The organism is Pandoraea anapnoica (genome assembly GCF_902459765.1).
Taxonomy (GTDB): Bacteria; Pseudomonadota; Gammaproteobacteria; order Burkholderiales; family Burkholderiaceae; genus Pandoraea; species Pandoraea anapnoica.
The window spans coordinates 57,085-114,755 of sequence record NZ_CABPSP010000007.1; the positions used below are offsets into that span (position 1 = coordinate 57,085).

45 protein-coding genes and 1 pseudogene (1 of these 46 running past the window's edge) are annotated in these 57,671 nt (G+C 61.1%); 36 read left to right on the forward strand and 10 right to left on the reverse strand.

All coding sequences use genetic code 11. The features are described from left to right. Position 1: 1 nt before the first annotated feature. The 3 genes from yaaA (at position 2) to PAN31117_RS12945 (ending at position 3,490) form a co-directional block, all read left to right on the forward strand. Positions 2-781 carry a peroxide stress protein YaaA gene (yaaA, locus tag PAN31117_RS12935; RefSeq protein ID WP_150738552.1) on the forward strand — a complete coding sequence of 260 codons (780 nt, stop codon included), beginning with the start codon at positions 2-4 and terminating at the stop codon, positions 779-781. A 66-nt stretch (positions 782-847) separates the two neighbouring features. Continuing rightward, positions 848-1,996 (forward strand): M14 family metallopeptidase, encoded by a 1,149-nt coding sequence (locus PAN31117_RS12940; RefSeq protein ID WP_150738553.1) that lies wholly within the window; start codon positions 848-850, stop codon positions 1,994-1,996. A 780-nt stretch (positions 1,997-2,776) separates the two neighbouring features. Continuing rightward, positions 2,777-3,490, forward strand: coding sequence for a hypothetical protein (locus tag PAN31117_RS12945; protein ID WP_150738554.1), 714 nt, complete (start codon positions 2,777-2,779; stop codon positions 3,488-3,490). 113 nt (positions 3,491-3,603) lie between these two features. Here the strand turns inward: PAN31117_RS12945 and PAN31117_RS12950 are convergent, their stop codons facing one another. After that, on the reverse strand, positions 3,604-4,236 hold the full coding sequence (locus PAN31117_RS12950; RefSeq protein WP_150738555.1) for a BspC domain-containing protein: 633 nt from the start codon (positions 4,234-4,236) through the stop codon (positions 3,604-3,606). 479 nt (positions 4,237-4,715) lie between these two features. Between PAN31117_RS12950 and trmB the strand changes: the two genes are divergently transcribed. Further along, entirely contained in the window at positions 4,716-5,402 is a 687-nt protein-coding gene (gene trmB, locus PAN31117_RS12955; RefSeq protein ID WP_150738692.1) for a tRNA (guanine(46)-N(7))-methyltransferase TrmB, read from the forward strand. Positions 5,403-5,428: 26 nt separating this feature from the next. Here trmB and PAN31117_RS12960 read toward each other — a convergent pair whose 3' ends face one another. The 3 genes from PAN31117_RS12960 to PAN31117_RS12970 all read right to left on the reverse strand — a co-directional run bounded on the left by PAN31117_RS12960 (position 5,429) and on the right by PAN31117_RS12970 (position 8,840). After that, the gene (locus PAN31117_RS12960) at positions 5,429-6,607 is read right to left on the reverse strand and encodes a DUF2863 family protein (protein WP_150738556.1); all 1,179 of its coding nucleotides are present in this window, start codon (positions 6,605-6,607) and stop codon (positions 5,429-5,431) included. Positions 6,608-6,771: 164 nt separating this feature from the next. Continuing rightward, complete coding sequence (locus PAN31117_RS12965) at positions 6,772-7,347, reverse strand: methylated-DNA--[protein]-cysteine S-methyltransferase (protein WP_150738557.1); 576 nt, start codon at positions 7,345-7,347, stop codon at positions 6,772-6,774. After that, complete coding sequence (locus tag PAN31117_RS12970; RefSeq protein WP_150738693.1) at positions 7,344-8,840, reverse strand: DNA-3-methyladenine glycosylase 2 family protein; 1,497 nt, start codon at positions 8,838-8,840, stop codon at positions 7,344-7,346. Before PAN31117_RS12970 ends, PAN31117_RS12965 begins: the two co-directional genes overlap by 4 nt. Positions 8,841-9,093: 253 nt before the next feature. Here PAN31117_RS12970 and PAN31117_RS12975 point away from each other — a divergent pair, with 253 nt between their 5' ends. The 6 genes from PAN31117_RS12975 to PAN31117_RS13000 all read left to right on the forward strand — a co-directional run bounded on the left by PAN31117_RS12975 (position 9,094) and on the right by PAN31117_RS13000 (position 22,254). After that, complete coding sequence (locus tag PAN31117_RS12975) at positions 9,094-11,271, forward strand: type I secretion system permease/ATPase (RefSeq protein WP_150738558.1); 2,178 nt, start codon at positions 9,094-9,096, stop codon at positions 11,269-11,271. A 2-nt stretch (positions 11,272-11,273) separates the two neighbouring features. Beyond that, positions 11,274-12,701, forward strand: a complete 1,428-nt coding sequence (locus PAN31117_RS12980; protein WP_150738559.1) for an HlyD family type I secretion periplasmic adaptor subunit — start codon at positions 11,274-11,276, stop codon at positions 12,699-12,701. Positions 12,702-12,900: 199 nt separating this feature from the next. Beyond that, entirely contained in the window at positions 12,901-13,344 is a 444-nt protein-coding gene (locus tag PAN31117_RS12985) for a hypothetical protein (RefSeq protein ID WP_150738560.1), read from the forward strand. 17 nt (positions 13,345-13,361) lie between these two features. Then, positions 13,362-13,940 (forward strand): hypothetical protein, encoded by a 579-nt coding sequence (locus PAN31117_RS12990; protein WP_150738561.1) that lies wholly within the window; start codon positions 13,362-13,364, stop codon positions 13,938-13,940. Between the two features lie 33 nt (positions 13,941-13,973). Next, on the forward strand, positions 13,974-20,756 hold the full coding sequence (locus PAN31117_RS12995; protein ID WP_150738562.1) for an SPM autocatalytic domain-containing protein: 6,783 nt from the start codon (positions 13,974-13,976) through the stop codon (positions 20,754-20,756). A 142-nt stretch (positions 20,757-20,898) separates the two neighbouring features. Then, complete coding sequence (locus PAN31117_RS13000; protein ID WP_246189074.1) at positions 20,899-22,254, forward strand: TolC family outer membrane protein; 1,356 nt, start codon at positions 20,899-20,901, stop codon at positions 22,252-22,254. 116 nt (positions 22,255-22,370) lie between these two features. Here the strand turns inward: PAN31117_RS13000 and acnA are convergent, their stop codons facing one another. Continuing rightward, on the reverse strand, positions 22,371-25,079 hold the full coding sequence (gene acnA / locus PAN31117_RS13005) for an aconitate hydratase AcnA (RefSeq protein ID WP_150738564.1): 2,709 nt from the start codon (positions 25,077-25,079) through the stop codon (positions 22,371-22,373). A 9-nt stretch (positions 25,080-25,088) separates the two neighbouring features. Here acnA and PAN31117_RS27140 point away from each other — a divergent pair, with 9 nt between their 5' ends. Then, positions 25,089-25,235, forward strand: coding sequence for a hypothetical protein (locus PAN31117_RS27140; protein ID WP_174990942.1), 147 nt, complete (start codon positions 25,089-25,091; stop codon positions 25,233-25,235). A gap of 85 nt (positions 25,236-25,320) precedes the next feature. Here PAN31117_RS27140 and PAN31117_RS13010 read toward each other — a convergent pair whose 3' ends face one another. The 3 genes from PAN31117_RS13010 to PAN31117_RS13020 form a co-directional block, all read right to left on the reverse strand. Further along, complete coding sequence (locus PAN31117_RS13010) at positions 25,321-25,803, reverse strand: hypothetical protein (RefSeq protein ID WP_150738565.1); 483 nt, start codon at positions 25,801-25,803, stop codon at positions 25,321-25,323. Between the two features lie 47 nt (positions 25,804-25,850). Further along, a complete protein-coding gene (locus tag PAN31117_RS13015; RefSeq protein ID WP_150738566.1) occupies positions 25,851-26,225 on the reverse strand; it encodes a hypothetical protein in 375 nt (124 codons plus the stop codon). Positions 26,226-26,451: 226 nt separating this feature from the next. Beyond that, a complete protein-coding gene (locus PAN31117_RS13020; RefSeq protein WP_150738567.1) occupies positions 26,452-27,435 on the reverse strand; it encodes a malate dehydrogenase in 984 nt (327 codons plus the stop codon). Between the two features lie 479 nt (positions 27,436-27,914). Between PAN31117_RS13020 and PAN31117_RS13025 the strand changes: the two are divergent. The 25 genes and pseudogenes from PAN31117_RS13025 to hisC all read left to right on the forward strand — a co-directional run. Next, positions 27,915-28,646, forward strand: a pseudogene (locus tag PAN31117_RS13025) (GntR family transcriptional regulator); the annotation flags it as partial. 218 nt (positions 28,647-28,864) lie between these two features. Further along, positions 28,865-29,278: a succinate dehydrogenase, cytochrome b556 subunit gene (gene sdhC, locus PAN31117_RS13030; protein ID WP_039399176.1), complete on the forward strand. Its 414-nt coding sequence runs from the start codon at positions 28,865-28,867 to the stop codon at positions 29,276-29,278. Between the two features lies 1 nt (position 29,279). After that, positions 29,280-29,645 (forward strand): succinate dehydrogenase, hydrophobic membrane anchor protein, encoded by a 366-nt coding sequence (gene sdhD, locus PAN31117_RS13035; protein WP_039399175.1) that lies wholly within the window; start codon positions 29,280-29,282, stop codon positions 29,643-29,645. Between the two features lie 3 nt (positions 29,646-29,648). Beyond that, positions 29,649-31,424 (forward strand): succinate dehydrogenase flavoprotein subunit, encoded by a 1,776-nt coding sequence (gene sdhA / locus PAN31117_RS13040; protein WP_046291552.1) that lies wholly within the window; start codon positions 29,649-29,651, stop codon positions 31,422-31,424. A 12-nt stretch (positions 31,425-31,436) separates the two neighbouring features. Continuing rightward, on the forward strand, positions 31,437-32,141 hold the full coding sequence (locus tag PAN31117_RS13045) for a succinate dehydrogenase iron-sulfur subunit (protein ID WP_039368514.1): 705 nt from the start codon (positions 31,437-31,439) through the stop codon (positions 32,139-32,141). Positions 32,142-32,151: 10 nt separating this feature from the next. Then, a complete protein-coding gene (locus PAN31117_RS13050; RefSeq protein WP_046291553.1) occupies positions 32,152-32,424 on the forward strand; it encodes an FAD assembly factor SdhE in 273 nt (90 codons plus the stop codon). A 29-nt stretch (positions 32,425-32,453) separates the two neighbouring features. Next, a complete protein-coding gene (gltA, locus tag PAN31117_RS13055) occupies positions 32,454-33,755 on the forward strand; it encodes a citrate synthase (RefSeq protein WP_039399168.1) in 1,302 nt (433 codons plus the stop codon). A gap of 284 nt (positions 33,756-34,039) precedes the next feature. Beyond that, a complete protein-coding gene (leuC, locus tag PAN31117_RS13060) occupies positions 34,040-35,449 on the forward strand; it encodes a 3-isopropylmalate dehydratase large subunit (RefSeq protein ID WP_150738568.1) in 1,410 nt (469 codons plus the stop codon). Positions 35,450-35,504: 55 nt separating this feature from the next. Further along, the gene (locus PAN31117_RS13065; RefSeq protein WP_023596599.1) at positions 35,505-35,633 is read left to right on the forward strand and encodes an entericidin A/B family lipoprotein; all 129 of its coding nucleotides are present in this window, start codon (positions 35,505-35,507) and stop codon (positions 35,631-35,633) included. A 119-nt stretch (positions 35,634-35,752) separates the two neighbouring features. Further along, positions 35,753-36,403 carry a 3-isopropylmalate dehydratase small subunit gene (leuD, locus tag PAN31117_RS13070; RefSeq protein WP_150738569.1) on the forward strand — a complete coding sequence of 217 codons (651 nt, stop codon included), beginning with the start codon at positions 35,753-35,755 and terminating at the stop codon, positions 36,401-36,403. 35 nt (positions 36,404-36,438) lie between these two features. Beyond that, the gene (gene leuB / locus PAN31117_RS13075; RefSeq protein WP_150738570.1) at positions 36,439-37,506 is read left to right on the forward strand and encodes a 3-isopropylmalate dehydrogenase; all 1,068 of its coding nucleotides are present in this window, start codon (positions 36,439-36,441) and stop codon (positions 37,504-37,506) included. 60 nt (positions 37,507-37,566) lie between these two features. Further along, positions 37,567-38,697, forward strand: a complete 1,131-nt coding sequence (gene asd / locus PAN31117_RS13080) for an aspartate-semialdehyde dehydrogenase (protein ID WP_072617453.1) — start codon at positions 37,567-37,569, stop codon at positions 38,695-38,697. A 200-nt stretch (positions 38,698-38,897) separates the two neighbouring features. Further along, positions 38,898-41,912: a motility hub landmark protein FimV gene (locus PAN31117_RS13085; protein WP_174990943.1), complete on the forward strand. Its 3,015-nt coding sequence runs from the start codon at positions 38,898-38,900 to the stop codon at positions 41,910-41,912. A gap of 119 nt (positions 41,913-42,031) precedes the next feature. Continuing rightward, entirely contained in the window at positions 42,032-42,832 is an 801-nt protein-coding gene (gene truA / locus PAN31117_RS13090) for a tRNA pseudouridine(38-40) synthase TruA (protein ID WP_150738572.1), read from the forward strand. Then, positions 42,829-43,503: a phosphoribosylanthranilate isomerase gene (locus PAN31117_RS13095; protein WP_150738573.1), complete on the forward strand. Its 675-nt coding sequence runs from the start codon at positions 42,829-42,831 to the stop codon at positions 43,501-43,503. The genes truA and PAN31117_RS13095 overlap by 4 nt, the downstream gene beginning before the upstream one ends. A 74-nt stretch (positions 43,504-43,577) precedes the next feature. Beyond that, the gene (trpB, locus tag PAN31117_RS13100) at positions 43,578-44,780 is read left to right on the forward strand and encodes a tryptophan synthase subunit beta (protein ID WP_150738574.1); all 1,203 of its coding nucleotides are present in this window, start codon (positions 43,578-43,580) and stop codon (positions 44,778-44,780) included. Positions 44,781-44,888: 108 nt separating this feature from the next. Continuing rightward, positions 44,889-45,761 (forward strand): DNA-methyltransferase, encoded by an 873-nt coding sequence (locus PAN31117_RS13105; protein ID WP_039403618.1) that lies wholly within the window; start codon positions 44,889-44,891, stop codon positions 45,759-45,761. After that, on the forward strand, positions 45,715-46,539 hold the full coding sequence (trpA, locus tag PAN31117_RS13110) for a tryptophan synthase subunit alpha (RefSeq protein WP_150738575.1): 825 nt from the start codon (positions 45,715-45,717) through the stop codon (positions 46,537-46,539). The genes PAN31117_RS13105 and trpA overlap by 47 nt, the downstream gene beginning before the upstream one ends. 150 nt (positions 46,540-46,689) lie before the next feature. Next, complete coding sequence (accD, locus tag PAN31117_RS13115) at positions 46,690-47,565, forward strand: acetyl-CoA carboxylase, carboxyltransferase subunit beta (RefSeq protein WP_150576803.1); 876 nt, start codon at positions 46,690-46,692, stop codon at positions 47,563-47,565. A gap of 223 nt (positions 47,566-47,788) precedes the next feature. Further along, positions 47,789-49,087, forward strand: coding sequence for a bifunctional tetrahydrofolate synthase/dihydrofolate synthase (gene folC / locus PAN31117_RS13120; RefSeq protein ID WP_150738576.1), 1,299 nt, complete (start codon positions 47,789-47,791; stop codon positions 49,085-49,087). Between the two features lie 113 nt (positions 49,088-49,200). Continuing rightward, complete coding sequence (locus tag PAN31117_RS13125) at positions 49,201-50,160, forward strand: SPOR domain-containing protein (protein WP_174990944.1); 960 nt, start codon at positions 49,201-49,203, stop codon at positions 50,158-50,160. A 1-nt stretch (position 50,161) separates the two neighbouring features. Further along, positions 50,162-51,097: a CvpA family protein gene (locus PAN31117_RS13130; RefSeq protein ID WP_246189060.1), complete on the forward strand. Its 936-nt coding sequence runs from the start codon at positions 50,162-50,164 to the stop codon at positions 51,095-51,097. Positions 51,098-51,152: 55 nt separating this feature from the next. After that, entirely contained in the window at positions 51,153-52,673 is a 1,521-nt protein-coding gene (purF, locus tag PAN31117_RS13135) for an amidophosphoribosyltransferase (RefSeq protein WP_150738578.1), read from the forward strand. Positions 52,674-52,949: 276 nt separating this feature from the next. Then, positions 52,950-54,137, forward strand: coding sequence for an O-succinylhomoserine sulfhydrylase (locus tag PAN31117_RS13140; RefSeq protein WP_052252956.1), 1,188 nt, complete (start codon positions 52,950-52,952; stop codon positions 54,135-54,137). Positions 54,138-54,153: 16 nt separating this feature from the next. Continuing rightward, on the forward strand, positions 54,154-55,236 hold the full coding sequence (gene hisC / locus PAN31117_RS13145) for a histidinol-phosphate transaminase (RefSeq protein WP_150738579.1): 1,083 nt from the start codon (positions 54,154-54,156) through the stop codon (positions 55,234-55,236). Positions 55,237-55,306: 70 nt separating this feature from the next. Here hisC and PAN31117_RS13150 read toward each other — a convergent pair whose 3' ends face one another. Both PAN31117_RS13150 and PAN31117_RS13155 read right to left on the reverse strand, forming a co-directional pair. Then, complete coding sequence (locus PAN31117_RS13150; RefSeq protein WP_150738580.1) at positions 55,307-56,653, reverse strand: MFS transporter; 1,347 nt, start codon at positions 56,651-56,653, stop codon at positions 55,307-55,309. A 96-nt stretch (positions 56,654-56,749) separates the two neighbouring features. Beyond that, positions 56,750-57,671: the 3' portion of a phosphoethanolamine transferase gene (locus tag PAN31117_RS13155; protein ID WP_246189061.1), read on the reverse strand. The gene runs 728 nt beyond the window's last position; only the last 922 of its 1,650 coding nucleotides appear in the window; its start codon lies off the right edge, out of view; its stop codon occupies positions 56,750-56,752.

Genomic DNA, 57,671 nt, shown 5'->3' on the forward strand with positions numbered 1-57,671 from the left:
TATGATAATTGTTCTCTCGCCGGCCAAATCGCTCGACTACGAAACGCCGCCGCACGTGAGCACGCACACCGTGCCTCAGTTCGTCGACGACGCGGCCGAATTGATCGAAGGCCTGCGCGAACTGAGCCCGGCACAGGTCGGCTCGCTAATGAGCATTTCCGACCCGCTTGCCGCGCTCAACGCGACGCGCTACGCCGAATGGTCGCCGCGCTTCGATACCTCCAACGCCAAGCAAGCCGTGCTCGCCTTTAACGGCGACGTCTACGAAGGCCTCTCTGCCCGCACGCTCGACGCCGCGCAGCTCGACTTCGCGCAGAAGCATCTGCGTATCCTGTCGGGCCTTTACGGCGTGTTGCGTCCGCTCGATCTGCTCCAACCGTACCGTCTCGAGATGGGCACGCGCTTCGTGAACAAGCGCGGCCGCGATCTGTACGCCTTCTGGGGCGAGCGTGTCACGCAGACGATCAACGCGTCGCTCGCCGAGCATAGCGAAACGCGCCGCGTGCTCGTGAATCTGGCGTCCGAGGAGTACTTCAAGGTCGTCAAACGCCGTCTGGTCAATGCGCCGGTCATCACGCCGGTGTTCGAAGACTGGAAGAGCGGCAAGTACAAGATCATCAGCTTTTACGCCAAGCGCGCGCGCGGACTGATGGCTCGTTACGCCATCGAGCGCGGTGTGACCGATGTGCAGCAACTCAAGGCGTTCGATATCGAGGGCTACGCGTTCGACGACAGCGTGTCGAACGATTCGCTCTGGGTGTTCCGTCGCCGCGTGGCCTGACGCCAGCCCGTCCCCCGCCCCGGGCAAGATCCCCGGGGCTTTTCATTTTCGCCAGCGAGATTCGTCATGACCGTCCAAATCAGCAGCCGATTCGACAGCGGCGCCATCCATGTAGTGAGCGCTGAGCGCGCCGACGATATCCATGTGCGCATCGCGCAAGACGGCGCGGCCGAGTTCGCGCAGTGGTTCCATTTCCGCGTGCAGGGGGTAGGGGGGGCGCCGTGCCGCATCGTTTTCGATAACGCGGGGCAGACGTCCTATCCGCGCGGCTGGGAGAACTATCGCGCGGTGGCGTCGTACGACCGCGTGACGTGGTTCCGCGTGCCGACGTCTTACGATGGGCAAGTGATGACGGTGGCCTTCACGCCCAAACACGACAGCGTCTATCTCGCGTATTTCGAACCGTATGCGGAGGAGCGTCATCTGGCGTTGCTCGGCACCGCGCAGAATTCGCCGCGGGTGAGTTCGCGCTCACTGGGGCAGACCGTCGACGGGCGCGATATGACATTGCTCACGGTGGGCGAGCCGCGCGCGGGCAAGCGCAATATCTGGGTGATTGCGCGTCAGCATCCCGGCGAGACGATGGCAGAGTGGTTCGTGGAGGGCATGCTGCGTCGTTTGCTCGGTGCGGGCGACTGGGCCGGCGATCCGCTCGCGACGGCGTTGCTCGACGAAGCGGTGTTCCACGTCGTGCCGAACATGAATCCCGACGGTTCGGCGCGCGGCAATCTGCGCACCAACGCGACGGGCGCGAACCTCAACCGCGAATGGCTTGAGCCGGACCTCGTGCGCAGTCCCGAAGTGCATTACGTGCGTGCGGCCATCGAGGCGACCGGTTGCGACATGTTCTTCGACATCCACGGCGACGAAGCGCTGCCCTACGTCTTCCTGGCGGGTAACGACGGTGTCGAGTGGGGCACGGAGGCGGTGCTGGCGCGCGAGAAGGCGTTCAGCGAGCGCTTCAGGGCGGCAAGCCTCGACTTCCAGGACAAGTTCGGTTACCCCCCGGGTAAGCATGGTATGGAGTCGCTCAAACTGGCGTCGAAGTGGGTGGCGCATCGCTTCGGCTGCCTGTCGCTCACGCTGGAGATGCCATTCAAGGACAACGCCAACCGGCCCGATTCGCAAGTCGGTTGGAGCGGTGCGCGAAGCGCGGCCCTCGGCGCGTCAATGCTCGCTGCGATCTGGGCACAGATGCAAGCCGATCAGGCCTAAAAGGCAGTCGAGACGCCCAAAACGCATGATGTCACTCCAAGGACGTGTCCTTGGTGTTACTAGAATCTGACGGGTGACGGGGACGCGGTGCGTTCCCATTTCATTTTGTCAGGGGACAGCATGCGTATCGGATTCGACGAGGGAAACGGGCATTCCCTCGCTCCGCCCGCTCAAGGCGGCAAGTGAAGCGACCGCGACTTTGTTCTCCACATTCTCCTCGGCCTGGCAAGGTTTGCGTCGGGCCGATTCGCACATAGAGAGTCTCGAAGCGTGCACGTGGGAGGCCCATCACGCGCTCTCTTACGCTACCAATCTGTCGCACGACCTTCCGTCGAGGCCGCTTCCGGTCACCACGCCTGCGGAGTTCACGCAAATCATGGCCAATGTCCGTACGGCTCACGAGGCCAGAGCGTTGTGTCCCGACCGCGCTTCGTGGCCAACGACATCACCTCACGTCCCGCGTACGGAACGGAATCTGACACACGCTGACATTCATGGGGTTGTGGCGCACTTGCGTGAACAGCAAATTGTCCATGCAGGCGGTCGCGCCGGAGGCCCTGCCACGACACCCTCCGGGCAACCGCCGATGTCCGGCACGGACACCGGGCCCGGTGCCTTCTCCGCGGCGTTGGTGTCGGTGCAGACGCAGTCCGATCAGGTGACGATGCATGCTTCCGACGTGGGGGCGCTGTCGGCGATAGGCCGATAATCGTCCAACCTCGCAGTGCAGCGCCAGATGCCATGCGTAGAACGTGCGGCATAAAAGTGACAGGTGAGTTTTTGCTCAGCATTGAGGCCCTGGGCGCGAGTGGCATCGCGGCCAGGGGCGGAATCGGCGGGATAGCGGATGAGCACGGCATCGCGAAAAGCACGTTGAGAACCTATGTCTCCGAATTGGGCAAGCTGTACTCGGAGGCGCGCGACCGGGTGGAGGAAACCGGCCAGTTCCGCACAGGAAAGGTGACCGTCGGCTTGTTACGGGAACTTGAAAAGATGGGGGCTCAGCGTATCGAGTCGAGGGGCGGCCTTCGCGCCATTTCCCGGAGCGAGGGTATTCCGTTCCGCACCCTGAAGGGTTACGTCGACCGGCACGGCAAGCCAACAGCTTTTTGGCGCGCAAGACTTCGTGACGACGGTGATCCCACTCGCCGGGCCACAAAGGTGCCTGTGACGCCTGAATTACTGCGTAGCATCCAGCGGCTTGGGGCTAGCGGTATTCGCGCTGCAGGCGGACTGACTGTTCTGCCTGACCGACATAACGTTTTCCTTAGCAGCCTGCGAAGTCACGTCAATGGCAAAGGCGTGTTGGGACACATCGGAAAGCAGTTGATGAAGGGCGAGCGGCGCGCTCGCATTTCCAAGACGAGGTGTTGCGCCGCACATTCTGAGGCATTACGTCACGTTTGGCGGGAAGTTGAAACGGCCGGGACGCATTATGATGACGCGATTCGAGTCGAGCCACGTCGGCGCATAGTGCGCCCGACGCGACAGTGACGGCCCACTCGAATGCACGCGAACAGGCGTGACGAAGCGTAGCGCGATCTCTCGCGCTACGCGTTCCGACATTCACTGAGTTCGCGTCGCGTCAACGAATCCGCGCGCAGCGATCAGTTCTTCTTTTTTGTCGTGCTCTTCTTCGTGCTGCTCGACTTCGAAGACGAGGCTTTTGCCGACGACTTTGCCGTCGTGCCTTTCTTGCCCGACTTCGCGCTCGCGTGAGCGGCTTTGCCGCGCGTGTTGCCACGTGCAGCGCGCTTCGTCGGTTGCTCGACCTGAGAGAGCGGCGACGTGTAGTCGAAGCCCATCATGCGGCCGTCGGCGTATCCGCAGCGAATGTGGATGTTGTCGGTCTGGCCGCTCGTGCGCTTGCCGACGCCATCGAGTTCGACCATTTGCGTGACGTCGACCCGTTGCTTGCGATCGTCGAACGGGCCATTCCAGGGTTCGATTTTCGCGTGTTCGGGATCGAGTGCTGTCTCGCCGTACTCGACACTCTCGTAGCCGGGGAGCGTGGCGACGACGAAGCTCGCGTGCGCAGCGCAGTCGGCCACCATCGGATCGGCGTGACGTGTGTTGACGAATTGCTCGACCAGCGCGCGATGCTGTTCGAGGGTGAAGGCCTGTACCGGGGCCGTGAAGGCCGACAGGCAAAGCGGCGCAGCGATGGATGCGATACCTGCGACCTGGCGCACGGCTCGCATCACGACGCCTGCGGCGCGTTGGAAAAATCGATTCGACATTGCTTGACGTATTCTCGGGGGCGTAAGGGCCGTGTGTGTGAACCGGCCCTGAGCATTGCAGAGCAATGCGGGCATGCGATAACTCATCTTATGAGTCACTGGCATGCGCCGCTCGCGAAGAAGCTTGACCGCATTTTGAAAGACAGCGGCGAAGCGGCATCCATCTTAACCGAAAAAAAGCCGCTCACGCCCGCGGGGTAAGCCCGTAGACTGCATTGCGCCGCGCGTGAAAGTTACAGCACGCTACAATGCGGGCCATCCACGCTGCGTCGTGACGTTTTTCGACACGAACGTCGGCGTGGAAAACGCTTCTCCTTTTTGCACATTTCTCGCAGCTTTTACCGCGGTTATGCGGCAACAGGGGGCGCATTGTGTCATCGCAGACGTTGACGCAATCGCTCGAACAGCGGCGCTTTTCGGGGCTTTTCACGCGGATCGTGCCGTTCATGCGCTACGCATTCGCGATTTTTCTATTCGGCATGTTTGCAAATTCACGCACGGTCGGCAGTGCTCAGACCGGTCCACACGACAAATTGGCGGAACTGGTGAGCCGTCATCGCGACGCCGTCTTTCGCAAGCCACTCGCGGCGTACAGCGCCGCAGCCTTCGACGCGGCGATCGCCGCATGGCGCAGTGCGGGCGAAGCGCCGCTGATCATCGACGCCGGATGTGGTGTGGGTGAAAGCACGCTGCGGCTCGCGGCGACATATCCCGATCACTTCGTCATTGGGATCGACCAATCGGAGAGCCGTATTGTGCGCGGTAAGGATTGGTGGGACGGCGAATGGCCCGAGAACTTTGTGTGGGTGCGCGCCGATCTCGTGGACTTCTGGCGGCAACTGCACGACGCGGGCATTCGCCCTGCGCGCCACTACATCCTCTATCCAAATCCGTGGCCGAAGGTCGGACAGCTCTCGCGCCGCTGGCACGCGCACGCGGTGTTTCCGACGGTCGTCGCGCTCGGCGGGGTGCTCGAATGCCGCAGCAACTGGGATATCTACATTGAGGAATTCGCGCTTGCAGTCGAATGGCTGAGTGGCGTGGCTGCTCGGATAGAGGCGTGGGCGCCGGAGGACAGTGCCGCAAGCATGACGCCATTCGAGCGCAAGTATCTGGCGTCGGGGCACACCTTGCGTCGGTGTGTGGTCACGCTGCCGCCTCGCTGAGCGTCGAGGCGGCATTCACTCCACGATCAATGGAAGTGCGGACGGCTCGGTTCGGCGTCTTCCGGCATTTCCGCATGGACGACTTCGCCCACGGGGTCCGGATAGAGCGGCACGCCGCAGTCGTCGCAATATTCCGGATCGAAGCGGCCCGGATGCTTGCGAATCTCGGTCACACCGCAGGCCTTCAGCAGGTCGGTGACTTCGTCGAGCGCACCGCCTTCGACTTCACCGTTCTCGCGGCCGTAGAGCGGCCACACCACACCGTAGATCACGTCGTTGCTGCCGCGTTGCGTGAAGCCGATGCGGTACTCGTCGATATTCTGTTCTCCGAAGCCGGCCACCACAGCGCGCAATTCCGGCGGCGTCAACGTGAGAACGTCTTCCAGATAGCGCAGCGCCGTACGAATCGTGTGCGGACGAATGCGTTCGTCGGCTTCGCGGCAACTGGCGTAGTACGCGTCGGGCAGGAGGCACTCGATCTCGCAGCCGGGCAGCAGCGCATTCAGATTCGGCCCGCCTTGCGCTGACCAGGCTTCCTGGCATTGACCGCGCTCTGCGTGACGCGCACCGTCTTCCTGCCAGCGAAACATGGCGGCGCCTTTGGGCACGGCGACAGCGGCGAGCAGGAAACGCGGATCGGCGAGAATAGGTGCCGTCTCCGGCAGGTCGTTGCCGGGCTGCTTCACTTCGGCGTTGCTGACGGCGGCCTGCACGAGTTGCTGCGTCACCTTCCACGATTCGCAGTGCGTACGCGGGAGCTGGTCGATGCTGTAGAGGTAGGGCGAAATGGCCACGCGTGCCGATTCGGCGAGGACGTGCGCGTGCAAATGGGCGCGAACCGGCATGAGGGCGTCCGCTTTCACCGCGCCGGACGGAATGGCGTAGCGCGTCCAGGCGAGGATCGGGATGGCGACTAGCAGGCCGTCCCACGTCTGGCCGTCGGCCTCGGGTTCGGCGGATTCGCTTTGCGACTCGATCAGATCGGCGAGCGCGCCATAGGCTTCGCTATGGTTGGCCTGGAGATGGTCGAGCGCGGCGTCGATGGCCGGCTGGTTGCCGGTGCGCAGCACGCGCGTGAGCAGCGTGTCGAGCTGGGCTTCCCAGAAACGGTCTTCGATGCGGCTACCCGAGGCGGCCAGCGCGAGCGCGTGGCCGACCAGCTTCTCGGCGTCGGGGGTCAGTCGTTTGGCGGTGCGTGAGCGCATAGTCGTGCAAAGCAGAAACACATGAACTCACGATTGTACGGCATGCGTGAACGCGATAGATGGGACGCTGTCACCAAACGCGTCGACTCCGATGGCGATAGGGGGTATCGCCATCGATGAGCCAGTGCCAAACGGGCGGTGTGCCGACAGCGTTTGACGCGGAATTAGAAGTCGAACGCGAGATTCGCCGGGGCGGAGAGGCGCGTATGACGCGTCGTGGCGGCGCTAGCGCCAATGACGGGGGCGAGTGCTGCGCCTTCGAGGGAGAGCAGGGCAAGCTTACGCTCTACGCCGCCTGCGTAGCCCGTCAGCGTGCCGTCTGCGCCGATCACCCGGTGGCAGGGCACGATCAGCGTTATCGGATTACGCCCGTTGGCGGCGCCCACGGCGCGCGACTTGTTCGCATCGCCAAGCGAATGGGCGAGATCGCCGTAGCTGCGCGTCTCACCGAACGGGATGCGGCGCAGTTCGTCCCAGACGCTTTTCTGAAACGGTGTGCCGTCCGGTGCGAGGTCCAGTTCGAACAGACGGCGTCCGTCGTGGAAATACTCGTCGAGCTGTTCCTTTGCGGCGTCGAGCACCTTGATGCCTGCGCCGTCGCGACGCGTTTCGCCGTCTCCGGGGAAGTACTTCTGCTGGGTGAAATAGACGCCGGTCAGCGCGTCGCCGTTGGCGACGATCAGCATCTGACCCAGCGGGCTGTCGTAAAAGGCTTCGTAATGTGTCGTCGTACGGGTCATGCAACCACCTCCTGCAAATTCATGACCGGCTGGCCAGCCGGTCCTTGTGCCGCAGCACGCCAGACGTGCAATGCGGCGTACGCGCGCCACGGCGCCCATTGGGCGGCGCGAGTCGCGACGGCACGGCCGTTGGGTACGCCAAGCGCCTGACGCAGCACCAGATCGTCCACCGGCATGGCGTCGGGCGAGCCAAGGGCGCGCATCGCAATGTATTGCGCTGTCCACGGGCCGACGCCTTTGATGGCGAGAAGCGACGCCATCGTCGCGTCGAGCGGTGCGAGCGGATCGAGCCGTAGCTTGCCGTCGACAATCGCCTGGGCAACACCGTGAATTGCGGCGATGCGACTTCGAATGATACCGGCTTCGCCGAGAGCATCGACGGGTACGGCGAGCATTTGTGCGGCACTTGGGAACGTGTGCGTCAGACCGTGGACGGGTGTCGGCAGTGGCGTGCCGAATCGCTCGGCGAGTCGCCCGAGCAGACGACGTGCGCCCTTGACGGTGATTTGCTGGCCGACGATGGCGCGCACGGCGATCTCGAAGCCGTCCACCGTCCCGGGCACGCGAAGGCCGGGCGTGGCGAGGGCGAGGGGGCCGAGGTGGGCATCGATGACATCGGGGCGCGCACCGAGGTCGAATAGATGACGTAGTTTGCCGAGCACTTGCGGCACGCTGCCTGCGAGGGCGGGCGGGAGTGTCACCTGTAAAGCGTGGCGATTCGTGAGCGGCGAGATGCGACACCAGCCTGCGACGGTCTGCCCGTCTTGCCGTTGAAGGCTCAGGGTGCGGGTATAGACGTCGCCTTCACGGGACTCGACGCCGTCGATGGCGCGGTCGCCGAGAAAGTCGAGGAGGGCGTGCCATGCGAGGGGTGGGCGATAGGCGAGTTGAAAGACCAGATCGCCGTCGGGAATGGTGGCCATTCGGGTGTTGTGCGCGCTCAGGCGCAGGCGTCCGGGGGCGAAGCCATAGCGCGACTTGAAGAGCCCGTTGAAGCGTCTGACGCTACCGAAGCCAGCGGCAAGCGCCACCTCCGTCACGGGCAGCGCGGTATCGGTGAGCAGACGTTTGGCGAGCAGCAGTCGCTGCGTCTGCGCGTATTCGACGGGGGAGACACCGAATTCGTCGGCGAAGATGCGTCGCAGGTGGCGCTCCGTGATACCGATACGGGCGGCGAGATCGGGGAGAGGGGCGTGATTAAGGAAGCCTTCGTCGATCATGGCGGCGGCTGCGTCGGCGAGTTCGCGGGAGGCGTCGAAGCGTGCACCGCCGGGCGCGAGTTCGGGGCGACATTTGAGGCACGGACGGTATCCGGCTTTTTCTGCGGCGGCGGCGCTACCGTAGAACGAGCAGTTTTCGAAGCGAGGTGTGCGAACGTTGCAGACCGGACGGCAGTAAATGCCGGTCGAGGAGACGCCGACGAAGAACCAGCCGTCGAAGCGTCGGTCGCGTGCTGAGACTGCTTTGTAGCAGACATCGGGATCGAGCTTCATGGTGTTCGGGGAAGGGGAAAACATGGTGTCACTCTACGCGCGAGCCGGACGTCCGGCTAGTCATTTTCGGACATCAAGGTCTTCGGTGCCAAGTGAGATCGATTGCCTCAATCAATAGTCTTTGGTCCAAAAACGAAAGTGGTTCATTTTTGTTTTCGGTAACTTCGGCGCCTCTTTCAAACCGCGTTTCGAAAAGTTCCGAACCCCGACCCATGAAAGGCCGCGTCCGGGTGCGGAATGTCGATCAACTGTCATGCCGACACCATGTCCAACGCCCGAATCACCGCCAGAAAACGAGATCGACAGGGCTGAATCCGAAGCGAATGCCCCCTTTGATTCGGGCTTAGCTTCACTTGTGTTGGTTGCCCGATTCCATGATCTGTCTGTCGATGCCGCACAGATAAGCCATCAATACTCCGTGGATGGGCGCCCGCTAACAAAAGACGCAATTCTTCTTGCCGCGAAACAACTCGGGCTAAAAGCAAAGGCAGTCAAACCGACGTCAGACCGCTTCGCGCAGACCCCGTTGCCCGCAATCGCTTTCACGAATGATGGGACATCTCTCGTTTTGGCGCGGTGTGACGGCGTCAAGGTATTGATTCAAGATCCGAGCCAAAACTGTCCTCAAACGTTGGCGCTCGCTGAGTTTTCGGAGCAAACCACCGGCGAATTAATCGTTTTCGCGTCGCGCGCCTCGTTGGCCGGGGACATGGCGAAATTCGACTTTTCGTGGTTTATCCCCGCCATTGTTAAATACAGGCGTCTGCTTGCCGAGGTCATGCTCGTGTCCTTCGTCTTGCAGTTGTTTGCCTTGGCGACACCGATGTTCTTTCAAGTGGTCATGGACAAGGTGCTAGTCCATCGTGGCTTGAGTACGCTTGACGTGATCGCAATAGGCTTGCTGGTGGTCGTGATTTTTGAGGTCGTACTGACCGCGCTTCGCACCTATGTGTTTTCCCATACCAGCAGTCGGATTGACGTTGAGCTCGGTGCCCGGCTATTCAGGCATCTTCTGAGTCTTCCTCTTGGCTACTTCCAGGCGAGACGTGTTGGCGATTCCGTCGCACGCGTGCGTGAGCTGGAGAACATCCGGGCGTTCCTTGCCGGGAATGCTGTCACTTTGGTCCTTGACCTGCTGTTTTCGGTGGCCTTTCTCGCAGTGATGTTTCATTACAGCGTGACGTTGACATGGATCGTCGTCGGATCGCTGCCCTGCTATATCGCGTTGACACTTGTTTTCACCCCGCCGCTGCGTTCCCTGTTGAACGAGAAGTTCAATCGAGGGGCGGAAAATCAAGCGTTTCTGGTCGAGACGATCAGTGGGATCCAGACGGTCAAAGCGCTGGCCGTCGAACCGCAATGGATGCGGAAATGGGACAAGCAGCTCGCTGCTTACATTACATCGAGTTTCCGAACCGCGATGGTGGGTACCGTCGCGAACAGCGGCGTGTCGCTGGTGAGCAAAATCGTGACGGTGGCCACGATGTACGTCGGTGCCAAGCAAGTGATCGAAGCCGATATGACTGTTGGGCAATTGATTGCTTTCAACATGCTGGCCGGACATGTCGCCACCCCGGTGATGCGGTTGGCTCAAATGTGGACGGATTTTCAGCAGACGGGGATATCCGTTCAGCGATTGGGCGACATTCTCAACGCCAAAACCGAGGCATCAGGTGCCAAGAGCGTGCTACCCGCAATACGCGGAGCCGTTCGCTTCGAGCGCACGACCTTTCGGTACCGCTCCGATTCACCTGAGGTGATCAAGGCCATCGATCTGGATGTTCGGCCAGGAGAGGTCATTGGCATTGTTGGACGATCCGGTTCAGGCAAAAGCACGCCGACAAAGCTCATCCAGCGCCTACACGTTCCCGAGAGTGGCCGGGTAATGGTCGACGGCGTCGATTTGGCGCTGATTGATGCGTCTTCATTACGCCGACAGGTCGGTGTTGTGCTTCAGGAGAGCGTTCTGTTCAACGGCACCGTGCGCGAAAACATTTCACTTGTAACGCCAGGCGCCTCGCTATCCAAGGTGATGCGCATCGCGGCGCTGGCGGGTGCCCATGAGTTCATCACAGAGTTACCTGAAGGATATGACACGCTGGTCGGGGAACATGGCGCGACGCTCTCCGGCGGGCAACGGCAGCGCATCGCAATTGCGCGTGCCCTGATGGCCGATCCCCGGATTCTGATTTTCGATGAAGCGACGAGTGCACTCGACTACGAGTCGGAGCGCGTCATTCAAAACAATATGCGGGCGATTTGTCAGGGGCGCACCGTTCTCATCGTGGCGCATCGATTGTCTGCGGTACGGGGCGCGAATCGAATCGTTGTGATGGAGCGAGGAAGGATCGTGGAGGTTGGTGCACACGAAGACCTATTGCGAAATCCCGAAGGCATCTACACGAAGTTGCACTGCATGCAGCGAGGTTGACGATGTTTGATGGCTTACGAACCGGTGCTCTTGTCGACCTGTGGCGGCGATATCGAGACGTCTTTCTACATGCATGGAAGCACCGCACGGAAAACGATGCCGCGCGCTTCCTGCCGCATGAAGCCGATTTTCTGCCTGCGGCGTTGGCGTTACGGGAAAAGCCGGTATCGGCGCTGCCAAGGGTCACGATGTGGCTTCTGCTTGCGTTAGCGTTGCTCACCGTGTTGTGGGCAGTGTTCGGAAAAATCGATGTCGTGGCGACGGCGCCCGGCAAGTTAATGCCGAGTGACCGCACCAAGATTATTCAGCCGATGGAAGCCGCCATCGTCTCCCGGATTCACGTTCGCGACGGCGACGAGGTTCGGGCGGGAGACATTCTCATTGACCTGGATGCCACTGAAGCAAACGCGGACAACGAGCGCATTGCCAATGATCTGATCCTCTCGCAACTACAGGTTGCCCGCGCGCGGGCGATGTTGAATGCGTTGGATGAGGGGCGAGTCGGGACGTTGATTGCGCCTGCCGAAGCTTCGGCTGCTCAGACGTTCGAGGCTCAGAAGTATTTGGCAGGACAGTTTTCCGAGTACGACGCTCAACTGTCCCGCATCGATGCCGAAATGGCTCGCCGAACACAGGAGGCGCAATCAACACGTGCCTTGATCGGGAAGCTGGAGCAGACGGCCCCGATTGCAGCGCAGCGGGCGCGGGATCTGCAGGCGTTGGCGGATAAAAAGTTCGTTTCTCGGCATAGCTATCTCGAAAAGGAGCAGTTCCGAATCGAGCAGGAGGCCGATCTGGCCGCGCAACGCGGCAGATTGCGGGAGATCGAAGCGGCAAAACAAGAGGTGAAGCGACAACGAGCGGCATTGACCGCTGAGACACGACGCCTTCATCTCGATGCGCTCAACGAAGGATTACAAAAAGTTGCAGCGCTGGAAAGCGAACGAATCAAGTCGGAGACACGTGTCCGACAGATGCAACTTGTGGCCCCCGTTGATGGCTCCGTTCAGCAGCTCGCGATCCACACGGTCGGCGGCGTTGTCACTCCGGCGCAGGCGCTGATGGCGATTGTTCCCAGAGATAACCCAGTGGAGGTTGAAGCGTTCCTTGAGAACAAGGACGTTGGCTTTGTCAAAGTCGGCCAAGACGTCGAGATCAAGGTGGAGACATTTCAGTACACAAAATACGGAACGATTCCGGCAACGGTCACCAGCATTTCCAGTGATGCGATTCAGGATGAGAAACGCGGTTTGATTTACGCGATGAAGATCAAATTGTCGAGATCGACGATCGATGTCGATGGCCGAATAGTGAAGCTGTCGCCCGGGATGTCTGTGACGTCCGAGATAAAGACGGGGAAGAGAAGATTGATTGAGTATTTTTTGAGTCCGTTGATGCGGTATAAGAATGAGAGTTTCGGGGAGAGGTAATTTTAATTTTTATTGAGTTTGGGTGTGCTGTCGATGTGTGGATGATTTATTGATTAATGAAATTTAATTTAAATGTGATTCACAAAGTGGGGTTTATATCAAAAAACTTGGCGTTGATAATCTTGTTTTTCTGCTTTTCTTGTTGGTTCTCCCGGTGTTTTTTTCTACGGTCATAGCGTTTGCAACGCCGGAGGATATTATGAGTCGCGATTGGATAAGAAGGGGGGTCGAGCAGTTGCTGAAATTCTTCCCAAGATTGTTGGACGTTCCCGAGCAGTCAAGAAATCCTCAGATTGTTGTGTTTTATCACGCAATGATGTTGGCGGTAGATGTTGTGTTGTTAATCCCTGTTGCACTTATTTCTCTGAAGCATCGGGCAACCGAACATCGGGAGGGACGAGGAGATATCTCAGTTTGGAAGATCCTGAAATTGTCAGTTTGCGCGACCTTGATGGTTGTCATGGCGGTTGGAATATTTCGAATGGGGTATGGCGATGGTCGAGGAGTAGCGCTTTGGTACTCAAGGTATAGCTTGGCATTTGCTGCTGTTATATACCATCTGGGTTTGTTGTTTTCACTAAATGGAGCAGTGGTTGTTTTTTTTGAGGTGATGGTTTTATTGAGGATTGTTAATGTCGTTTGAATTGAGAGGAGGATGGGTTGATTGAGGATGCTGGAAGTGATCATAAGTACTCGTTATCTGATTATTGCTTTTCGGTATTTTTCTTTGGCGGTCCAGTCGCGATTTCGTCAATTCTCACAGTCTTTGTTCCAGGCGAAGTAATGATGTCGTGCGCCGTGAGGTCATGGGCTGAGTTTGTTTTGCAAGTTGCTCCAAAAATGCTGCTGGTTCCAGTCGAATCAAAGGATCCTGATTTTGTGATTTTTTATCATGCCAGCATGATTTCGAGTCTTGTTGTTTTTGTTCCTTCTGGAATTATTTATTGCATCTTAAAACTAAAATCGGGATTCGGAAGGGAGGAGTTGGAGAGGCGCGGGAGGATTGGAGTTGTTCGAGATTTATTTCTTTGTTGTTTGGGTGTCTGGTTTTCATGGGCTTGGTTTGCGTGGGGTTACAAAGGTGGGGGGATGTCTGATTTTTGGAGATCAAGGGAAACACTTCTTTTTTTTGGATTTTTTCCTTATCTCATGATTATCGGGGTTTGGGTGGCGACATTGATGAAAGTGATTGAACTTTTTTTATTTTCTAAGGGGGGTTATTGGTTGAAAGTTTGGTGAGAATTTTTATCAATTAAATGTTCGAGGTTGAGGATGAGTCAGGAAAAGCAGGAAACGAAAATTGTTCAGTTGGTTTTTGATTCGAGCATGACGGCATTTACGCAGGGAATGCAGGATGCTCTAGCGAACGCATTGAAATCAGGGGATGCTCAGGCAAAGCTTGCAGCGAAAATACCTGGTGCGAAGATCTGGTTGGTCGGAAATCTCGGAAATACTCTCCAGATCGGTATGGGTTTCGGGGAGGGGGATGCCAATTTAGTGGGCGAGGCGCTTTTTAAAATTGTCGGGGGAACATTGGTAGGTGGGTCGGGCGCGATGATTTTCGGAACGCTTGGAGGGCTCCTTCCTACTCGGGGAGCAACAAGGTGGATTGGCCGGATCGGAGGTGCCGCCGTAGGCGTGTATTTCGGAGAAAAATGGGCTTCTGAACACGTCTGGAACGAACTCGTCGAATCCTCAGGCAAAAACGCCATTCTCGACTTGGGTGTCGCGCGAATCGAATTCAGTCTTCAGGATACGCCGCGAGTGCTTACGCCGGGGGGCACTACCCCAATATCTGAGGCAGCCACAGTTTTCAAACCGATCGCGAGCCCCCACGACGCCACATCTATCGACGTAGCTCGACAAACGCCGGACGGCCGCATCGAGGTCATCGGTGACCGCTGGAGCTTGACGCGCGATGCCGATGCGGTTAGCTCAGATCACAACTACACAGTCAAAAAGGGCGAAAACCTCTGGCAGCTCGCTGCACGTGACGGCGTCACCGTCGAGGCCTATTTGCAGGCAAACCCGCAAATCACACACCCCGACTTGATCCATGAAGGGCAGGTCATCAATCGCCCGGTGCTGTCCGAAGTGCGCAACGACTTCGACCTCACGATCAAGCCCGAGCGTCAAACCGCGAACGAAGGCGCCGGTGATTTCGACGCACAAGCGCAACGCGTCGAAGACGGCTTTGTCACCGGCGGCGGCGGCTGGGACATTCGCTCGGACGCTGACAAACTCAACCGCGATCAGTTTGCTGGCGGTTTTATCGGCAACACTGTGTCTACGGCATCGACACGCATCCTTGCCGATGGCTGGCGACCGGGTAACGGAAACGTAGCAGACCCCGTTATTGACCGCGTGTCGTTGCAAGAAGGCAATAGCGTCTTGAATGGCGTCAACGGGGCAATCATCAACAGCATTGGCGATTGGGCGAGCAAAGCTGTGCCCACCGACCCTTTGGTTCTCGACCTCAACGGCGACGGCGTGAAGCTCACGGATTACGTGAGCGCACCCGTATGGTTTGATGCCGATAACGATGGCGGAAGCCTTGAGCAGACCGGCTGGGTATCCCCAGAGGACGGCATCGTAGTTCTCGATCGAAACGGTAACGGCAAGATCGACAATATGTCCGAAGTCCTCTCGGAATACTTTGCAGGGGCCGCCGGAACGGAGGGCGCGTCGGGAGAAAAGCGCTTTACGGATGGATTTGCTGCCCTCAAGAGTCTCGACAGCAACAGCGATGGCGTATTCGATCAGCGAGACGAGGCCTGGCAGCAGGTCAAGGTCTGGGTAGACGCCGATCACAACGGCCAAAGCTGGATTGATACGAACGGGAACGGTCAGTTCGACACTGGCGAGGAAAGTGAACTCAAAGGCTTAGACGAGCTCGGCATTACGAGTATCGCGCTCACATCGGAGAAACAAAGTGGCGAAGTTCGCGACGGGAACGAGATTCTGGCGCGTGGGACGTTCGTTCAGCATGGCCTGACGAAGGAAGCTGTGGCGGCGAACTTGCTGGTCAGTCCCAACGGCAGCACCTTTACGCCAAGCGGCAGTGGCACGATCGTTCAAACCGATGCCGGTGGAGATGCTCGGGCTCGGCCCGGCAGCGCCTACGTCGCAGGTGACGAGGCGGGAGAGACGATCGACGTGGCCCAAAAAGGCGTCAGCAACGGCGTTGGTGGCAAAGGTAACGACGTCCTGAAAGGCGATGCGGGCAACAACTGGCTGGCCGGAGGCGCGGGTGCCGACCGTCTCGAAGGTGGCGACGGCGACGATGTCCTGCTGATCGACGCCGACGACGTCTTCGTCAATGGTGGCAGTGGCACCGACATCGTGCATGTTGTCGGTGAGCGGGGCGTCATGCTCGATCTGGCGCAAAGCGAAGTCGAGATCGTGCAGGGCGGGCGAGGAAACGATGTGCTCGTCGGCGGTGGACGAAGCAGCGTATTCATTTCAGGCGGCGCGGGCGACGACATCATTGTCGGCGGGGCGGGCAACGATGCCCTTTCGGGAGACGATGGCGATGACGTCATCGACGGCGGCAGTGGCAACGATGTTATCCGGGGACATCGCGGTCGTGATCGTTTACATGGTGGCGCGGGCGACGACTATCTGGATGGTGGTGCAGACGATGACTCGCTTTTTGGCGGCGCGGGCAATGACGTCCTTCGAGGGGGCGGTGGCGACGACATCATCGATGGTGGCGAGGGGGTCGACATCATCGAGCTGTCCGGTCGCTATTCCGAATACCGCATCACGCCGGGTGAAAGTGGCATCTGGATCAGCGATACGGTCGCCGGGCGCGACGGCACGGACTTCGTAAAGAACGTCGAGAAGGCGAACTTCTCCGATATCACGTTAGTAGACATTCCGAGCAGTAGTGGCGTTGGATTGGAAAATCCGATGCCGGTGAAAGACGTTCTGACGCAAGACAAGCACGGCAAGCGACTTGAGCGCAACGGCATTCATCTGATCGCAAAAGAGCAGTTGCTTGCCAACGATATCGATTTTCAAGGCGATTCGTTGCAGATTTCGTCGGTGATGGAAGCCGTTGGCGGAACCGTTGCATTGACGGATGCCGGTGACGTTGTCTTCACGCCGGATGCCACGTTCAGCGGCATTATGAGTTTCAAGTACACGGTGGCCGACGCCAAAGGCAATCCCGCGGCCACAATCACGCAAATCAGCACGGGTGAGGCTGCAGCCGCCAAGGCCGCCGTATTTCTGAAGACGACGGATTTGCCATCGGATGAACTCGTCACCGATCAATGGTATTTGGGAGATGCGAACATTCTTCCAGTATGGAAGGACTACAGCGGTAAAGGGGTGCGCATCGGGCAATTCGAAACCAACGGCTCATTTGGTACCAGCAAGGAAATCCTTGACTATCGCCATAGCGATCTGAAAGACAACATCGATTCGGAATGGCTGGCGCAAGCCTCTCCAGAGCGACAGGCAGGGGCCGGAGACGACGGAAAAATCTCGGAACATGCGACGCTGGTAGCGGGGGTTATGGTGGCCGCGCGAAACGGCACCGGTGGCGTCGGTGTGGCATATGGCGCAACTTTGGGGGGGCATTGGCTTGCGGCCAAAGACATGTCGTCGCTGGCCCGCATGAAAGAGTACGACGTGGTAAACCACAGTTGGGGATCGAGCGAGCGCTTCAGCTTGAAATTCGATCGGGCTGAAATCGGTGCGTTGTCGCGAGAGTATGCAGACGCCCTCAACCACGGGCGCGAAGGTCTTGGCACGGTAATAGTGATGGCCGCAGGCAATGATCGTGCGAAGGGCGGAAATGCAAATTACAGCAGTCTTTCCAATTCCCGTTCGAGCATTATTGTCGGCGCAATCAATGCGAAGACGGATCTCGGTCTGGCGCAGGTTAGCGAACAGCCTTTTTCGTCGCGCGGGGCGAGCATCCTTGTCAGCGCACCGGGATCGAACGTCACTTCGACATCAAGTTTGCAGCAGAACGCTAACGGCTCTACGTTCGGATCCGACGCAAAAACGGTTCAAGGCACCAGTTTCGCAACGCCAATCGTGTCGGGCATCGTCGCTTTAATGTTGGAAGCGAATCCTCGCTTGGGCTATCGCGACGTGCAGGAAATTCTCGCACTCACGGCGCGCAAGGTTGATGACCCCAACACAGATTGGCAGACCAACGGCGCCACCCGGTGGAACGGTGGCGGCATGCATGTCAGTCACGACTACGGTTATGGACAAGTCGATGCGCGGGCGGCCGTTCGTCTAGCCGAAAACTGGATTGATCAGCAGACCGCGGGAAATCTTTACGGGGCGATCAAGAGTCCTACGTCCGTTGGCGGTATGCGCGCCATTCCAGATGGGGATATGGCCGGGATCAAAAACACGTTGCGCATGTCCGGGGTCGGCGCAACGACCGAGCACGTAGAAGTGCGGGTCCGTCTCACGCACGCTCGTCCGGGCGATTTGATTATCAAATTGATTTCACCGTCGGGCACTGAGTCGATTTTGATGGATCGTCCTGGGCTCGTACCGGGCGACGCCACATCCCGAGGGGATTCCAGTTTCGGGGACTCCAATATGCTCGATTTCGTATTCGGGTCCGCGCGGCATCGGGGGGAGCCTGCTGACGGCGATTGGACGCTGCAGGTTATCGATGCCGCTTCGGGCGACACAGGCGTCTTGATCGATTGGAGCATGAATGCCATGGGACGACAGGGCACAGCAAATGATCAGTATGTCTACACCGATGAATTCGCCGATGTCACAGGAAATGGTCGTGACGTCCTTGAGGATGGCAATGGCGGTATCAACACAATCAATGTTGCGGCCGTATCAAGCGGGAGCCGGATCGACCTTTTTGCGGGAAATGGCACCATCGCAGGCAAAGCGCTAACCATCCAAAACTCGGCTAACTTCGCCAACGTCATCGGCGGTGAGTCTGACGACGTCTTGATTGGCAATGACAACGCCAACGTTCTTGTCGGGGGACAGGGCAACGATACGCTCAACGGCAACGGAGGATGGGACATCCTATTCGGTGGAAGCGGTAACGATACGCTTACGGGCGGCACCGGCCCGGATTTCTTCGTGGTCGAACATGCTTCGGGTTCGAACGACACGATCACCGATTTCTCCGTCGGAGAAGATCGCATCGTTTTGTCGGCGCTGGGTACCGACATCTTCACGCGTCTCACGTTCACCCAGATGGAAGCGGACGCCCATATCGGATTGCCTGACGGGCAAACACTAATTCTGAAGAACATCAATGCGAGTCAGCTGTCAGCCGGCGATTTCCTGACGATGGAAGAGGGACTGCGCGTTGCGGATATCGTTAATGGCAGGATGTTTGCCTTCGGAAATGACTCGTCGGAAAGCGAAGCGGTTTTGCCGGATAACGGGGTGAACTACTGGGCTGGTGACGGAGACGATCGCGTTTTCGGTGGAAGTGGAAACGACATCATTTTCGGGGGTGCAGGAAATGACGTGCTGGTTGGCGAGCGTTCGACCGATGGTCTCGTTGGCGGAAACGACGTCCTTCACGGCGGCGCAGGCAACGATGTCGTTCGTGGTGGCCCCGGCAATGACATCTTGTGGGGTGACGAGGGGTTGGACTATCTCAACGGCGATGCCGGTGACGACATCCTCTATCTTGAGGGAGATCAGGGGCTAGCGGAATTCGCCGACGGCGACTTGTTCGCGCCGAGTCTGACGTTTCAAGGAGGCTCGCTTACCGGAGCTGCCGTTGCTGGGGGGCAAGGCGCTGATCGCTTTGTGGTCGTTGAAGATCGAAGTCCAACGGCATCGAATGGCCTGATGAAAAACCTGATCGACGACTTCGAACCCTTCAATTTTGGAGAGAAGATCGATCTTTCGAAAATTCGAGCAGTCTCGTCGTTCAAGGATCTGACGTTTAGTAACGTTGTCATTGCCGGCCAGCAATTCTTACGTGTCTTCCTCGGGCCAATGGCTTCCGGAACGCAGTACATCACGCTTCGTGGCGTCAATCAGGCGTTTCTTTCCGAGAGGAACTTCATTTTCGGGCAACACGACACGTTGCAGCCGAACGTCCACATATCGGGCAGCAGTGGCAACGACACGCTCGTTGGCGACGCGGGAGGGAATATTCTCGATGGCCGTGCGGGTGCTGATGTCATGGAGGGCCGGACCGGCGACGATACCTACTTCGTCGATGACGCAGGTGACATCGTCACAGAACATGCGGGTGGGGGCTTCGATACCGTGAAGGCGAGCATCAGCTACACGCTGCCAGACGAAGTCGAGGCGTTGGAGTTGATCGGCGACGCGGCAATCAACGGGACGGGCAACGCCAAGGTGAACCGCATTACGGGAAATGACGCCGCCAATATGTTGGACGGCGGGGCCGGTGCGGATGTATTGGTCGGTGGAAAAGGGAATGACGTCTACATCGTCGATGATACGTCGGATCGTGTGTTGGAGCGCGAAGGTGAGGGGGCAGACACGGTGCTTTCGTCAGTATCCTTTACGCTGGGCGATCACGTGGAGAACCTCAGTTTGACGGGGACAGCCTCGATCAATGCCACGGGTAATGCGCTAGCCAACCGTTTAGTTGGCAACGCGGGCGATAACCGTATCCTCGGGGGGGATGGAGACGACTGGTTGGACGGTGGTGCCGGAAACGACTATTTGATAGGAGGCGCGGGATCGGACACCTACCTCTTTGGAAGAGGTTCCGGTAACGATGCGATCTTCAACCATGACGCGGGGCAGGACAAACGCGACGTTTTACAGATGGGCGCCGACCTCGACGGAGATCAGATCTGGTTTCAGCGAGAGGGTAACAATCTCGAAATCAGCGTTTTGGGGGCACAAGACCGCGTAACAATTCGAGAATGGTACTCGGGGCCGGATTTTCGGCTGGACCAGGTCAGGCTGGCTGATGGTCGGGCGATGACGGCAAATCAGGTGGAACTGCTTGTGGACGCGATGGCTGAGTTTTCACCACCTGCTGCCGGGCAGACCTCACTACCCGCTGACTATCGCGCGACACTCGCGCCGTTGCTGGCAGCCAACTGGCAATGACAGTCGCTGGGTAGTCTGGTCAGAACGTTCTCGCGGAGCGTCGCCTGAGCGGCGGCGCTTCTCGATCTGCCTGCGCATCGCAACGATGGTCTTGGATCGAAGCGCTCACTTTCAGATATCGAAGTTTCAAACTCCAATAATGATGTTCACGTTTCATGCGCACTCGTCGTTTGCGAGGCGTGCGGTCGGCCGCGCGTTTTGCGGTCTGGCCCTGTGTTTTTGCGCTGCCGTACCCCAATGTTCTTTCGCGACAGATCTGTTGAACCTATATCGCGAGGCACTGCATTTCGATGCGCGAATTTCTGCCGCTCGGGCAGCCCATGCGGCTGGGCGAGAGGCACTACCTCAAGCGAGAGCCAGGTGGCTGCCTACAGTCGAAGTGCAAGGCCGTGCGATGCAGGAGTCGTCGGGAACGTCCCGGATCGGCCCTACTGCTCAGATTGCAACTGGATATACCATTTCCCTCAAGCAGCCCGTTTTCAACGTGGAAGCATGGCATGGCTATCAGCGTGGCGTTCTCTTGGTGACGAAGGCGGATGTAGCGCTTGCAAAGGCTAATCAGGAGCTCATGCTGCGCGTCGCAGAGGCCTATCTCGAGTTTCTGGAGGCGCAGCACGTTGCGTCACTGGCAAAGGCGCAACGCGTTGCCGTTGCCGAGCAACTGGCCCAAGCGAAAGCCAGCGTATCGCTAGGTGTTGCGACGATTGTTGATGTTCATGAAGCTACGGCCAGCCTCGATCAGGCGATCGCTGATGAAATCGACGCGCAAGGCGCCATCGACCTGAAGCAAAGCTCGCTTGCATTAGTCATCGGTCGGAAAGTTCAGCGCGGAGCTATGCCGCAATTCAGAGACCCTTTGCCAACGCCGATCCCGAGCGATGCGAGCGTCTGGGTGGAGCACGCGGAGCACTATGCTTATGCTGTGCAGTTGAGTGCCATCGCGATGGAGGTTGCGAAAAGGGAGACAGCCAAAGCTTATGCCGGACACATGCCTAGCGTTGACCTGATCGCGAGCCGGGAGCGCCGCAGTCGCTATGGTGGTTCGCCATATTGGAGCGGGGCGAGGGACGAGAGCCAGGTCGGCATTCAGATTCAGATCCCGATTTTCTCCGGATTTTCAGTCCAAAGTCGGGTTCGCGAGGCGTTGGCTTTGGTCGAACAGGCGTCGGACGAACTGACGGAAGCGCGGCGCGTAGCAGGGCTTGAGGCACAAAAGGCCTATTTGAGCGTGACGACTGGATTGATGCGTATTGCCGCCCTTGAGGTCGGGGAAACGTCCGCTCAAACAGCACTCGAATCCAACCAAGTCGGGTATGAGCACCATGTTCGCCCAAGCGTCGATGTGCTCAATGCGCAATACAAGCTCTACCGCGTACGTCGCGAACTTGCGCAAGCTCGGTATCGGGTATTGATGGGGAGCCTTAAGCTAAAAGCGAGCACCGCATCGCTTGTCGAGGCGGATATCGCAGCGGCGAGTGCCTTGCTCGAGCGCACTTGAGAAAGACGTCCCGTATAAGGCAAAAGCCCCGCGAGCAACAAAGTTGTTCGCGGGGCTTTCCATCTTCGTTGAAGGTGATGATGCGCTACGTCGTTACGACGTGCGCAAAATTTCCCTTAAGCAGCCGCAAGCAATTGACGCAGCACGAACGGCAGGATGCCGCCGTGCTTGTAGTAATCCACTTCGATCGGCGTGTCGATACGCAGCAGGACCTGCACCTTTTGCGTTTCGCCGTTCTTGCGATGGATCACCAGCGTGACGTCTTGCTGCGGCTTGATGTCGGCCGTCAGACCTTCGATGTCGTACGTTTCTTCGCCCGTGATGCCGAGCGATTCCACGCTGTCCGAGCCCTTGAATTGCAGGGGCAGAACGCCCATGCCGACCAGGTTGGAGCGGTGGATGCGTTCGAACGAACGGGTGATGACCGCCTTCACGCCCAGCAGCTGCGTGCCCTTGGCTGCCCAGTCGCGCGACGAACCCGTGCCGTACTCTTCGCCACCGAACACCACCGTCGGGGTGTTCTCGCCGACGTACTTCATTGCGGCGTCGTAAATCGAGAGCTGTTCGCCGCTCGGCTGGTGAATCGTCAGGCCGCCTTCCACGCGCGAGCCGTCGGCCTTTGCGGGGATCATCAGGTTCTTGATACGGACGTTGGCGAACGTGCCACGCATCATCACTTCGTGGTTACCACGGCGCGAGCCGTAGCTGTTGAAGTCGGCCTTGAGCACGCCGTTTTCCAGCAGCCACTTGCCTGCCGGCGACGTTTCCTTGATCGAGCCTGCCGGGCTGATGTGGTCCGTCGTCACCGAGTCGCCGAACACGCCCAGTGCGCGCGCGCCCTGGATCGGCTTGATGTCGGCGTTCGGTTCCATCGAGAAGCCGTCGAAGAACGGCGGCTCGGCGATGTACGTCGACGTCGGCCAGTCGTAGACCTGACCCTTCGAACCCTTGACCTTCGCCCACAGCGGGCTCGGTTCCTTCACCGAATCGTAGTTGGCCTTGAACACCTTCGCGTTCATGGCGAACTTCATCAGCTTGTGGATTTCTTCGCTGGTCGGCCAGATGTCGCCCAGGAAGATATCGCGGCCGCCCTTGCCCTTGCCGACCGGTTCGGTCATCAGGTCACGCGTGACGTTGCCGGCGATGGCGTAGGCCACGACCAGCGGGGGCGAGGCGAGGAAGTTGGCGCGGATGTTCGGGTGAATACGCGCTTCGAAGTTACGGTTGCCCGACAGCACGGCGGCCGCGACCATATCGTTCTTCGTGATCGTCTCGTTCAGTTCGGCCGTCAAATCGCCGGCGTTACCGATACAGGTCGTGCAGCCGTAAGCCGTCACGCCGAAGCCGAGCTTCTCGAGGTACCCCAGCAGACCGGCTGCGTGCAGATACTCGGTGACCACACGGCTTCCCGGGGCGAGCGACGTCTTGATGTGCGGCGCGACCTTCAGACCGGCTTCCACAGCCTTCTTAGCCAGCAGACCGGCGGCGAGCAGCACGCTCGGGTTCGACGTGTTCGTGCACGACGTAATGGCGGCGATGAGCACATCGCCGTTGTTCACGTCGATGCCGCTGGCCGTCTTGTACGTGGCGTCGAGTTGCTCTTGCGTCAGATTGAAACCGTTCTCGGCGACCGGCTTCGTGAACAGGTCCCTGAACGTCGACTTGACGTTGCCGATTTCGATACGGTCCTGCGGACGCTTCGGACCGGCCAGCGACGGTGCGACCGTGCCGAGGTCCAGCTTGAGCGTCTTGGTGTAATCGATGCTGTCCGTCTTCGGTACGCCGAAGAGGTTCTGGGCCTTGAAGTACGATTCGAACGCGTCGATTTCGGCCTTCGTGCGGCCCGTGCCCTTGAAGTAATCGATCGTCTTTTCGTCGACCGGGAAGAAGCCCATCGTCGCGCCGTATTCCGGTGCCATGTTGGCGATGGTGGCGCGGTCCGGCAGGGCGAGGCTCGACGTACCTTCGCCGAAGAATTCGACGAACTTGCCCACGACCTTCTCGCGACGCAGCATTTCCGTGATCGTCAGCACCAGGTCGGTGGCGGTCACGCCTTCGCGCAGACGGCCCGTCAGCTCCACGCCAACGACGTCCGGCGTCAGGAAGTACACCGGCTGACCCAGCATGCCGGCTTCGGCTTCAATGCCGCCCACACCCCAGCCCACCACGCCGATACCGTTGATCATGGTCGTGTGGCTGTCCGTGCCGACGAGCGTGTCCGGATAGAACACATCGTCCTTCTTGTGCACGCCGCGTGCCAGATATTCCAGGTTCACCTGGTGGACGATGCCATAGCCCGGTTGCACAACGCCGAACGTGTCGAACGCCTGCATCCCCCACTTCATGAACTGGTAGCGCTCGTTGTTGCGCTGGAATTCCAGTTTCATGTTCAGGTCGAGCGCCTTCTTCTCGCGGAAGTGATCGATCGTGACCGAGTGGTCGACCACCAGATCCACCGGCACCAGCGGCTCGATGCGCTTCGGGTTCTTGCCCTGACGCTCGGCGACGTTACGCATGGCGGCCAGGTCGGCCAGCAGCGGCACGCCCGTGAAATCCTGCAGCACGACACGCGCGACGACGAACGGAATTTCGTCAGTGCGCTCGGCGTTGGGTTTCCAGTTGGCCAGTTGTTTGACGTGCTCTTCGGTCACCTTCTTGCCGTCGCAATTGCGCAGCACGGACTCGAGCACGAGGCGGATCGACACCGGCAGGCGTTCGACATTCACACCCAGGGCCTTGCCCAGTTGGGGCAGCGAGTAGAACTTGCCTTTCTTGTTGCCGCCGAGCTTGAACTCTTTAAGCGTTTTGTGGAGGTTGTGGGCCATGATCTTTCCTTGAGTGATACAGAAAAACAAAGCGTGGTGAAGCTATTGGTGGGGGCCGGTATCGCGCAGGCACCTGCCTGGGTGCCCGCTACGATGCCGGTAGGTCATGCGTCCGGCGTGCCGGGTACTGCGAAGATTTCCGATGACTTCCGGTAAAACCAAATGTGCAGCAGTGCAACAGTGCAGCAGGAAAGCGGCTGGCGCGTCACGCGAACTGCGCCGGTGTCGACCCGGCGCCAGCTCAGTTGGTCACCTTGATCAACTCATTCGATTGCGTCGGGGCTGCCTTGTTCTGTTCCGACATCGCTTGCGTCATGCACTCGTCAGCCAGACGGTTGCCGCCATCGCGGTGCGTGAAAAGCATGGCCTTGGTCGGAATCACGACCAGGTCCATGCCGCTTGCTGCGTCATAGAAACGGTCCGCGCCGGTCGTCGTCACCTGACGCGGCAGCTTGTAGTTACGACCTTCCCAGAACATCGTCAGGATCTGGTCGCGTTTCATGTCACCCTTGATGTACAACTTATTGTTCTCTTTGCAGCTCCAGAGTTCCGAGCCTTCGTCGGGTTGCGCGGGGGCTGCAGCGACAGCGGCCTTCTTCTTGGCCGGGGCCTTCTTCTTCGGAGCGGCCTTCTTGGTCGTGGTGGTCGACTCAGCGGCAAATGCCGTCGGGACGAGGGCAACGGAGCACAGGGCAACCAGCGCAGTCAGACAAAGCTTCTTCATGGTGAGTCTCTCCAGAGGGTAAGAACCGACGTTTGCAAAAGCGCAGATTATCGTACGAAGTCTGCGTCGTTCGACGTCACCACACAAATTTTTTCAATTCCTTTCACGCAAGCGCGACAAGCGACGGCGGTAAAAACCGGCGTCGTGCTGGATTGTGTTGCGGTGCGGAAAGCTGAGAGGTTGGCCAAATCGGCATCTGACCGAATCTGACAGCGCTTCGGTCTGAAACCGTTCGGTTCGGAAATCGGGAAGCGCTGCGGGTGGAGTGCTTGGCGAAACGAACGCAAAGGCGGGCGGATGAGGGCGTTCCGTTGTGCGTGCGGCAAGGCGTTCATTACGTTCGCCGAGGGCATTCCGCAGGCGCCGGAGATCCGGGGCAGTGCGCTGCTTGCGGCAATCGGACGCTGCATTCGCTTGGCCAAGAAATCACTCGATGATGCGTGAGGGAGTGGCGGGATCATAACGCTTTCGCGGGCTGGCAAGCTGGCGGGTGCGAGATGTCGTCACTCTGGATTCAAGGAACGTACGGGTGCTGCTGGTGAAGCGGGGAAGTTGCGCCGGCTCTGGGGGTAGCCGCCGGCGCAGTTTCGGCCTGTTGCGACGCTTTTGACGTCACGCGAGGCCGGATCCCGGGGTATTCCTGGGAAATCAGCCCAACAGATGGGCCACGCCAGCGCGCTCTTCTTCGAGCTCCTTGAGCGTGAAGTCCATCTTTTCACGCGAGTAGGCGTCGATCTCAAGGCCTTCCACGCGCTTGTACTTGCCGTTTTCGCAGATCACCGGCACGCCGTAGATCACGTCTTCCGGAATGCCGTACGAGCCGTCCGACGGGATACCCATCGTGACCCACTTGCCGTTCGAGCCCAGCACCCAGTCATGGATGTGGTCGATAGCAGCGTTGGCAGCCGAAGCGGCCGACGACAGGCCACGGGCTTCGATGATGGCGGCGCCGCGCTTGCCGACGGTCGGCAGGAACACGTCGTTGTTCCACACGTCGTCGTTGATCATGGTCTTTACGCTCTGGCCGTCGATCGTGGCAAAGCGGTAGTCGGCGTACATCGTCGGCGAGTGGTTGCCCCACACGGCCAGCTTTTCGATGCTCGCGACCGGCTTGCCGGTCTTGGCGGCGAGTTGCGACAGGGCACGGTTGTGATCCAGGCGCAGCATCGCGGTGAAGTTTTCCTTCGGCAGGTTCGGGGCCGACTTCATGGCGATGTAGGCATTGGTGTTCGCCGGGTTGCCGACGACCAGCACCTTGACGTTGCGGCTGGCGACTTCGTCCAGGGCCTTGCCCTGGACCGTGAAGATAGCGCCGTTCGCTTCGAGCAGATCCTTACGTTCCATGCCCTTCGAGCGCGGACGGGCGCCAACCAGCAGGGCGACGTCGGCATCCTTGAAGGCGACCTTCGGGTCGTCGGTCACGACCACGCCGGCCAGCAGCGGGAACGCGCAGTCTTCGAGCTCCATCACGACGCCCTTGACGGCGGCTTGAGCTTGCGGGAGGTCGAGCAGTTGCAGGATGACGGGCTGATCCTTGCCGAGCATGTCGCCATTAGCGATACGGAACAGCAGGGAGTAGCCGATTTGGCCAGCGGCGCCGGTGACGGCGACACGCATTGCGGGTTTTGCCATGAGAATCTCTCCAGACGTGTACAAATAATCCTGCGAAGCTCAGGATGGGCTCACCGTCCGGGTGGCAAACGTTTGCCAGGCTGACAGCGCCGCGTCACATGAAGCTTCTAAAATTCCTTGACCTACGGAAGCTTGCGGGCTGCGCGGGGAGTGCTGCCGTCGACATGTGCGAAGCACCGGACTCTCTTATCTTATAAGATAGCCATTGCGGGCCGCAGGCCCCTGTTAGCCCGCGCCAGTGTAGGAGTCGTCAGAACGAATGTCAACTCTATCTTATGTCTTATATAAGACATAGGATTATTGCTGTTATTCGATGGACGAAGGTCTTGATTTGTGGTCAAATCCCCGCCATGAATGCGAACGTTCGCGACACATCCAACACCACGCCGCCTGTCGACGCGCCGCAGCGATCGGACAGCGCGCGCGATGTCGCTCAGGTCTCCCCGGCTGCATCGGCTGCCCAGGCTTTGCAGGGTGGTGTGGCCGCCGGAGCGTCGCCGACCTTCAGTCCGTTGTACCAGCAGATCAAGGGGCTCATTACCCAGAGCCTGCAAGCCGGCGAATGGAAGCCCGGCGAAATCATTCCCAGCGAAGTCGATCTGGCGGGCCGTTACAAGGTCAGCCAGGGAACGGTGCGTAAAGCCATCGACGAGCTGGCGGCAGAGAACCTGCTGGTGCGCCGTCAGGGCCGCGGTACGTTCGTCGCCACCCATCATGAAGACCGGGTGCAATTCCGGTTTCTGCGTCTTGCGCCCGACTCGGGCGAACCTCATCATCCGCCCAGCCGCCTGATCGAGTGCCGCCGTATGCGCGCACCGGCGGAGATCGCACGTCAGCTGGATCTGCGTGCAGGCGACGGCGTGATTCTGATTCGTCGCATGATGGATTTCTCGGACCGTCCGACGGTGCTCGACGAAATCTGGCTGCCCGGGTCGCTGTTCCGTGGGTTGACGGCGGAAAAGCTCAATGAATACAAGGGGCCGATGTATGGCCTGTTCGAAGACGAATTCGGTACGCGCATGATCCGCGCCGTGGAGAAAGTCCGCGCCGTGGCCGCAGACGACATGACGGCGGATCTGCTGAAGGTGCCGAAGGGTTTTCCTCTTCTGAGTGTGGAGCGCGTTTCCTACACTTATGGAGACAAACCGGTGGAAGTGCGCCGGGGTTGGTATGTCACCACGGAACATCATTATCAGAACGAACTAAGTTGAAGACGAAGTCGAGTCTGACGTGAAATTGTTGAGAGGGTAGGGCGACTTTCCCATGGGATGCGCCGGTGTCGTGGCCGGCAAGTGCCTGAGAGTCGAGGCTTGGGGGCGGCGTGTCGTGCGCCGTTGGCAGGAATTTCCGGAGCGTTGGAACCGGTATGGTGCAATGCACTAGAATCGGCGCTAAAATCCGGGGCTGATGTAACTACATGGGGTCTAGCATGGCTGAAGTGGTAAAAAAAGAGCGGCCAGTCTACAGGAATATCGGTATCGGACAGATTGTCTCGTACCGTCTCCCGCCGGCTGGTATCGTTTCGATCCTGCACCGTATTAGCGGTGTCATCTTGTTCCTTCTGTTGCCGTTCGCGCTGTATCTGTTCGAACAGAGCCTCACGTCGGAACTGACCTTCGAAACTCTTCGAAGCGTTGCCTCCAACTGGTTTGTCAAACTCGTCATCCTGGCGTTGTCGTGGGGCTTCCTGCACCACTTCTGTGCCGGCGTGCGCCACCTGCGCATGGACTTCAATCACGACGCAGTGAGCAAGGAAGGCGGCAAGAATTCGGCTGTGGTCGTACTGGCCGTGTCGCTGGTGCTTACGCTGGCCGTCGCCCTCAAGCTGTTCGGAGCGTTCTAAGATGGCACAGAACAATATCGGTTCCAAGCGCCTGGTCGTCGGCGCCCACTACGGCCTGCGCGACTGGATTGCGCAGCGCATGACCGCAGTGATCATGGCCGTGTACACGGTGATCCTGCTGGTGTGGTTCTTCACCGCCAAGAACTTCTCCTACGAAGGCTGGGCCGGCATCTTCTCGCATCAATGGATGAAGTTGGCCACGTTCGTTACGCTGCTCGCGCTGTTTTATCACGCGTGGGTCGGCATTCGCGACATCTGGATGGACTACGTCAAGCCCGTCAGTGTGCGACTGGCGCTGTACGCGCTGACGATCGTCTGGCTGCTGGCTTGTGCCGGCTATGCCGCGCAGATTTTGTGGAGAGTGTAAAGAATGGCTGCAATTAAAAATTCGCTGCCGCGCCGCCGCTTTGACGTCGTCATCGTGGGCGCAGGTGGTTCGGGCATGCGCGCTTCGCTGCAACTGGCCAAGGCCGGTCTGTCGGTGGCAGTGCTGTCCAAGGTGTTCCCCACCCGTTCGCATACCGTGGCCGCTCAGGGCGGCATTGGCGCTTCGCTCGGCAACATGAGTGAAGACAACTGGCATTACCACTTCTACGACACCATCAAGGGCTCCGACTGGCTCGGCGACCAGGATGCGATCGAGTTCATGTGCCGTCAGGCACCGAACGCTGTCTACGAGCTGGAACACTTCGGCATGCCGTTCGACCGTAACCCGGACGGTACGATTTACCAGCGCCCGTTCGGCGGCCACACGGCCAACTACGGCGAAAAGCCCGTCCAGCGCGCTTGCGCGGCTGCTGACCGTACCGGTCACGCCCTGCTGCACACGCTGTACCAGCAAAACGTCGCTGCCAAGACCCACTTCTTCGTGGAGTGGATGGCGCTCGACCTGATCCGCAACGAAGAGGGCGATGTCCTCGGCGTGTCGGCACTGGAACTCGAAACGGGCGAAGTCTACCTGCTCGAAGGCAAGTGCACGTTGTTCGCGACCGGCGGTGCCGGCCGTGTGTACGCCGCTTCGACCAACGCGTTCATCAACACCGGTGACGGTCTGGGCATGGCTGCACGTGCAGGCATTCCGCTCGAAGACATGGAGTTCTGGCAATTCCACCCGACCGGCGTGGCCGGCGCGGGCGTGCTGATCACCGAAGGTGTGCGCGGCGAAGGCGGTATTCTGCGTAACTCGAACGGCGAGCGTTTCATGGAGCGTTACGCCCCGACGCTGAAGGATCTGGCGCCGCGTGACTTCGTGTCGCGTTCGATGGACCAGGAAATCAAGGAAGGCCGTGGCTGCGGCCCGAACGGCGACTACGTGCTGCTCGACCTCTCGCACATCGGTGCCGAGACGATCATGAAGCGCCTGCCGTCGATTCGTGAAATCGCACTGAAGTTCGCCAACGTCGACGCGATCAAGGAACCGATCCCCGTCGTGCCGACCATCCACTACCAGATGGGCGGTATTCCGACGAACTACAACGGTCAGGTCGTGCTGCAGAAGGACGGCTCGTCGGTGCCCGTCAACGGCTTCTACGCTGTGGGCGAGTGCTCGTGCGTGTCGGTCCACGGTGCCAACCGTCTGGGTACGAACTCGCTGCTCGACCTCGTGGTGTTCGGCCGTGCCGCCGGTAACCACATCGTCGACTTCGTCAAGAACCACGGCGACCACAAGCCGCTGCCCGCCGATGCAGGCGACAACGCGCTGGCGCGCCTCGGTCGTCTGGAAGCGTCTAGCTCGGGCGAGTACGCACAGGACATCGCCAACGACATCCGCGCGACGATGCAGAAGCACGCTGGCGTGTTCCGTACCTCGGAACTGCTCAAGGAAGGCGTGGACGAGATCAAGCAAGTGGCCGAGCGCGTGTCGCACGTCCATCTGAAGGACAAGTCGAAGGTGTTCAACACGGCGCGTATGGAAGCGCTGGAAGTCGACAACCTGATCGAAGTGGCCAAGGCCACCATGATCGCAGCGGAAGCCCGTAAGGAAAGCCGCGGTGCGCACGCACACAGCGACTACCCGGAGCGCGACGACGCCAACTGGATGCGCCACTCGCTGTTCTTCAGCGAAGGCAACCGTCTGGATTACAAGCCGGTGCAGATGAAGCCGCTGACCGTCGACTCGGTTCCGCCCAAGGCGCGGACGTTCTAAGGGATTCGCAAGATCATGAAACGCATTTTTGAAGTCTACCGCTACGATCCGGACAAGGATGCCGCACCGTACATGCAGACCTACGAGGTCGAACTCGACGGTCACGAGCGCATGCTGCTCGACGCATTGGTGAAGCTCAAGAAGATCGACGAAGGCATCGCTTTCCGCCGCTCGTGCCGCGAAGGCGTGTGCGGTTCGGACGCCATGAACATCAACGGCAAGAATGGTCTGGCCTGCCTGACCAACATGAACGATCTGCCGAACAAGATCGTGCTGAAGCCGTTGCCGGGTCTGCCGGTCATTCGCGACCTGATCGTCGACATGACGCACTTCTTCAACCAGTACCACTCGATCAAGCCGTACCTGATCAACCCCGAGCCGGCACCGGAGAAGGAGCGTCTGCAGTCGCCCGAGCAGCGTGATGAGCTCGATGGTCTGTACGAGTGTATTCTGTGCGCATCGTGCTCGACGTCGTGCCCGAGCTTCTGGTGGAACCCGGACAAGTTCGTCGGCCCGGCCGGTCTGCTCCAGGCTTACCGCTTCATCGCGGACAGCCGCGACACGGCGACCAGCGAGCGTCTGGACAATCTGGAAGATCCGTACCGCCTGTTCCGCTGCCACACGATCATGAACTGCGTGGATGTCTGCCCGAAGGGTCTTAACCCGACGAAGGCTATCGGCAAGATCAAGGAGCTGATGGTGCGTCGCGCCGTCTGACCCAACGATCATGCCGGATATCAATCACCAGTCCGATCCGGTCAAACGTGCCCGCCTGCGCTGGCGGGCACGCCGCGGTTTGCTGGAAAACGACCTCATTCTCGAACGATTCTTCGCCAAGTACGAAGCTTCGCTGACTGATGAGGATGTGGGCGCCCTCACAAAGCTGCTCGATTTGAGCGACAACGATTTGATGGATCTGCTGCTAGCGCGTAAAGAGCCCGAGGCGGATCTGGACGGGCCGGACGTGCAGCGCCTGCTGGCGCTTTTGCGTGCCGTGTAGGGGTTTTGGAATTTTTTTGAGGAAGCGATATGACTCCGTCTGATGTTAAAGCCACCCTATCTTTCTCCGACGATTCGCCCAGCGTAGAGCTGCCGATTTATCAGGGAACGATGGGCCCGGATGTGATTGACATCCGCAAGCTGTACGGCCAGACCGGCAAGTTCACGTATGACCCCGGCTTTATGTCGACGGCGTCGTGCAATTCGGCCATCACCTACATCGATGGCGACAAGGGTGAGCTGCTGTACCGTGGCTACCCGATCGAGCAGTTGGCCACCAACTGCGACTTCCTCGAGACCTCGTACCTGCTGCTCAAGGGCGAACTCCCGAACGCCGAACAAAAGAAGGAATTCGTCGACACGGTGACCCGTCACACGATGGTTCACGAGCAGATGAACTTCTTCTTCCGTGGCTTCCGTCGCGACGCTCACCCGATGGCCGTGCTGACGGGTTCGGTGGGTGCTCTGTCGGCGTTCTACCACGACTCGCTCGACATCAATAATCCGAATCACCGCGAAGTCTCGGCGATTCGTCTGATCGCCAAGCTGCCGACGCTCGTCGCCATGGCGTACAAGTACAGCATCGGTCAGCCGTTCGTGTACCCGAGCAACGACCTGTCGTACAGCGCGAACTTCATGCGCATGATGTTCGCGAACCCGTGCGAAGAGTACAAGGTCAACGACGTGCTGGTGCGCGCCCTCGACCGTATCCTGATCCTGCACGCCGATCACGAGCAGAACGCTTCGACGTCGACCGTCCGTCTGGCCGGTTCGTCGGGTGCGAACCCGTTCGCTTGTATCGCTGCCGGTATCGCATGTCTGTGGGGCCCGGCGCACGGTGGTGCGAACGAAGCTGCGCTGAATATGCTCGAGCAGATCGGTTCGCCGGACAAGATCCCCGAATTCATCAAGCAGGTGAAGGACAAGAACTCGGGCGTGAAGCTGATGGGCTTCGGTCACCGCGTGTACAAGAACTACGACCCGCGTGCCAAGCTGATGCGCGAGACGTGCTACGAAGTGCTCAACGAACTGGGCCTGCACGACGACCCGCTGTTCAAGCTGGCCATGCAACTCGAGAAGATCGCTCTGGAAGACGAATACTTCGTGTCGCGCAAGCTGTACCCGAACGTCGACTTCTACTCGGGCATCGTTCAGCGCGCGCTGGGCATCCCGACGTCGATGTTTACCTGCATCTTCGCGCTGGCCCGTACCGTGGGCTGGATCGCGCAGTGGAACGAAATGATCGGCGAGCCGGATCAGAAGATCGGCCGTCCGCGTCAGCTGTTCATCGGCCACACGCCGCGCGAAGTCGCGCCGATCGACAAGCGCTAAGCCTGTCGAGGCGTCCGGCACGGCCCCCGCTTGCCGTGCCGGCACCGCAACCTTGCCGAAACGGCAAGGCGGTGCGGCCCGCAACGAGCCCTCGTTGCGCTATATTCGAATCCACGGCACAAGCTGCCGTGATTCGCACAAATCCCCGGTTCGTCGTGCGTTTACCGCCCGGTTTTCCGGGGATTTCGTATTCCGCCGGCGCGAAAGCGCTATGGCATAATCAAAAGTTCACAGAACCGTAATTTGCGTTCTCAGAACGATATTTCGCCCCCGCGTTTTTTATCATGGCCAAGACGCTGTATGACAAGTTGTGGGATGCACACGTCGTGCATACCGAGGACGATGGCACGACCGTGCTCTACATCGACCGTCATCTGTTGCATGAGGTGACCAGTCCGCAGGCGTTTGAGGGTCTAAAACTCGCGCAGCGTCCGGTCTGGCGTTTGTCTGCCAACCTCGCGGTGTCGGACCACAATGTGCCGACCACGGACCGCACGCAAGGCATTGCCGATCCGGTCTCGCGTTTGCAGGTCGATACGCTCGACGCGAACTGCGATAACTTCGGCATTACCCAATTCAAGATGAACGACGTCCGTCAGGGCATCGTGCACGTGATCGGGCCGGAGCAGGGTGCTACGTTGCCGGGCATGACGGTGGTGTGCGGCGACTCGCATACGTCCACGCACGGCGCATTCGGTGCGCTGGCGTTCGGTATCGGCACGTCGGAAGTCGAGCACACGCTCGCGACCCAGACCTTGCTCATGAAGAAGAGCAAGAACATGCTCGTGAAGGTCGAAGGCACGCTGCCGCGCGGTTGCTCGGCGAAAGACATCGTGCTGGCCGTTATCGGCAAGATCGGTACGGCTGGCGGCACGGGCTACACGATCGAGTTCGCGGGCTCGGCGATTCGCTCGCTCACGATGGAAGGCCGCATGACCGTGTGCAACATGGCGATCGAAGCCGGTGCGCGCGCGGGTCTGGTGGGCGTTGACGATACGACCATCAACTACGTGAAGGGCCGTCCGTTTGCGCCGACCGGTGTGGAGTTCCAGCAGGCCGAAGCCTACTGGCGCGGCTTCCATACCGATGCCGGTGCAGCGTTCGACCACATTGTCGAGATCGACGCCAGCACGCTGCGCCCGCAGGTGAGTTGGGGGACGTCGCCGGAAATGGTCGTGAGTATCGAAGATCGCGTGCCGGATCCCGAGAAGGAAAAGGACCCGGTCAAGCGCAGCGCCATGGAGCGCGCGCTCGAGTACATGGCGCTCACGCCGGATACCCCGATGTCGAGCATCAACGTCGACAAGGTGTTCATCGGCTCGTGCACCAACTCGCGCATCGAAGACATTCGTGCGGCAGCTTACGTCGTGAAGAAGCTCGGCCGACGCGTGGCGTCGAACGTGCGTCTGGCGATGGTTGTGCCGGGCTCGGGGCTGGTCAAGCATCAGGCAGAGCAGGAAGGGCTGGATCAGGTCTTCAAGGCCGCCGGTTTCGAATGGCGCGAGCCGGGCTGCTCGATGTGTCTGGCAATGAACGCCGACCGTCTGGAGTCGGGCGAGCGTTGCGCTTCCACGTCGAACCGTAACTTCGAAGGCCGTCAGGGCGCGGGTGGACGTACCCACCTGGTGAGCCCGGCGATGGCGGCTGCGGCCGCGATCGAAGGTCATTTCGTCGACGTGCGCCGTCTCGTCTGACGGGCAAGCATCGATTTATCCGTCGTTGGACATTTTCTTTGATAGAGACAAGACCATGAAGAAACTGTGGATGCTGATCGGTGCGGTGCTGCTGTTGGGCGTGGCGGGTTGCAACACGATGGCGGGCCTCGGCAAGGACACGCAAGCCGCTGGCTCGGCGCTCGAAAACGCCGCGAAGAAGTGATGCGACGGTGTGCGTCGCGCGGGCAGAAGCCTCGCACGCACACCTACAAATTTCCGGTTTGACGGCCCGCAGTACATGCGGCAGGCCTCAGCCGAACTGTTTTGATCAGGTGGTTCGTGATGGAAAAATTTACCGTCCATACGGGGTTGGTGGCACCGCTGGATCGCGAAAACGTCGATACCGACGCGATCATCCCCAAGCAATTTCTGAAGTCGATCAAACGCACGGGTTTCGGCCCGAACCTGTTCGACGAGTGGCGTTATCTCGATGTCGGCCAGCCGGGCCAGGATTGCAGCACGCGTCCGCTCAACCCGAATTTCGTGCTGAACCAACCGCGCTTCCAGGGCGCGACCGTGCTGCTCGCACGCAAGAACTTCGGCTGCGGCAGCTCGCGTGAGCATGCCCCGTGGGCATTGCAGCAATACGGTTTCCGTGCCGTGATTGCGCCGAGCTTCGCCGACATCTTCTTTAACAACTGCTACAAGAACGGGTTGCTGCCGATCGCGCTGTCCGAGATGCAGGTCGACCATCTGTTCAACGAGACGGCCGCGTTCAACGGCTATCAGTTGACCATCGATCTGGAAAAGCAGGCGGTCATGACGGCCGACGGTCGCGCTTATGAGTTCGACATCGCACCGTTCCGCAAGTACTGCCTGTTGAACGGTTTCGACGACATTGGCCTGACGCTGCGTCACGCGGACAAGATTCGCGCCTATGAGGCCGAGCGGCTCGCCAAGCAGCCGTGGCTCGCAACGCGTCTGCCGGGCTAAGTCCCGCGTAGGCAAGGCACATCCAAGGAGATTGCATGAAAATTGCTGTGTTGCCGGGTGACGGCATTGGTCCGGAAATCGTGACGGAAGCCATCAATGTGCTCAATGCGCTTGGCGAGACGTTCGAGCTGGAAGAGGCGCCGGTGGGTGGTGCGGGCTATGAGGCGGCGGGGCATCCGCTGCCGGACGCCACGCTCAAGCTGGCCAAGGAAGCCGACGCCATTCTGTTCGGCGCGGTGGGCGACTGGAAGTACGACTCGCTGGAGCGCGCACTGCGTCCCGAGCAGGCGATTCTGGGGCTGCGCAAGCACCTTCAGCTGTTTGCCAACTTCCGTCCGGCCATTCTGTACAAGGAACTGGCCGACGCGTCGAGCCTGAAGCCGGAGATCGTCGCAGGTCTCGACATCCTTATCATTCGCGAGCTGAACGGCGACATTTACTTCGGTCAGCCCAAGGGCTTCCGTCAATCGCCGGATGGGGCTTTCGAAGGTGCACGCGAAGGTTTTGATACCATGCGCTACAGCGTGCCCGAAGTGGAGCGTATCGCACACGTGGCTTTCCAGGCCGCAGCCAAGCGCGACAAGCGCCTTTGCTCGGTGGACAAGGCCAACGTGCTGGAGACGTCGCAACTGTGGCGCGACACGATGATCGAGGTCGCCAAGCAGTATCCGGAGGTCGAGCTGTCGCATATGTACGTCGACAATGCGGCGATGCAACTGGTCAAGGCACCTAAGAACTTCGACGTGGTGGTGACGGGTAACATGTTCGGCGATATCCTGTCGGACGAGGCCGCGATGCTCACGGGTTCGATCGGTATGCTGCCGTCGGCTTCGCTGGATGCCAATAACAAGGGGTTGTACGAGCCGTCGCACGGTTCGGCCCCCGATATTGCCGGAAAGGGCGTGGCCAATCCGTTGGCAACGATCCTGTCGGCAGCCATGATGCTGCGTTACACGCTGGGTCGTGCCGAACAGGCCGACCGTATCGAAAACGCCGTGAAGAAGGTGCTGGCGCAGGGGTTGCGCACGCCCGACATCTGGCAGGAAGGCGCGACCAAGGTCGGTACGCGCGAAATGGGCGCAGCAGTGGTTGCTGCGCTATAACGTTGACGGGGCGTCGGGAGACGCCCCTCGGCGCAATTGCAACGATAAGAGAGTGGATAAATGAAAACCGTAGGTCTGGTAGGTTGGCGGGGCATGGTCGGTTCGGTTCTGATGCAGCGTATGCAGCAGGAGAACGACTTTGCTTTGATCGAGCCGGTGTTTTTCAGCACCAGCAACGCGGGCGGCAAAGCCCCGTCGATGGCGAAGAACGAAACTTCGCTGAAAGACGCCAATGATGTCAACGAGCTGAAAAAATGCGACATCATCATTACCTGCCAGGGCGGTGACTACACAACAGAAATCTTCCCGAAGCTGCGTGCAGCGGGTTGGAACGGTTACTGGGTGGATGCAGCGTCGACGCTGCGCATGAAGGACGACGCGATCATCGTGCTCGATCCGGTCAATCTCGACGTCATCAAGAACGCGCTCACCAAGGGCACGAAGAACTTCGTCGGCGGTAACTGCACGGTCAGCTGCATGCTGATGGGCCTGGGCGGTCTGTTCCAGCACGGTCTGGTCGACTGGCTGACGTCGATGACGTATCAGGCGGCATCGGGTGGTGGCGCACAGCACATGCGCGAGCTGCTCACGCAGTTCGGGACGATCAACGCCGAAGTCAAGGCGCTGCTCGACGATCCGCACTCGGCGATTCTCGAGATCGACCGCAAGGTCCTGGCCAAGCAACACGCACTGACGGCTGACGAAACGAAGCAGTTCGGCGTGCCGCTGGGCGGTAACCTGATTCCCTGGATCGACAAGGATCTGGGCAACGGTCAGTCGAAGGAGGAGTGGAAGGGCGGTGCCGAGACCAACAAGATTCTGGGGCTGGGCGACGGCTTCCCGGGCACGCGTGCCATTCCGGTCGACGGTCTGTGCGTGCGTATCGGTGCAATGCGTTGCCACAGCCAGGCGCTGACCATCAAGCTTACGAAAGATGTGCCGTTAGACGAACTGACCGACATCATCGGCCAGGCGAACGACTGGGTGAAGGTGGTGCCGAACACGCGTGAAGCGTCGATGACCGATTTGACGCCTGCGGCCGTGACCGGCACGATGACGATCCCGGTGGGTCGCTTGCGCAAGATGTCGATGGGTCCGGAGTACCTGTCGGCATTTACGGTGGGCGATCAACTGTTGTGGGGCGCAGCAGAACCGCTGCGCCGCATGCTGCGGATCCTGCTCGACGCGTAAGCGTTGCAGCGTATCGGTAAGGCGTGAAGAACGGCGGCCCGCGAGGCCGCCGTCCGCGCTTTGGGAGGCCACTCGTATTGCATGAGTGACCAGTGACAAACGACTGACAGGCTAGACAAGACACAGTGCGGAAATACTCGACCGGCAAGCGCGCAAATTCGTCCCGCAATTCGTTTCGCTTGAGTGCGGCGGCGGCTGTCTTGTGGAGCCTCGGGCTTCTGAACGCCGGCGCGGCCGAGTTCGGTCCGCAACAGGTTCGCTCGGGTCCGGGTCAGCCGTTGCGCGCCGTGATCGTGCTGGGCAATGTCTCGCAGGCCGAGGCCGATGGCTTGTCGGTGAAGCTCGCGCCGCGAGATGCCTTCAGGCAGGCCGGACTGCGCTACGACCCCACGCTCGACAAGCTGTCCGTATCGGTGACGCCCACGGGCGGCCGCGACGCCGGATATAGCGGCACGTATCTCGTGCACGTCGATTCGGCCGAGCCGGTCAGCACGTCGTTCCTCGATTTGTTGCTGGTGCTCGAGTGGCGCACTGGGCGTCAGTCGAATGCCGTGACGCTGTCGGCCATTCCGGAGGCCAGCGCTGCACAGCCGCAGGCTGTCGTGCCTGCCGCTGCGGCCAATTCTGCCGCTGGTGCCGACGCATCGGCTTCCACGTCTCGCTCGGCCGCCCCCGCTGCGGCTGTCCCGGCGCCCGCTGGTAATGGCGCTGAGAGCCGTGCTGCGACCTCGGGCGAGAACGCCCGCACGGTGACGCGCGGCGACTCGCTGTCGTCGATTGCCCGCGAGTACACCGGCGGCGAAGGCGGCACGACGCTGGCCCAGATGATGACCGCGCTGTTCGAATCGAATCGTTCGGCGTTCATCGGCAACGATCCCAACCGTTTGCGTCAGGGGGCGACGTTGAATCGTCCCGCCGATGCGCAAGTGCAGAGCATTCCACCTGCGCAGGCACGCAAGTTCGTGTCCGCCGCGCGGGAACAGTTTGACGCGTATCGCGCGCGGCTGGCCGATTCCACGGCGCAGCAGGCAGCACCGGCCGGTGGCCGCAGTGCACAGGGCGCGATCGAGGCGGGCAAGGCACCGGAAGCTGCCGCCCCCGCCACACGCGATGAGTTGAAGTTGTCGCGACCCGGCAAGGGAGGCACGGCGGGCCGTGCCGGCGGCAACGAAGAAGAGCAAATCGCCCAGGGCAAGGCTCAGACCGAGGCTCAGGGCAGGGTGAATGAGTTGCAGAAGAACGTAGCAGATCTCCAGAAGCTGTTGGCGATGAAGAATCAGGCCGTCGCTAATCTGGAGCAGCAGGCCGCCACCGCTTCCGGGGCGTCTGCGCAAGAGAAGACGGCGAAACCCGCCGATGGCAAGACGACCGCTCCTGCGGTCGCAGGCACCAAGCCGACGACGAGCGCGGCGGCGAATGACACGAATGCCGACGCAAAGGCGGCCGATGCTGCCGCGAGCAATGCGACGGCGGCGGCCGCGTCCGGCGCTGCCGCGAGCGATGCAGCCTTGGCCTCATCGGCTGACGCGAACGCCTCCGACGCACCGGCGGCGGCTGCTCCGGCAAGCGATGCTGCTGCAGCGTCTGCGGCAGCGGCCAGCGCACCGGCGGCCGAATCGAAGCCGACGCCGAACGCTGCCATGAACTGGCGCGCAGTCACGCAGAATCCGTATGTGTTGCCGGGTGCCGGTGTGTTGGTGGTGTTGCTCGGCCTGTGGTGGCTGATGCGCCGTCGCCGCGCCGAGCCGCCGGTCGGCCAGCCGGGACCGTATGACGACGGTCGTGACGCTCGGGGTGGCAACGTAGAGCCAACGTCCTCGCAAGACGAGCCGCACGCGGCTGAAGCCGTTGAGCCTACGTCACATGGCGTTGCGACGGCTGCGGGCGTTGCCGCTGCGGGGGCCGCAGGTGCTGCCGCGCTGTACGCCGCGAATCAGGCAGAGGCCGACGAACACCTCCATCCGGAAGCCGACGCAGCGTGGTCGGAGCCGGAGACGGAAGCGGCCGCGCGCGATGAAGTCGCTCTGGATTCCACGGTCGAAGCATCGAACGAGCTGGATGCATGGGACGCCGAGCAAGTTCCGGTGACCGACGCAGTGGCTGAAACGGCGCATGCCGAAGGCCTTGGCGAGTTGCAGAACGCGGCACAAGCCGAGCAAGTCGCGTCCGAAGCCTTCGACGCGCCTGCCGAGCCTGTGGCGGATGAAGTGCCGCCCCACCACGAGCCGGAGCCGGTGGCAGAAGCCGCCAGCGAGCCGGAAATCGATTGGGATGCGGCATTTGCCGAAGAGGCCGGTCAGACGTCTGCTCCGGAGGATTCACACGATGCGCACGCCGACGATGCGCTGACGTCGCTCGAAGCACTGGGCGCGGCTGCGGCGACCGGCGGTGCTGCCGCTACGCTGTCGCATGTGGAGCATGCGGACGCCACCCCCGAGGGCGGTGTGGCGGGCATGCTCGGTGATCTCGATCTGGGCATTCCGGGCCAGCCGGCGAACGTCGGCACGATTTCGAGCGACGCCTTGCCGTCGCTGAGCCAGGGCATTGGTTCGGTGCAGTTCACGATGGCGCCTCCGGGCGACCCGCGTCTGGAAGCCGCCCACACGGCGGATTCCGGCGATATGACGGACATGGCCGACCTCGACGATGAGCTGAGCGACGCAGACTTCGACGCCGCGATGCAGCAGGCCGCCAGCGCCACGGAAGCACCGCGCAGCTATACCGATGCGGCGCATGAAGCCCCGTCGCTGCGTCCGATGTCGTTCGACTTGTCGGACTTCAGTCTCGATTTGAAGGGCGACGACGCACAGCCCGCCGCCACACCGGCATTCGTCAGCGCCCCGACACTCTCGGACGTGACTGGCGAGGAAGCGCTGGTTGAACATGAGACGCTGGATACGTCGGCACCGCAGACGCCTTACGCCGAAGTGCCCGCAGCGCCGCAGCATCAGGCGGCCGCACCCGAAGCAGCGGTGCATGCGCCGCAGGCGATCGTCCCGCATCCGGTCGAGACCTCGCCAAGCGCTGCTGCGTCGGCACCGGCGGCGGAACCCGGTGTGCCGGACGAGTTCCACACGAAGCTCGAACTGGCGACGGCCTACCAGACGATTGGCGACGACGACGGCGCGCGCGAGTTGCTCGAAGAAGTGATTGCCGGTGGCGACGCCGCACAGCAATCCGTCGCGCGCTCGCGGCTGGCTGAGTTGGGCAAGTAATCCCTGTTCATCACGTCTCGCAACGCGCCTGCGGGTGCGTCGCGAGGCCCGACCCGAACAAGACTGATTGACCGTAGTTTGGGGCGCTCGTTGGTTGAGCGCCCATTTTTCTTTTTCATATGCGAATCGCACTGGGCATCCACTACGACGGCACGGCGTTCTCCGGCTGGCAATCGCAGCCGCACGGCAACACCGTGCAGCAGGCGCTCGAAGCCGCGCTGCGGGAGTTCGGCGGCGTGGCGCTGCCGACCACGGTCGCGGGTCGCACCGACACGGGCGTGCATGGCATTGGTCAGGTGGTGCATTTCGATACCGATCTGGATCGTGCGATGTTCTCGTGGGTGCGCGGCGTGAACGCCTTCCTGCCCAAGACCGTCGCCGTGCAGTGGGCGAAGGCGATGCCGGACGATTTCCACTCCCGTTTCGCCGCTTTCGAGCGCACCTACTTCTACGTCCTGTACGCGAATCCGGTGCGCTCGCCGTTGCTCGAAGGTCGTTGCGGCTGGCTGCATACGCCGCTCGATCTTGAGGCTATGCGTGAGGCGGGTCAGGCGCTGGTCGGCGAGCATGACTTCTCGGCGTTTCGTTCGTCCGAATGTCAGGCCAAGACACCGGTGAAGCATTTGTACGCCATCGATATCGAGCAGCACGGCGACTTCTTCCTCTTCCGCTTTCGCGCGAGCGCCTTCCTGCATCACATGGTGCGCAACATCATGGGGTGTCTGGTCGCGATCGGCCGCGGCCGTCAGCCGGCCAACTGGATGACGCATGTGCTCGCGAGCGGCGATCGCCGTCAGGCCGCCCCGACCTTCATGCCGGACGGCCTGTATCTGGCGCGCGTCGGGTATCCTGAGCGATACGACGTACCCGAGCCAAATTTGGCTGCGTGGCCGTTCCCGATGCCGTGGGCCAAGTCATGAAATCCCCGAATGCTGTGAAGTCTCGTACGCGTATCAAGATCTGCGGCCTGTCGCAGGCGGCCGACATCGACCACGCCGTGGCGCTGGGTGTCGATGCCATCGGTTTCGTTTTCTACCCGCCGAGTCCGCGTTACCTGGACCTCGCGCGTGCGGCTGAACTGGCCCGCCGGGTGCCGTCGTATGTGAGCCTCGTGGGACTGTTCGTCAATGCGAGTGCCGAGGAGATCGCCCGCACTGTGGACGCCGTTCCGCTCACCGCGCTGCAATTCCACGGCGACGAATCGCCCGAGCAATGCGCAACGTTGGCGGAGGCGGCGGGCAACCGTCCGTACATGCGCGCTATGCGTATCGGCCCCGAGACGAAAGACAGCGGCGATTTGCTACAATTCGCCAATACATACACCGCCGCGCAAGGCATCTTGCTCGATGCTCTGGTCGAGGGCTACGGCGGTGGAGGAAAGGTTTTCGATTGGTCACTTATTCCAAAAGACATCGCGCGTCGGGCCGTTTTGAGTGGTGGCTTGAACGCACACAACGTTGCTGAAGCCATCCGCCGGGTGGCGCCCTATGCCGTCGACGTGTCGAGCGGTGTGGAGGCGTCGCGGGGCGTGAAGGATCACGCCCGCATGACGGCGTTCGTGCAAGCGGTTCTCGCTGCCGACGCACAGTGAAGCAACCCGCCGGGGTGGGCGCAGGGGCTCGTTCTCCTGTTCTCCTGCCCACTGGCAACCGATGAGTGACGACCATGTACGATTTCCCTGACGCCAGCGGCCATTTCGGCCAATACGGCGGTGTCTTTGTGGCCGAGACGCTGATCCACGCGCTCGACGAACTGCGTGCGGCCTATGCCAAGTATCAGCACGATCCGGCCTTCCTCGAAGAATTCCATTACGAACTGAAGCACTACGTCGGCCGTCCGTCGCCGATCTATCACGCCAAGCGCTGGAGCCAGGAACTGGGCGGCGCACAGGTGTACCTCAAGCGCGAAGACCTGAACCACACGGGCGCGCACAAGGTGAACAACGTGATCGGGCAGGCGCTGCTCGCGCGTCGCATGGGCAAGCCACGTGTGATCGCCGAGACCGGCGCAGGGCAGCACGGCGTGGCCACGGCGACCATCGCGGCGCGCTTCGGCATGGAGTGCGTGGTGTACATGGGCGCGGAAGACGTCAAGCGTCAGGCGGCCAACGTGTACCGCATGCAACTGCTGGGCGCGACCGTCGTGCCGGTGGAATCCGGCTCCAAGACGCTCAAGGACGCCTTGAACGAAGCCATGCGCGACTGGGTGACGAACGTCGAAAACACGTTCTACATCATCGGCACCGTGGCCGGCCCGCACCCGTACCCGATGCTCGTGCGCGACTTCCAGAGCGTGATCGGCGAAGAGTGCAAGGTGCAGATGCCCGAACTCGCGGGTCGCCAGCCGGACTACGTGCTGGCCTGCGTGGGCGGCGGTTCGAATGCGATGGGAATTTTCTACCCGTACATCGATGTGCCGAACGTGAAGCTCGTGGGCGTGGAAGCGGCCGGGGAAGGCATTGAGACCGGCCGTCACGCGGCGTCGATCATCGGCGGCACGCCCGGCGTGCTGCACGGCAACCGCACCTATCTATTGCAGGACGCTAACGGTCAGATCACCGAGACGCATTCGATCTCGGCCGGTCTGGACTATCCCGGTGTCGGTCCCGAGCACGCCTGGTTACACGACATCAAGCGCGCCGAGTATGTGGGCATTACCGACGACGAAGCCCTGCGGGCCTTCCACGATTGCTGCCGGATCGAGGGCATCATCCCCGCGCTGGAGTCGAGCCATGCGCTCGCTTACGCGTGCAAGCTTGCACCGACGCTGCCGAAGGACCAGATCGTTCTGGTCAATCTCTCGGGGCGCGGCGACAAGGACATGCACACCGTGATGGCGCTGGCCAAGCCAGAACCCTCGGGCACCTGAGCGGCGCGGCGAGACTCCATCGATCCTAAGGTTAAGGACAACAGAACCAGCATGACCGATCTGACTGATCGCAAGGCACAGAATGACGTCCTCGGGACCGAGCGTCCCATGGACGCCACCGAAGCCGCCGCCGCACGTCTCGAGGCCATGGAAGCGGCCGGCGAGTTGCGCGCGCGTTGGGCGCCGGGCGACATCACGTTGCGTCATGCGGACTTCCTGCAACATCTGCACGAACTGGAAGACGGCAGTGTAGACCTGATCCTTGCCGACCCGCCTTACGGGCTCGGCAAGGACTACGGCAACGACTCCGACAAGCGCTCCGGCGAGGACTTTCTCGGCTGGACGTACGGTTGGCTCGAAGCGGCGATTCCGAAGCTCGCACCGCGCGGCTCGCTCTACCTGTTCTGCACGTGGCAGTACGCCCCGGAACTGTTCGTTTTTCTCAAGCAGCGCATGCTGATGATCAACGAGATCATCTGGGATCGCCGCGTGCCCAGTATGGGCGGCAGTACGCGGCGATTCTCGTCCGTGCACGACAACATCGGCTTTTTCGCGATCTCGAAGGACTATTACTTCGACCTCGACGCCGTGCGCGTGCCGTACGACGCCGCCACGAAGAAGGCGCGCTCGCGCCGCATCTTCGAGGGCAGCAAGTGGCTGGAGCTGGGCTACAACCCCAAGGATCTGTGGTCGATCTCGCGATTGCACCGGCAAGACCCCGAACGCGTCGATCATCCGACGCAGAAACCGCTGCACATCATCGAGCGCATGGTGCTGGCCAGTTGCCCGCCCGGCGGTCTCGTGCTCGACCCGTTCATGGGCAGTGGCACGACTGCCGTGGCTTGCGCGCTGCACGGCCGGCGTTTTGTCGGCTACGAGCTAAACGCGCACTACCACGCGCTCGCAAACCAACGACTTCAGAGACTTTCCGATCATGTCCCGCATTCAAGCGACGTTCCAAGCCTTGCAAGCGCAGGGTAAAAAGGGCCTCATTCCGTTCATTACCGCCGGTGACCCGGAGCCGGGGTGGACGGTCAAGCTGATGCATGCACTGGCCGACAATGGCGCCGACGTCATCGAACTCGGCGTGCCGTTCTCAGACCCGATGGCCGACGGTCCCGTCATTCAACGCGCCTCGGAGCGCGCACTCGCCCGCGGCGTGAGCCTGGCCGAAGTGCTGGGCTACGTCGCCGTCTTCCGTCAGACCAACGACCGCACGCCGATCGTGCTCATGGGCTACGCCAATCCGATCGAAGCGATGGGGCTCGACGCCTTTGCCGAACGTGCAGCTATTGCGGGCGTGGACGGCGTGCTGGTCGTCGATTACCCGCCCGAGGAGGCAGAAAGCTTTGCCGGTGCCGTGCGCGCGCAGGGCATCGATCCGATCTTCCTGCTCGCACCGACGTCGACCGATGCGCGCATTGCTGCGGTGGCGCGTCAAGCCAGCGGCTATCTGTATTACGTCTCGCTCAAGGGCGTGACGGGAGCGGCGAGTCTGGATCTGGACAGCGTGGCGTCGAAGATTCCCCAAATCAAGGCGGTCGCCGACCTGCCGGTGGGCGTGGGTTTCGGTATTCGCGATGCCGAAACGGCCCGCGCGGTGGCGAGCGTTGCCGATGCCGTCGTGATCGGCAGCGCCATCGTGCAGCGTCTGGAAAACACGCCACGTGATCTGGAGGGGCAGAACGCGGTAAAATCGCTGGCTGAATTTATCGGCGGTATCCGTCAGGCGCTCGACTCGGGCGCCAAATCGGCGTAAATTCGCGGCAGAAATTTGCCCGAATAGCGCTGCATGACGCAGATCCGCTTGGTGAAACGCTGAATTGAAACGACCGTATTACACGGTCGCCTTGAAATGCCCCGGAAACGCCCGTCTCTTGTTGGGGCGGGCGTTTGGCAAGGAGAAACTATGAGCTGGCTCGACAAGTTGCTGCCCCCGAAGATCAAGCAAACCGATCCGACGCAGCGCAACAAGAGCATCCCGGAAGGGCTGTGGATCAAGTGCCCGTCGTGCGAAGCCGTGCTGTATCGCGCCGACGTGGAAGCGAATCTGCATGTCTGCCCGAAGTGCGACCATCACATGCGCATCGGTGCGCGCGCGCGTCTGAATGCGCTGCTCGATCCCGAAGGCCGCTATGAGCTGGGCCAGGAAATCGTGCCTGTCGACGCACTGAAGTTCAAGGACAGCCGCAAGTATCCGGATCGCATCAAGGAAGCGATGGACGACACCGGCGAGACCGACGCGATGGTGGTGATGGGCGGCGCGATTCACACGCTGCCGGTCGTCGTCGCCTGCTTCGAGTTCTCGTTCATGGCCGGCTCGATGGGCTCGGTGGTCGGCGAGCGCTTCGTGCGCGGTGCGCAAAACGCACTGGAGCAGGGCGTTCCGTTCATCTGCGTGACCGCTTCGGGCGGTGCGCGTATGCAGGAAAGTTTGCTGTCGCTGATGCAGATGGCGAAGACCACGGCCATGCTGACCAAGCTGTCCGACGCCAAGCTGCCGTTCATTTCCGTGCTGACCGATCCGACGATGGGTGGGGTGTCGGCCAGCTTCGCCTTCCTGGGCGACGTGGTGATCGCAGAGCCGAAGGCGCTGATCGGCTTCGCTGGCCCGCGCGTGATCGAGCAGACCGTGCGCGAAAAGCTGCCGGAAGGCTTCCAGCGCTCGGAGTTCCTGTTGCAGAAGGGCGCGATCGACATGATCGTCAACCGTCGCGACATGCGTGACGAGATCGCGCGCCTGATCGCGCTGATGCAGCGTCAGCCGGCAGATGCCGTTGCCTGATACTCGATGCCCTGCGCGCGCGAGTCGCCCAATGACTTGCGCGTGCTCACTCTGGCGATGACGTTGTGCACGCGGTTGCGGTGCCCCAAAGGGCGGTGCAACGGCGTAGAATGACGCAACGCCACGCAAGCGCTGCACCCGCGGCGCCTGAAAGCATCACTTAGCAGGATATGAAGCGCGGACGTTCGTGACGTCCGCGTTTTTGTTTTTCTGCCCGCACATCATGCCGACATACTCCACTCTCGACGCCTGGCTCGCCCATCTTGAAACCGCTCACCCTGTGGGCATCGACATGGGCCTCACGCGCATTGGTCGCGTGAAAGACGCCCTCGGCCTGAAATTCCCGTGCCCCGTCTTCACGGTTGGCGGCACGAACGGCAAGGGCTCGACCTGCGCCATCATCGAAGCCATTCTGCTGTCGGCCGGTTACCGCGTAGGCTGCCATACTTCGCCGCATCTGATCTCGTTCAACGAGCGTGCGCGCGTGAACGGCGAGATCGTCGACGACGCCACGCTGCTGCCGCATTTCGAAGCGGTGGAGAAAGCCCGCACGAGTTTCGACGAGCCGGTCTCGCTCACGTACTTCGAGTTCACCACGCTCGCGATCATGCATATGTTCGCAACGGCCGGGCTGGATGCCGTCATTCTCGAAGTGGGCTTGGGCGGCCGACTGGACGCCGTGAATATCATCGATGCGGATTGCGCCGTCATCACGAGCATCGACATCGATCACCAGCAATACCTCGGTAACACGCGCGAAGCCATCGCGATCGAGAAGGCGGGCATCTTCCGTGCGGGCAAGCCCGCCGTTTGCGGCGACCCGATGCCGCCCGCGACGCTGCTTGCCGAAGCTGAGCGCATCGGTGCCGATCTGTGGCTGTTCGGTCGCGACTTCAACTATCAGGGCGACAAGCAGCAGTGGAGCTATGGCGGACGTCAGATGCGTCGCCCGGCGCTTGCCTATCCGGCGCTTCGCGGCGCGAATCAGTTGCTCAATGCGTCGGCGGCGCTCGCGGCGCTGGAATCGATGCGCGACGTGCTGCCAGTGTCGGCGCAGGACATTCGGCTGGGGCTCGCATCGGTCGAGCTGCCGGGACGTTTTCAGGTGCTGCCGGGGCGTCCGGCCGTGGTGCTCGACGTGGCGCACAACCCGCACGCGGCGGCGGCGCTGGGTCACAACCTCGATGGTATGGGCTTCTTTCCGTACACGTACGCCGTGTTCGGAGCGATGGCCGACAAGGATATCGAAGGCGTGCTGCGGCATCTGGTCGACAAGGTTGATCACTGGCGTTTGTGCGCGTTACCCACGGAGCGGGCCGCGAGTCCGGCACTGCTCGAAGAGAAGCTTCGAGCGGTCGGGTTCGTCGAAGATGCCGATCATTCGGTCGAAACCTTCGAATCCCCTGAGAAAGCCTATGCCGCTGCGCTCGAGCAGTGCGGCGAGAATGATAGAATTGTGGTTTTTGGATCGTTCTTTACGGTGGCGGGCGTAATGTCGCACCGCAAATTGCAACGCCATTGAACGCGAAAGCGCGTATGCCGTGACATTTGCTTACGAGAAATGTCATGCGCATGACGCACCGTATGCGCGATGATCAATCCAACGACGCAAGTTTCGACCTGAGCCAAGGGCCTATGGGATTGTTTTCCTTCCGCAAGAAAGACGCCGAAGCCGTTCCCCCGAAGCGCGGTAGCCGCAGGAGCGGCCGCACCGGCACCCGTACGGCGGGAGGAGGGGGCGAGTACAGCGAGCACGAGCAACTCGACCCGCTGCTGCCCGAAAAGCAACGCGCGCGCCGCCGTCTGGTCGGCGCGTTGGCGCTGGTACTCGCGGCCGTCATCATTTTGCCGATGGTGCTTGCGCCCGAGCCGAAGCCGACGGCCGACGACATCGCCATTCAGATTCCCGGAAAAGATGCGAACTCGCCGCCCGTGCGCGTGAAGCCGCAAGCGGCTGTCGCGCCGCCATCCGACGCGTCACTCGACAAGGGTGAGGAGGCGGTCGACAGCAGCACGCTGGCGAACAGCGCCAAGCCGGCACCGACCGCCGTGCCGCCGTCTGCCGCCGCGCCGATACCGGCCCCGACACCCGCGCCGAGCGTGGTGCCCGAGCCGCAGATCGCGCAGGCCAAGCCGGAGCACAAGCCGGACGCCAAGCCCGAAGTCAAGAAGCCGGAGCAGCACGCCGACGCGAAGCCGGCCGCCAAGCCGGACTCGCACGACACTGCGAAGACGCAGACGAAGCCGGTGCAAGCCAACAACAACGTCGCCGATCCGATCGCGCAGTTCGCGCAGAACAACACGGCGGCCAAACCCGCCGCCAAGCCGGACAATCACGACAACGCGCAGAAGACCGCCGCGAACGGCAAGTATCTGGTGCGTATCGGCGCGTTCTCGACGCAGGACCGTGCGCAGGCATGGCTCGTCAAACTCAAGCTGGTGAACGTGCCGAGCTACATGGTCAAGAGTTCGGTCGACGGCCGTGAACTGTATTTGCTGCGGGCAGGCCCGTTCCCGGATCGAACGTCGGCCGAAGCGGCCGGCAAAAAGATTCGCGATGCCGGTCTGACGGCACAGGTCGCAGAGGCGGGCTGAGTTGGGCGATACGGTGCATAGCGGTCTGTTGACCGTAGTGGATTACGCGGCCATCGCCATTCTGGTCGGCTCGATGTTGCTGGGCATGTTGCGCGGTCTGGTGCGCGAGTTGTTCAACCTCGTGGGCTGGGTGGTGGCGTTCTTCGTCGCGCGCGCCTTCGGTCCGAGTGTCGCTCATTGGCTGCCGGCCGATTTGCCGGGCGGCGAACTGACGCAAGGGGCGCTGGGTTTTCTGCTGGTGCTGGTGGTCGTGGTGTTCGGTGCCGGGATTGTCAGCGCGCTCGTGGGACGCATGACCGACATGATCGGCCTGCGTCCGGCCGATCGCGGGTTGGGCATGCTTTTTGGCATTGTTCGCGGCGCTCTGCTCTTGATGTTGTTGATGGTCGCCGCCAAGTTAACGACATTGCCGCAACAACCGGTCTGGCAGCATTCGGTGACGCGTCCGTGGGTCGAGGCAGGACTCGAGCGGCTGATGCCGTATCTCCCCGAGCCGGTGCAGTACTACCTGCGCAAGCCGGACGCCGCCGTGCCGAGCGTCAATCCATTGGGAAAGACGATTCCCTTGCCACAGATGGAACCCTATCGCGGTGCGCCCGAGTCAGGCGGTCAGGGTGGCCAGAGCGTGCAGCCCGGCACCCCGGGCCAGCCGTCGGGCGGACAGAACGGGCAGATCGGTGCGTCGAATGGCGTCGTCGATCAGGTGACGCGCGGCGCAACGATCGAAGCGACCGAAGTGGTGAATGAGGTGAAGGCAGGTGCTACGAAGGCCGTCTCGACCCGATTGTCGAACCTGATGGGCGGCGCGGGGACGGGATTGAGTGCGCAGGGTACTGCCGACGCGGCGAATGGTCAGCAGCAGGGATGGGGAATGCGCAGTGGCGGATCCAACGGATCGCCCACGCCATCGACCGGCCTGCACAAGGTTTCCGAATGACGGATAATACAGTCCGTTTGATGCAGATTTCGATGTTTTTTGAAGGATTCATGCCATGTGTGGCATCGTCGGTGTAGTCTCCAAATCCCCGGTCAACCAGTTCATCTACGATAGTCTGCTGCTGTTGCAGCACCGCGGCCAGGACGCCGCAGGTATCGCGACGACGGATGGCCAGTCCTTCTACATGCACAAGGGCAACGGCATGGTGCGCGACGTGTTCCGCACGCGCAACATGCGCGACTTGCCGGGCACGGTGGGCATCGGTCAGGTGCGCTACCCGACGGCAGGCTCGTCGAGCGCCGCACAGGCCCAGCCGTTCTACGTAAATGCCCCGTACGGCATCGTGCTCGCCCACAACGGCAACCTGACGAACTGGGAACAGCTCAAGGACGAGATGTTCCGTGTTGACCGTCGCCACATCAACACCACGTCCGATTCCGAAGTCCTGCTCAACGTGCTTGCGCATGAATTGCAGGAAAGCTCGCGCGACGGCCTGTCCGTCGACTCGCTGTTCCAGGCCGTGGGCAAGGTGCACAACCGCCTGCGCGGCTCGTACGCCATCGTCTCCATCATCTCCGGTTTCGGTCTGCTCGCCTTCCGCGACCCGCACGGCATTCGTCCGCTGTGTATCGGCCGCTTCGAGGGCCCGAACGGCACGGAGTGGATGATTGCGTCGGAATCGGTGGCACTCGAAGGCATGGGCTTTGCGTTCGAGCGCGACGTCAAGCCGGGCGAGGCGATCTTCATCAGCAACGACGGCGAACTGACGTCGAAGCAATGCGCGCCGACATCGTCGATGCACCCTTGCATTTTCGAACTCGTGTATCTGGCCCGTCCGGATTCGGTGCTCGACGGCGTGCCCGTCTACGACGCTCGTCTGCGTATGGGTGACTACCTCGCCGAGAAGATTCGCCGCGAGATCGATTACAAGGACATCGACGTCGTCATGCCGATTCCGGATTCCAGCCGTCCCGCTGCGATGCAAGTCGCCAAGCGTCTGGGTCTGAACTATCGCGAGGGCTTCTTCAAGAACCGTTACGTCGGCCGTACTTTCATCATGCCCGGCCAGGCGATGCGCAAGAAGTCGGTGCGTCAGAAGCTCAATGCGATGCGCGTGGAGTTCAAGGACAAGAACGTGCTGATCGTCGACGATTCGATCGTGCGCGGCACAACCAGCCAGGAAATCGTGCAGATGGCGCGCGACGCCGGTGCCCGCAAGGTGATCTTCGCCTCGGCTGCGCCGCCCGTGAAGTTCCCGAACGTGTACGGCATCGACATGCCCACGCGCAGCGAACTGGTCGCCCATGATCGCAGCGACGAGGAAGTGGCCCGCATCATCGGTGCAGACGAACTGATTTATCAGGACGTCGAGGACATGAAGGCCGCGGTGCGCGACATCAACCCGGCGCTGTCGGACTTCGATGCCTCGTGCTTCGACGGTAACTACATCACCGGCGACGTCACGCCCGAGTACCTGAATCGTCTGGAGCAGCAACGCAAGGCACCGAAGGCGCAGGTCGTCGAAGCAAGCGAAGGCGATGAAGGCGAGCCGCGCGGCGCGCAATTAGGCCTCTGAGCCATGCGCGGTCGGGTCTGACATGGCCGGAAGGCTTGTCAGGCTGGGGCTGCCGAGGCCACCGGAGCGGTCGGCGGAGTTTTTCCTTCTCGTCCGGCAACGTGCTACACTGCTTTTCACGTCGATTTGATTTCAGCTTGCGGACGTGGGGGAATATCCCCGAAACAGCTAAAGCGAGGCCTAGACAGATGGATTTCGAGCCCGTTTTGCTGACAAGCGAAACGGGCTTTTCTTTTTTTGGCCGGCGAGTGCGCCGACCCAATGACGAGACACACGATGGATTCCTTCGACTTCGATACCCTGGCGGTGCGCGCGGGCACGCAACGCTCCGAGTTTGGTGAACACTCCGAGGCGCTGTTCCTGACCTCGAGCTTCGTATTCAAGAGCGCGGCCGAGGCTGCCGAGCGCTTCGCACATTCGGAAGAAGGGTTCACGTACTCGCGCTTTACCAACCCGACCGTATCGATGTTCCAGGACCGTCTGGCCGCGCTCGAAGGCGGCGAGGCCTGCATGGCGACGGCGTCGGGCATGAGCGCCATCGTCTCGGTGGTGATGACGGCGCTTTCCGCCGGTGACCACCTCGTCAGCTCGCAGAGCATCTTCGGCTCGACGCTGAACGTGTTTTCGCAGATCTTCAGCCGCTTCGGTGTCGAGACGACCTTCGTCGATCCGACCGACCTCGACGCCTGGCGCGCAGCCATCCGTCCGAACACGAAGATGTTCTTCCTCGAGACGCCGTCCAACCCGCTCACCGACATTGCCGACATCGAAGCCATTGGCAAGATCGCGAAGGAAGCGGGGGCGCTGTTCGTCGTCGACAACTGTTTCTGCACGCCGGTGTTGCAACGTCCTATCGAGTACGGCGCAGACGTCGTGGTGCACTCGGCAACGAAGTATCTCGATGGCCAGGGTCGCGTGCTGGGCGGCGCGATCGTCGGCAAGAAAGACTTCATCATGGGCAAGGTATTCACGTTCGTGCGCAGCGCGGGCCCGACGCTCTCCGCGTTCAACGCATGGGTGTTGCTCAAGGGCATGGAAACGCTGTCGCTGCGTGTCGAGAAGCAGTCGGCCAACGCGCTCGAACTCGCCCAATGGCTGGAGAAGCAGCCGCAGATCGGCCGTGTGTACTACCCCGGCCTGCCGTCGCATCCGCAATACGAACTCGCGAAGCGTCAGCAGAAGGCGGGCGGCGCGATTGTCGCCTTCGAACTCAAGGGGGCGACGCCTGCCGAGCAGCGCGAGAACGCATGGCGTCTGATCGACAACACGCGTGTGTGCTCGATCACCGGCAACCTCGGCGATACGCGTACGACCATTACGCACCCGGCCAGCACGACGCACGGCCGCATCACGCCGGAAGCGCGTGCCGCGGCGGGCATCACCGAAGGGCTGATCCGTCTGGCCGTCGGTCTCGAGTCGCCAGCCGACATTCAGGCCGATCTGGCGCGCGGTTTCGTGAGCTGAGCGGATCGAATACGTCATGAGCAAATTCTGGAGTGCGGGCGTCGCCGATCTGACGCCCTATGTCCCCGGTGAGCAGCCGCAGATGCAGCGGCTCATCAAACTCAATACCAACGAGAATCCGTACGGCCCGTCGCCGCGCGTGCTCGCCGCCATTCGCGACGCGCTCGGTGCCGATGCCGATGCCTTGAAGCTGTATCCGGACCCGGATGCGCGCCGCTTCAAGCAGGCCATCGCCACACGCTTCGGACTGGAAGTGGCCAACGTCCACGTGGGCAACGGTTCGGACGAAGTGCTGGCCAACGTGTTTCAGGGCCTGCTCAAACACGACAAGCCGATCCTGTATCCGGACATCACGTATAGCTTCTATCCCGTGTACTGCGGGCTGTATGGTGTGGCGTTTGAGAACGTGCCGTTGACCGACACGTTCGAGATCGACGTCGACGCTTACCTCAAGCCGAACGGCGGCATCATTTTCCCGAATCCGAACGCGCCGACCGGGCGCGCGCTGGCGTCGGGCGAGATCGAGCGTCTGCTGGCAGGCAACCCGGATTCGGTGGTGGTGATCGACGAGGCTTACATCGACTTCGGTGGCGAGACGGCGGCGACGCTGATCGCGAAATATCCGAATCTGCTCGTCGTGCAAACGCTTTCGAAGTCGCGCTCGCTGGCAGGGTTGCGTCTGGGTTTCGCCATCGGTCATCCGGATCTGATCGAAGCGCTGGAGCGCGTGAAGAACAGCTTCAACTCGTATCCGCTCGACCGCCTTGCGCAAGCGGCGGGCGTTGCTGCGATTGAGGATGAAGCGTATTTCAATGAAACGCGTCAGGCTGTGATCGCGAGCCGCGATGCACTGACGGCGCGGCTGTCGGCACTCGGCTTCGACGTGTTGCCGTCGACGGCGAACTTCGTGTTCGTGCGTCATCCGTCGCATGACGCGGCACAACTGGCGGCGTCGTTGCGTGAGCGTTCGATCATCGTGCGTCACTTCAAACACGCGCGCATTGCCCAGTTCCTGCGGATTACGGTGGGGACGGAGAGCGAGTGTCAGGCGTTGACCGATGCATTGCGGGACGTGCTGGGCGCGTCCCAGCCCGGCTGAAGCAACGCACGTCAGTCGTAAGTGCGCAAGACAACGACGCCGATGCGAGAGATCGTATCGGCGTCGTCGTTTATGACGTTGCCGTCGGGGATGCAACCTCGGAGGTCAGTGACCTCAGACGTGCTGCTGGCGAGCGGAGGATGATCGCGAGTTGCATCGCAAAGCCCAAGGCCATCGCGATCAGGCAGGCTTCGATGCCGAGCGACGATGCGACCCACGCACCCAGAAACGCGCCGAGCGGACGCGCGCCGAAGGTCGCCGTCATCGTCGCGGCCGACACGCGTGCGATCAGACCGCCCGGTGTGACCACCTGGCGCAGCGACGTCGTCGAGATCGTCCACACAATCGGGCCGAAGCCGAACAGAAAGAACGCGATGAAGACCAGCACGTGGGCAGCACCGTGCTTATCGCCGACGGCCAGCACCGATGTCGACGCCATCAATGTCGCCGCGACCGCCGCGCAAACCGGCCCCAAAAGGATCTGTCGTCCGAACGATAGCCGCTGCGCGATGCGCGCGTAACCCATCGCGCCGCACACCATCCCGAAGCCGTATACGCCCAGTGCTGCGCCGACGGCCTGCGCAGAGAATGCGAGCGCGTCGATGGCGTAGTACGCGAAGATCGCCAGCAGTAGATACCACGACGTGTTGAACACGAAAGCCGTTGCGACGATCGATCGCAGATAAGCATTTGTCGTAATGAAGCGAATGCCTTCCGCGAGTTCGCGCCGGAAGTCGCGATGCGATGGCGCGCGGGGCGTTTCTTCAGGCAGACGCGACAGCCAGAACGCGCTGCCGAGCGATAACGCGAAGGCCGCCGCAAACGCAAACGTGCCCGAGGCCACGCCGGCGAGCACACCACCAATTGCCGGTCCTGCGGTGAAGGCGATGCTGCGCGCAGTTTCGAGCCGTCGGTTCGCGGCGAGTAGATGCGCCGGGCCGACGAGCATGGCCACAAGCGACGGCGCAGCCGCCCCGAAGACGACCGTCCCCGAGGCCATCGCGAACCCCAGCGCGCCGAGGGCCGTGAGCGAGAGCCACTTCATCTGGAACAGCGCGAACAGCAGCAGTAATGCGACGGCACGCAGTAGTTCCGCGGCGATCATCAGCGGTTTGCGCCGGTACCGGTCGGCGAGCACGCCCGCAGGCAGGGAGAGCAGCAAGAAGGGCAGCGTCGTGGCGGCTTGCAACGAGGCTGTCTGTTCTGCAGACGCCTGCAATGCAATCACCGCGACAATCGGAATGACTACCAACGTCATCTGTTCGCTGAACTGTGCGGCGAGATTCGCGCGCGACAGCGACGTGACGAGCGACACGACGCGCGCATCGGGCGATGCCGTGTCGGGTGCGATGGCCGTATCCGCCTCGGCAGCGACGGCGGTCGGGCAGGGCGAGAGTGGCGGGCGAGCGTCTGACATGGGAGTCCCTTCGAGATCGATATCACGAAGGGAGTCTAGGCAGATCCCGGTTCGCAGACGCTCCGGTTCTTGCTATTGAATTAACGTTTCCCGCTGTTAGCCCGCCTCGGCCGATAGGGCGGCGAGTCCCGACGGCACATACGCTCGGCCATTGATGCGGCGGGGCGTGGGCACGAACGCATCGCTCAGCACATCGTGCGACGCATCGTAGTACGGTGTGTCGATGTTAAGCAGGCCGAGCATCGTGTGGTCCAGACGGTCGGTCTGGTAGGGACGTTGCTCCACCGCCGGGCGCGCTTTCGCATCGACGGCGTCGCGTGACCAGACCAGCATAGGAATCTCGTAACCGGAGGCGTCGGCCACCGATTGGCCCGAGTGATTGCGCGTGTGACCGACCTCTTGCGCGTGATCCGAACTGAACAGCAAACTCGCGTCCGACGATCCGGTCGCTGCCATCGTCTTGCGAATCAGGCTGGAGACGACAAAGTCGTTGTAGGCGATAGCGTTGTCGTAGTCGTTGCGCGCATGACGTACCCAGAGCGAGCGCCCCTGTGCTTCGAGCGTGGCCATCACGCTGTCATCGGTATTGTCGAAACGCGCGAACTCGTCGGGGTAGCGCATATCGTAGGTCGGGTGCGCGCCCAGCAAGTGCACGACGATGAGCTTGCGGGGCGCGTCGCTCGCCAGCGCCGCTTCGAAGTCCGGCAGCAGATTGCCGTCGAAGTTGTTCTCGCCGCGCCCGGCGCCCTTGTTGATGAAGACACGCTCGTCCGCGCGGTTGGCGACCAACCCAAGCCAACCGTCGTTGGGCATCTGATTCGAGATCCAGTAAGTGCGGAATCCGGCCTCTTTGGCAAGCATCAGGAGGTCGGGTTTGCTCGTCCACGCGTCGGGGTCGTCCAGATGTGCGGGGGTGAGCATCTTCATGAGCGAAGCCATCGTCGCCGGTTCCGAGGACACGACATCGCGGAACACGATGAGGTCGTCGCGCATCGTGTCGAGCATCGGTGTGGTGTTG

Excerpts from the sequence above, each read along its gene's own strand:
- trmB (WP_150738692.1), top strand. The coding sequence starts at position 4,716 with ATGTTTGCAAATTCACGCACGGTCGGCAGTGCTCAGACCGGTCCACAC.
- PAN31117_RS12970 (WP_150738693.1), bottom strand. The coding sequence starts at position 8,840 with ATGAAGCTCGATCCCGATGTCTGCTACAAAGCAGTCTCAGCACGCGAC.
- PAN31117_RS13020 (WP_150738567.1), bottom strand. The coding sequence starts at position 27,435 with ATGGCAAAACCCGCAATGCGTGTCGCCGTCACCGGCGCCGCTGGCCAA.
- acnA (WP_150738564.1), bottom strand. The coding sequence starts at position 25,079 with ATGGCCCACAACCTCCACAAAACGCTTAAAGAGTTCAAGCTCGGCGGC.
- trpB (WP_150738574.1), top strand. The coding sequence starts at position 43,578 with ATGTACGATTTCCCTGACGCCAGCGGCCATTTCGGCCAATACGGCGGT.
- PAN31117_RS13150 (WP_150738580.1), bottom strand. The coding sequence starts at position 56,653 with ATGTCAGACGCTCGCCCGCCACTCTCGCCCTGCCCGACCGCCGTCGCT.
- PAN31117_RS12960 (WP_150738556.1), bottom strand. The coding sequence starts at position 6,607 with ATGCGCTCACGCACCGCCAAACGACTGACCCCCGACGCCGAGAAGCTG.
- PAN31117_RS12980 (WP_150738559.1), top strand. The coding sequence starts at position 11,274 with ATGTTTGATGGCTTACGAACCGGTGCTCTTGTCGACCTGTGGCGGCGA.
- gltA (WP_039399168.1), top strand. The coding sequence starts at position 32,454 with ATGACTCCGTCTGATGTTAAAGCCACCCTATCTTTCTCCGACGATTCG.
- leuD (WP_150738569.1), top strand. The coding sequence starts at position 35,753 with ATGGAAAAATTTACCGTCCATACGGGGTTGGTGGCACCGCTGGATCGC.
- sdhA (WP_046291552.1), top strand. The coding sequence starts at position 29,649 with ATGGCTGCAATTAAAAATTCGCTGCCGCGCCGCCGCTTTGACGTCGTC.
- PAN31117_RS13095 (WP_150738573.1), top strand. The coding sequence starts at position 42,829 with ATGAAATCCCCGAATGCTGTGAAGTCTCGTACGCGTATCAAGATCTGC.
- PAN31117_RS13140 (WP_052252956.1), top strand. The coding sequence starts at position 52,950 with ATGGATTCCTTCGACTTCGATACCCTGGCGGTGCGCGCGGGCACGCAA.
- purF (WP_150738578.1), top strand. The coding sequence starts at position 51,153 with ATGTGTGGCATCGTCGGTGTAGTCTCCAAATCCCCGGTCAACCAGTTC.
- leuB (WP_150738570.1), top strand. The coding sequence starts at position 36,439 with ATGAAAATTGCTGTGTTGCCGGGTGACGGCATTGGTCCGGAAATCGTG.
- PAN31117_RS13010 (WP_150738565.1), bottom strand. The coding sequence starts at position 25,803 with ATGAAGAAGCTTTGTCTGACTGCGCTGGTTGCCCTGTGCTCCGTTGCC.
- sdhD (WP_039399175.1), top strand. The coding sequence starts at position 29,280 with ATGGCACAGAACAATATCGGTTCCAAGCGCCTGGTCGTCGGCGCCCAC.
- PAN31117_RS13105 (WP_039403618.1), top strand. The coding sequence starts at position 44,889 with ATGGACGCCACCGAAGCCGCCGCCGCACGTCTCGAGGCCATGGAAGCG.
- PAN31117_RS12965 (WP_150738557.1), bottom strand. The coding sequence starts at position 7,347 with ATGACCCGTACGACGACACATTACGAAGCCTTTTACGACAGCCCGCTG.
- asd (WP_072617453.1), top strand. The coding sequence starts at position 37,567 with ATGAAAACCGTAGGTCTGGTAGGTTGGCGGGGCATGGTCGGTTCGGTT.
- PAN31117_RS13050 (WP_046291553.1), top strand. The coding sequence starts at position 32,152 with ATGCCGGATATCAATCACCAGTCCGATCCGGTCAAACGTGCCCGCCTG.
- PAN31117_RS12975 (WP_150738558.1), top strand. The coding sequence starts at position 9,094 with ATGCCGACACCATGTCCAACGCCCGAATCACCGCCAGAAAACGAGATC.
- PAN31117_RS13065 (WP_023596599.1), top strand. The coding sequence starts at position 35,505 with ATGAAGAAACTGTGGATGCTGATCGGTGCGGTGCTGCTGTTGGGCGTG.
- truA (WP_150738572.1), top strand. The coding sequence starts at position 42,032 with ATGCGAATCGCACTGGGCATCCACTACGACGGCACGGCGTTCTCCGGC.
- leuC (WP_150738568.1), top strand. The coding sequence starts at position 34,040 with ATGGCCAAGACGCTGTATGACAAGTTGTGGGATGCACACGTCGTGCAT.
- accD (WP_150576803.1), top strand. The coding sequence starts at position 46,690 with ATGAGCTGGCTCGACAAGTTGCTGCCCCCGAAGATCAAGCAAACCGAT.
- PAN31117_RS12995 (WP_150738562.1), top strand. The coding sequence starts at position 13,974 with ATGAGTCAGGAAAAGCAGGAAACGAAAATTGTTCAGTTGGTTTTTGAT.
- folC (WP_150738576.1), top strand. The coding sequence starts at position 47,789 with ATGCCGACATACTCCACTCTCGACGCCTGGCTCGCCCATCTTGAAACC.
- PAN31117_RS12985 (WP_150738560.1), top strand. The coding sequence starts at position 12,901 with ATGAGTCGCGATTGGATAAGAAGGGGGGTCGAGCAGTTGCTGAAATTC.
- hisC (WP_150738579.1), top strand. The coding sequence starts at position 54,154 with ATGAGCAAATTCTGGAGTGCGGGCGTCGCCGATCTGACGCCCTATGTC.
- PAN31117_RS12940 (WP_150738553.1), top strand. The coding sequence starts at position 848 with ATGACCGTCCAAATCAGCAGCCGATTCGACAGCGGCGCCATCCATGTA.
- PAN31117_RS12950 (WP_150738555.1), bottom strand. The coding sequence starts at position 4,236 with ATGTCGAATCGATTTTTCCAACGCGCCGCAGGCGTCGTGATGCGAGCC.
- yaaA (WP_150738552.1), top strand. The coding sequence starts at position 2 with ATGATAATTGTTCTCTCGCCGGCCAAATCGCTCGACTACGAAACGCCG.
- trpA (WP_150738575.1), top strand. The coding sequence starts at position 45,715 with ATGTCCCGCATTCAAGCGACGTTCCAAGCCTTGCAAGCGCAGGGTAAA.
- PAN31117_RS13000 (WP_246189074.1), top strand. The coding sequence starts at position 20,899 with ATGTTCACGTTTCATGCGCACTCGTCGTTTGCGAGGCGTGCGGTCGGC.
- PAN31117_RS13125 (WP_174990944.1), top strand. The coding sequence starts at position 49,201 with ATGGGATTGTTTTCCTTCCGCAAGAAAGACGCCGAAGCCGTTCCCCCG.
- sdhC (WP_039399176.1), top strand. The coding sequence starts at position 28,865 with ATGGCTGAAGTGGTAAAAAAAGAGCGGCCAGTCTACAGGAATATCGGT.